The following is a 55,671-nucleotide window of genomic DNA, read 5'->3' as shown; positions in this document are numbered from 1 at the left end:
AGACGGGACACACGCTTGCCGGTATCGGGATCCTTGAGGTAGCGCAGACGGTTCCAGACCAAGCGCCCGACATACATCTCGTTGTTAAGGACGCCGGTGCCGCGTTCCCGATTGCCATGAATGGTGGACGGTCCCCATTCGCGCCCCTGCGGCCCCGGAACGCCGTCCCGGTTCAGTTCCATGGCGATCGTGCGCGAGGACTTGCCCCGCGTGTAATCGGCGAAGATCCGCCTGACTGTGCGGGCTTCTTCCTCGTTGATGGTCCGGTCGCCGCGAATGCGCTCACCCCTGGCGTCAAACTGGCGCACCACGTCATAGCCATAGGAATTGCCACCGCCGGACTTGCCGTCCTCGACGCGTCCGCGCAGCCCTCGCCGGACCTTCTCGGCCAGATCCTTGAGGAACAGGGCGTTCATGGTGCCCTTGAGGCCGATATGCAGGTGTGTGACATCGCCCTCGGAGAGGGTGATGATCCGCACGCCGGAGAAAGTCATCCGCTTGAACAGGCCGGCGATATCTTCCTGGTCGCGCGACAGCCGGTCCATGGCTTCGGCCAGCACGATCGTGAAGCGGCCGCGCGTGGCGTCCTGGATCAGTTCCTGTATGCCGGGGCGGAGCAGGGAGGCACCCGAGATCGCCCGGTCGGTGTAGCTGTCGACGATCGTCCAGCCCTGTTTCTCCGCGTGAAGCCGGCAGAGGCGCAACTGATCCTCGATCGAAGCATCACGCTGGTTTTCGGACGAATAGCGGGCATAGAGCGCGACTTTCACAATCCCATCTCCCTAATCCTGGAGATCGCGTCGCCTCGCGGCCTCCACTTCAGCGTTGACGAAATCCCGTGCGGCCTGACGGGCCAGAAGCCGGACCAGACTGACCAGCCGTGGATCGGCCCCACTGCGCAATGGTGTCACGTTGGCGTCCGGGGCGTCGAGAACGAGCCGCACCCTGTCCGCTATCGTATCGCGTTGGCGTGCCATCTTCCCGTCCTTTCTGCATGGACCTGTGCCTGGCTCTGAAGGCACTGTGGATGTCGGACGGGACGTGCGTGAACAGAAAAATACGCGGAAACAAAGAGATGTTCCGTGCAGAGAGGGCTTCGGGATAGTCGCGAACACGCGCGGCTATCGCCGTCGGCACTGTCACAAATTGGTGAGGACGCGACTGTAATAGTCGTAATGTATCGCAGCTTGTATCGACTCGCGGGTTGGTTGGCACGGACCTGCGTTCCGTAAAGCCGTCTCTACGCGGTTCCGTGAATGCGATCCGGCGTCTGGTGGGGCCGGAAGAGAGGAAGAGGAAAGTGGGGTTTTCGTGACGGATTCAGGGGTGGGAGAGAGGCTTCCGCCCGTCCGTCACGGAGTGTCCCGCCATGGCGAGCGCCATCCAGAAAATCGCCCTCAATGCGTCCCGTGATATCCCTTTCAACAAGCTGGTGCTGTCGCAGTCCAACGTGCGGCGTGTGAAGGCCGGCCTGTCGATCGAGGAACTGGCCCACGATGTCGAACGTCGGGGACTGCTCCAGAGCCTGAACGTGCGGCCCGTTCTTGACGGCGAAGGGGCAGAAACCGGGTCATACGAAGTGCCGGCCGGGGGCCGCCGGTTCCGCGCTCTCGAACTGCTGGTGAAGCAGAAGAAACTGGCGAAGACGGCCCCGGTGCCCTGTGTCGTGCGCGAGGCCGGCTCGACCATTCTCGCCGAGGATGATTCCCTGGCTGAGAACGTCCAGCGCGTGGCCCTGCATCCGCTGGACCAGTTTCGCGCCTTTCGCGACATGCTGGAGAAGGGCATGTCCGAGGAAGAAATCGCTGCCGCGTTCTTCGTCGTGCCGGCCGTGGTGAAGCAGCGCCTGCGCCTCATGACCGTTTCGGACAAGCTGCTCGATATCTACGAGCAGGATGGCATGAAGCTGGAACAGTTGATGGCGTTTTCCATCAGCGATGACCATGCCCGTCAGGAACAGGTCTGGGAGATTATTGCCCAGAGCCACAATCGCGAGCCCTATCTGATCCGCCGCATGCTGACGGAAAAGACCGTGCGCGCATCGGACCGCCGCGTGCGCTTCATAGGGCTGGAGGCCTATGTCTCCGCTGGCGGCCACGTCATGCGCGACCTGTTCGAAGCCGACGATGGCGGATGGCTGGACGATCCCACCTTTCTCGATCGGCTGGTCATGGACAAACTGGCTGGGGCGGCCGAGGAGATCCGCGCTGAAGGCTGGAAATGGGTCGAGACGGCGCTGTCCTTCCCTTGGGGACACACGCGAGCGTTTGTGGAGATCGACGGCACGCCGGTTGTGCTCTCGGAAGAAGAAGCGGCCCGTCTGACCGCTCTGCACAGCGAGCAGGAGGCCATCGAGGCGGAATACGTGCAGGCCGATGAATTCCCCGAGGCAATCGACGCGCGTCTTGGCGAGATCGAGCAGGCCATTGAGGCGCTGGAGGAACGCCCGGTGTCCTTCGATCCGGCGGACATGGCCCGCGCTGGAGCCTTCGTCAGCCTGGATACTGACGGCACGCTGCTGGTCGAACGGGGCTTCGTCCGGCCGGAAGATGTGCTGGCGGAACCGGAGGAGGGCGCCGCCAGCGCCGAGGGCAGCGGTGAAACGCTCGCCTGTGAGGACGACGAGGGGGCCGCAATCAAGGCATCCCCGTCTGAAGGCGAAAACGCCCCCGACACCGAGCCCGAGGAAGAAGATGGGCTGAAGCCGTTGCCCGACCGCCTGCTGACAGAGCTGACGGCCTGGCGGACGCTGGCCCTGCGCGACGCGTTCGCGGCCAATCCGCACATTGCCCTGACCGAACTGCTGTATACGCTGGTGCGCGATCTCTACTGGCAGGTCTCGGGCGCGGACTGCCTGGAAGCCTATGTCCGGGACATCCCGCTGCGGGTCCACTCGCCGGATATGCCGGGCAGCATTCCGGCGCACGCCTTGCGCCAACGCAATGAGGGCTGGAAGCACGACCTGCCGGAGGATGAGAATGCGCTCTGGCAGTGGCTGGATAGGTTGGATGATACCAGTCGCATCGCGCTGCTGGCGCATTGCCTGTCCTTCGGGGTCAATGCGCTGTATGAATCCTCCCATGGTCCGTCTCTGGCGCGTAGCATCAGGGAGCGGCTGGCCCGCGCCGACCGGCTTGCCATCGCGCTCCGGCTCGATCTGGCCGAAGCGGGCTGGCAGCCGACGGTGGAGAACTATCTCGGTCGCGTCACCAAGACGCGCATCCTCGAAGCCGTGCGTGAGGCGCGGGGCGACGAGGTCGCCGACCGCATCGCACATTTGAAAAAGGCCGACATGGCGCAGGCGGCCGAAAGGCTGCTTGAGGGCAGCGGCTGGCTACCCGAGGCTCTGCGGACGGCGCATGCGCCGGAGCAAACTGAAAGGGAGGAAGGGGCGGCGCGCATGACCGACAGTCCTGATGCGGTCGCAGCCGAGTGAGATCTGTTGATGAGTATCATGGGCGGCTTCCGGTCTCCGGGAGCCGCCTTTTATATTGGACGAGGCTGTATCCGGGCGCAGCCGCTGCAACGCGCACCCGCGTTGGCGGCCGGTTGGAGTCAGTGACGGGTCGCCGGGAGCAGGTGTCGATCCGTCTCGAGTTTGAGGGCCGCTGGCCATAAGGGCGTTTTGGTATAGAAATCCCGTCTGCTGAAGCCGGAGCCTGTTCGGTGCTCGTTGAGCAGTCCTGCCCAGCACAGCGGTCGCAGGACATGGATGTAAAGACTGGCGGTCAGCTTGAAATCACGGTGATGGATTTCCTCTTCCTCGCCTCCGTAGAGAACCGCGCATAGCCGTTCTTCGGTGACGGCAACCTGGGCCTCGATATTGATGACGTTGAGAAAGATATCCCAGTTGCCGAACAGTGGTTCATCGCTTCGGGTGTAAGGACTGTGGTCGACGACAAAGAGGAGGTGGGTCGTCAACAGCATCCAGAGCCGGGCAGGCTCCGATTTGAGCTTTTTCGCCAGGTCAGTCAGCCGCAGGGTGCCCTTGAAATGCCGTGCGAGCTTGGCGCTGAGCAGAACCTCATGCAGGATCACCAGTGGTGGGAAATCGTGTTCATTGAGGACTTTATTGAGGGCATAGAGGTCTTCGACCCTATAGTGGGGCCAGTCAAATGCCTCGGCGGCCCACGCGATAAAATAGCGCTTGAGCGCCTTGGTGGGCGTGAGGCCGATCGGACCGTTTTCCTCAATATAGCCGATCGTCAGCAGCGCGGCCTTCAGGATGAGGGCATGCGACAGGGAGAGGTCGGTGTCGGGCGAACGAAATGGATTCATCACATAAACAATGAACCAGGTCGGTGCGAGTTGCCAGTCTGGCTTTGCCACGCAGGGATGATCTCCGTCCCGCGTCCTTCATTGTAATGTCGGTTATCGCCTCATCTCTGCCATTTCCAGGTTGCTGCCGTTCTCCTGAAATCCGCCGCTCCTGAGTTCCCAACCATCGGCGTGGTCGGGGCTGGAAACGGAGCGGCGACATTTTGTGCATCAACCCAGTGAAACAGACGTTCGGCGGTCTCAGGCATGTTGGCTTGACCACGGCGTACGTCTAGCGTGTCGAGCGTCTGACACGACCGAAGCAAGAGCCGTTTGGGGCGCATTGTCGTCACTATGCGACTCGCATCGACGAACGAGGAAGTGAGCTTAATGCCAAGGGGGCTGCATGGCGGAAGAAGAATCTACCACGAAACTTGAAGCCGCTGAGAAGGATTTTGACTCCTTCTTCTTATCTCATCTGCAGTCTGTGAAATCTGCTAAGGGAGAATTCTACCTTAACCAGAGATTTGTGGGAAAGGGTGGAAATGGTACAGCTTTTCTTGTCACCTGCACTTCTGGCGCGCATCAGGGGACGCAATTCGCTCTGAAAGTTTTTCACAAGATCAGCGACCGGAAGCGTCGCGATCGGTTCTTAGATGAGATCAAGCACTATCAAACCCTAAAGCATCCAGCGCTGCTCAGCATCTACGATACGGGAACCTATAAGTCCGGCGACCGCGAGTATCCTTTTGCTGTGGTAGACTATGTGCCCGAGAATTTCGAGAACGTTGTGGGCATTGGGACGCCGCGCCTTACGCGGCTAGAGGCGCTCCGCTACGTGTACAACGTAGCGTCGGGAGTGGCCTATCTTCATAGTCAAGAACATCCGATCGTCCACCGTGACATCAAGCCGGCGAACATTCTGGTGCATGGGCAATCGGCACGACTTGGAGACCTTGGTTTGGCAAAAGTGCTGATGGCTGATGGCGGGAAAGAAGAGGCTGACGAGGTTGCGGCATATGCTGCCATGCCCTTTTTTCACCGAACCCCAGAGCTTGTCGCGATAGCCAGAGGTGAACAGGTAGACTTAAGTCCGGCTTCGGATATTTATCAGCTCGGGCTGGTACTCTATCGCTCACTAACCGGATTTAACCCACAGAAACGACCGCAAGCAGTCACCGACGATATACATCTGGATGTTCGGCAGCTGGCAGGGGCATCGGGGGCTCGCTTGGACGCCCTCGTAGAAGGAATGCTGAAAAGCAACGCATCTGATAGGCCATCTGCAAAGCAGGTGTTGCAACAGCTTAATATTATTCACTCTGAGGTATGCAACGCTGATTTGAACGCGACAGGCATGATGAGGTAACGCGTCATCGCGCAATGAGGCCTTCTTGGAAAAGCGCGAAGACATCTAGTCAATCTCGGGACATGGGCGACGCAATGGTCTGCGTGGCGAACAAGAAAATCAGGAAAATAATGTCGAGATCACGCCTCAGCTAATCCCAGCCTCACAAGATACTAAAGGGACCCACATGGCAGCGTTAGAGTTTACTGAAATCCCATTGGCACAGAGTGGCCCCGACAGGGACCGCTTCGAGCTTTTTGCGCGCGAGTTTCTCATTGCTGAAGGCTTCAGGATCGTTGAGCAGCCCGACAGAGGCGCCGATGGTGGCCGAGACATCATTGTCGAAGAGGATCGGCTAGGGCCAGGTGGCGCGAACGTGGTGCGCTGGCTGGTGAGTTGCAAGCACAAGGCGCACTCGGGCACTTCCGTTACCCCCGCCGACGAGCCGAATGTCCGCGACCGCCTCGGTACTCATCGCTGCCATGGCTTTGTGGCGTTCTACTCGACACTTCCGAGCAGCGGCCTTGGCCAGACGCTGAGCGCCCTTCGGCCGCCGCTCGAATATCTGCAGCTTGACAGCGACGCGATCGAGCGGAAACTGCTGGACAGCCCGCGCGGACGAGTGCTCGCCGCGCGCTACATGCCACGTTCTTTTAACCGATGGATTCAGGCTTCGCACGCGGCGGCGCTCCCCTCATCCCCGTCGACGGACCCTCAATACAGCGCCAATAGGTTCTTCCTGCGACCGCCCCATGACGACCTCAAGTCAGCGCGAGCCGAGGCAGCGGAGCGAGGCGCAATGGTGTTCATAGTAGTCTACGATCCGGACCACCCTACGCGTAGCAAGCTCGACTTCTCGCTGGGCTACTTCATGGAATACCAAACCACCAAGCGGCTGGTAGACCAGCACTTTGTGGCCGTGGTGGGGCCGAGCAATGACCCGGCGCTTGGTGCACTCGTGCCCGAGGACAATCCGCTAGAGCTGTGTCTCTGGGTGGTATTAGCGCCAGACGGCGAGATTCTGCGCCGCGAGGGCGTTTATGCGAACCCAGACGAGGGCATGAAGCGTGTCCGCGCCGTAGTGGCGCAGGTGGAGGCCTCTCGATGATTGGCCTTACGCCGAAACTCGTCAACCAGATGAAGGACAGCTTTCCAGCGTAGTGGTCGGAAACCTGCCAGTCCGTTTCCCCCCCCCAAACTGCCCGTTGGATTAACGGAAACGGAGCAAGCGGGCGGCAGTCGCCTTCAATCAGCATCGCGTCGTTACGTAAAGCGGTTATCAAGATCATTGAATAAGCACGCCGCAAACTTAAGCTTCATTTGAAGAGGACGCTAATTAGGAACCCAATATCGAACAATACCACTCCCGCCACAAGTGGGACATCGCATGCGCTCGTTTGAATATGGATTGACGCCGACGCCGTTGCCTGTGCCGTCGCAAGTGCCGCATTCACCTTCTTCCCAATACCCTACCTCATCGGCGAAGTCCGCATCTTCTTCAAGGTTGTCGTCATCTTCACCCGTCTGCTCCTCGCCTTCGTCGTCATAGTCATGCTCACCCTTCTCGCCGCCATAGCCGCAGGCTTCCATAAATTCCCACGCAGTGTACCAGTTTGATATAGCTTCGATTCGAAGGGCTGGGGCGTCGAGGCCGGACCCGTGAGCAATTCCGCGATACATTTCATCAAGATAACTAACATAAGCTTCTCGAAAGAGGCCAGTCGGGCGAAACCCAACATTATGCGTGTAGACGACCTCGCCAACTGAGGTCACGATTGCAGACCACAGAGGGGTGCACACTTCAGTCTCAATTGGGGTCTTAATACCTTCACGCAACGCACGTTGGCCAACGTCAACCAGACGCTCATGGAACCCCGATTGCGGGGCTTCCATAAAAGTCGAACGCTCGGTTTCTTTTAGCTGTGCGATCAATGTCGCTGCACGAGTTGGCGCAGCGGAGAAAAAAGGATTCACGGCGCAGACGAACAGTGTGTTCGCGTAGTAGGCTTCATATTCTGCCCAGCGTTTCCGCATAAAACAGAAGCCATTCAGTCCTTCGGCTTCCATGAGTTGCGAAGCATAGCTGCTAACGGCCGAAAGGTATCCAATTGTGGAATCTGATGGGTTCTCACCCGGAGATGCACTCTCGATCCAATTAGGAACATTGTGAAATGAAATAGCAGCACAACTCATGGCTTGATGCGAAAGAAGCCTATTGGCAGCCTGCTGGAAGGTCTCGTCGCTAGGCACAAACAATTCCAGAGATAATGTCTCAATGTCATCACCATCAAACTTTGGCTGGTAAACGATAATATTGCGCTCGTTAATCAGCAGATCGTATAAGTAGGCTTGGGTGGTTATCTTTGCGGCCAGCGGAGCAACCAATACGTTGATGATGTCCTTGCGGCCTGACAGTTCAAATGCCCCAGCTACATAGTTGCTATAAGCCAGAAGTTCGGAAAAGGCATTCCGTTCTGCTGGTCCTTTCACCTTCAATTCTAGGATGAATAGGCCAGATTCGTGCGTGCCGATAAGGTCTAATTCCATAGGTTTAGTATGGTCGGTTGGGAGTTTGACTTTACTCCCAGCGAATGTACCGTACCGAATTAACTTGTGCATTTGCTCAATGCGGCCCAACGCTTTGGCCTTTAGCACCTTCCAAAACTCAAATGAAACGTCAGAATCATCGAACGGCGTATTTCTTTGTGGTTCTTGAAGAAGGGTTGGGTCAGGCTCAACTATGACTGCTTCAAGGCCGATCCTGTAGAGATATTCGTGGACATCATCTTCTTTGAATATCATGAGGTTACTTTCTTCACGATGAAACTTTATGAAGTCTAGATTTCCTAGCCACTATACGGAAATTTAATGGCGATGTATAGTTGAAGGATGTATCGCTGTCAGCGAACCGCTGTTCGCCATCCACGATGGGAGATAGCAGCAAAGTTCCCTTAACCGCCGGTCTGCCACATGAATTTGAAGCAGATCGGCGAAAATCGCCGTCATGCCAGCCATGCTCGACACCTTCCCGCGAAACAACGGGATGGGCCGGTCGGCTGCCCAAAATGGGCCTATCGGTGTCGGTAACTCGTTGAGAACTTCTGGACCGCCTCAAGGAGTGGCGCGCTGTCGCAACCAGATACGAAAAAACAGCAACGTCGTTCCTCGCGGTCATCCACATCGCTGCCGCAGCAGATTGGATCAAGCCCTAACAGGCCCTGGTCATGCCGAACCATCGCTCAACCGACTGTTTGGGCGTAGTCCTCGAAGCTGGAAAAAGCCCTTAGCCCTTTAGCCGCGTTTGCCTTTGCTATGCGCGTTCGGCTGATCCTCCGTTGAAGATAGGTGCAGAGGGCGTCGAAATCCTCGATCGCCAGCATTCTCCAAGGCCCGCTGAAGTTCGCTTCAATATTCTTCGTAATAGCGCCATAGCTGAATTTTGTGTCGCGCGATTTATCGGCGCTTGCGAATTTATTATAGCGACTGATCAGGTACTGAATATACCGACTTGCTTTCAAATCGGCCCCTATGGTGCCTGCTGCCGGCTGTATTTTCACCGTTTTACGGGCGCTCTTCACATTGACGGTTGCAGCTATGATGGCGCCGGGACTGTCAATGACAACATTGCCGCTATTGTTGGTCACCTCGATACGCCGAAGGTCGCTGAGGAGTATCTTCGCGTAGAAGGCATCGGTAGCCTCTTCGGGCCGCCCCATTTCCTCCTCTCGAAGCCGCTTGATCTCCTCAAGCGCCTCTGCTGAATACACGTCGGGTTCGGCGTCCACCATCTTATGGTGCCGGCGGCACAGCAGAACCAGATTGGCGAAGCTCTGCCGTTCGTCCTCGCTCTGCGTGACGTCGAAGCGGGGGCCGCCCTCATTTCGCGCGCGGATATGGCATATTTCGCCGGTAATCGTTCCCACGGCTTCTACAATGGGCAAGGCGCACCCTGGAAAGGCGCAGAGGTTCCCCGACATCGCGAAGAGCCTTTTGACCGTCGTCTCCGATGGTCTCATTTCGCAAGCCCCGCGCCGGGAAACGGCTCGGCCGAGCTCATCGCCAGCTTGCCGGCAAGGTGCTGCATGAACGAACGTGTATTCTCGAAGATCTGGGCCGCACGCTCTTCATCGTACCGCTCAAGCGGGTGCATTGCGTGATTGCGCCAGGCGTTCTTGATGAAACGTAGATGGACGCCCGCTTCGGCCGCCCATTGCTCCTCATCCCGACCGTCGACTCTTCGCCGGACTTCGCGAAGCTTGCCCTCTATCGCTCCGAGGACGCTGTTCCAGTTCTCGCCCGACGGCACATCCAGATGCTTGGCCAACGCGGCCAGCCCCGACTCGAGCACGCGCATCAGGTGCATGACCGTGGCCGTCCAGCGCCCCAGCCCCCGGCACTTGCCAGCCTCGGCGATGTCGTAGGCGACATCCGGGAAAGCATCCTCGACCAGTTCACCGAAAAGAGGGTCGGTGGAGAAATATCGCGCGCTGGAGGCCGGAAAGGCAAACAGCAATCGGGCCTCCATCTCATCCTGAAAGGCCGAGGTCAGGATCGCCATCTCATCAGCGACCAGACTCAATCGATCGGGCGTCAGGGCGATGCAAAACGGTGCGACCTTGTCAAGGTTCTGCAACAGTCGGCCGGCGCTCGCCCGTCCGGCGGGCATGTCCAAGCCGTCCGCAATGGCAGCGAGCCGACGGCCGCACTCGCGCATCTCCACGAAACGCTGGATCTCCATTTGGCCCATGCCTCCATTCTCGATGAGTTGCCGCCGCATCATGACCAAATGCTTGTGCGATCCCGCCAAATAGGTGAGCGAGGTTAGAAGGTGGTGGACATCAATCCGGATCACGCGCGCCCCCTTCGGGGTTGGGGGCTTCAAAGGCGATCGCCGGACGGTACTGGATCATGAGTTTGATGTCGTTCTCGCCGCCGCAGACCTCGCACTTCCAGCCCCTGCCGTTCTCGATCTCGCTTCGCCACGGGAAGATCGACGTCTTGCATTCCGGGTTGGCGCACTTGACCTCAACCTGGTCCGGCTCGAAACGCGCCTTGCCCTCTCCGGCATCGAGCACCTTGTAGGTCGCGCCACATTCGAAGCACTTCGCATCGACCACAGCTTTCCCTTGCGGCATGCGCTTACGGATTGGGTGGCCGCATCTCATGCAGCCGAGCGATGCGAAGGTTCCCATCGTCGCGTTCCACACTGGCGATGCCAGCACGTCAGTCAGGTAGGCGGCGATCTCCTCGCAGCGCGCCCGAAATTTTACGGGATCGACCTTTGCGCCATGCTTGCGCTGTTTGATCGTGGGTATGTGGAGATAGCTGCCCAAGGCGTCATAGTGACGCTTGATCGTCCCCATGTTCAGGACGCGTTCGGTGCCCAGCGACTTCATCACATCCGGCGTCACGCCCAGAAACGGCTCAATCCCGAAGGCCAGGCTGCTGTCCTTGTCGGCATTAGGATCGATTTCGAGGAGGATGGCCATCACCTTGCGTGGTTGCCAGGTCTCGTATTCGGTGGGCGGAAACTCGTCCCTGTAGGCCAAGGCGCGATCATAGGTCAGCGACTCCATCGCCATGCGAAGTTCGAGCGCCGCATATTTCAAGCGCTCATCGGCCGCGGAAGTCAGTTCGTCTCTGGCGCGCGCCAGCTCGCGTCGGGCATCGTTACGATAATCGGTCATACTTGCCTACCCAGCCCTAAATGGGTGTGGCGGCGAACAGCACTCTGGATTTGTGTCACGCCACTCGTGCCGCTGATTGCTCGGCGTCGGCCTGCGGGCTGCCTTCGTTTCCGAGTGCAGCCAGGACATGGGCATGCACTTCACCGAGATTGATTAGCGTCACGATTTCGGGTGCTTCCTCAAGCGCCTTCTTCAGGAGTTCCATCTGGTCGGGTTCGTAGATGATGTGGTCGCCGTACGGCGGCCAGATCGCCATCAAGCGAGAAACAGGCTTCCTGTCGTGGGCGAAGGCGGACCAGCGGTCCGGTCGAGATACGACGGAATTCGCGGCGTCAAAGGTGAAGCCCGCGTCGATCAGCAGCTTCGCCATCCGGAACAGGCAAAGGTCGGGAACACTGAAACGCTTCCACTTCGCACGCGGGTTGGGATCGTCGTGGGTGTCAGTGCCCGGCTTGTGAAAGCCGGGTAACATTCCTGCACGGCCGCCCAATCCCCTCTTCAGATAAGAGCGCAATCCTTCGTATCCGACACCGACAATCTCGGCCGCCCGCGCTGTTGTTACGGTACGATGGGACATAGTGGCTCCAGAATCGGTCTTGTTCGCACCGAATATAGAGATACCAAAAACCGGTGTCAAAGGGACCGAATTAGCGCCGAAAGGAAACTGGACCGAGAGGGTCGCGGTCGAACTAACGGAGCATCCCGATTAGCGAGCACGACGACCATAAACCGCACCACGCCTCTTCGCCCATCGACCATGTCCTGAGCGAACTCCAACTCTATGGCTATGACCGCCAATTCGCCAACGTTGCTGGAAGGCTGTGCCGCTGAAGGAGGTAGCCGTTATGGAGATTATAACTTCCGAAGAAGAACTACCTGCCGCAATAAGCCGACGTACCGCTTTCCCCCCATGGCAGTCGTGATTTCCGGTAGGTGACGGGAATGCTGTGTTCCGGGATGAGGGGCTGGGTGTTTCTGGGGTTGGATGGGATCCCGCGTGGGAAGCGGTGATTAGAGGGAGAGGGTGGCTTCGCCTTTGGTGCCGAATAACCGGCTTCGAAGGAGAGTTTTCCATGACCACAACCACCATCCTGCCCCCTGCGTCCCGTGGCGCCGCGTCCGGCGGCTTTAAGATCGATCCTTCGCGTGGCAGCCGGAGCGCCCGCGTATCGTCCGAATGGTTCTCGCGTCCCGATGACGAGCGCTACCTGTCCCTGTCCGATTTGCACGCTGCCACACTGGCGCGGGCGAACCGGGCCACGGCCCGCACGGTGGAGAGCCGCGCCATTCGTGTGGCAGCATCCCGCGACAATGCCGAGCGCCTGACCCTGACCGTGCCGGGGCAGAATGAGCCGATTGCGCCCACGCACTGGTCGTTCGGCCAGATGTGCAGCCTGGTTGGTGCGCCTTCATCCTACCTGCGCAATCTTCCGGCTCCACTGGCGGCGATCAACCTGCAGCACGGGCTGCTGTCGCACCGCGCCGAACTGGTCAAAACGTTGGAGACTGAGGACGGGCGGATGGAACTGCGCGCCATCACCGGCCCCGATTACGGCCGCATCTGGGACCACGAACTGGTGGATGCGGTGCGGAAGATCGCCGGAGACGGCACGGGTGATACCAACTGGAAGGTGCCGGGTGTGATCGACTGGGCTACCATGACCCATAATCCCTATGTGGACATCACGAAGGAGACCACGACGCTCTACGCATCGGATCGCGATGTATTCCTGTTTTTGGTCGATGATACGCATCCGATCGAGGCGGGCCGCCTGCCCAATGGCGACCCCGATCTCTATTTCCGGGGCTTCTACGCCTGGAACTCGGAAGTCGGCAGCAAGAGTCTCGGCATCGCCTCCTTCTATCTGCGCGGAGTATGCCAGAACCGCATGTTGTGGGGCGTGGAAAATTTCGAACAGATCACGATCCGGCACAGCAAGTTTGCCGCCTCCCGTTTCGTGCATCAGGCCACGCCCGCGCTGCGGAATTTCGCCACGGCCAGTCCGGCCTCGTTCGTCTCCGGCATCCAGGCGTCACGTCGGGCGCTGGTCGCGAAAACAGACGAAGATCGCGAAAGCTTCCTGCGTCGTCGTGGGTTCTCGAAGCCGGAAACCGCGAAGATCATCGAAACCGTGCTGCACGAGGAAGGGCGCAAGCCCGAGAGCGTGTTCGATTTCGTGCAGGGGATTACGGCGCTGGCGCGGACGAAAGCCAATCAGGACACGCGGCTGGATCTGGAAGAGAAGGCCCGCAGGCTGATGGAGCGTGCGTCCTGAAAGCCGCTTTTCCATTTTTCCGTAAAGACGTTTTTACGAGCCCGGCCCCTGCGCCGGGCTTTTTCGTTTCGGGAGTTCTTCCGATGGCTGATTTCTTCACCCATTTTTCCTGCGTGCTCGATGTGGGCACGGTGGAAAACGCGGCCAAGGCGCTCGACCTCTACAATGAATTCATGGACGAACTGGCGGCGGAAGATCCACCGTCTGACGGTTTCATTCTGTCGATCGTGCCCGACTATGGCGGCACGAAGCTCTGGATGCACGATGAGACAACCGGCGATCCGCATCAGGTAGTGGAATTCGTGCTACGCTGTGCGCGAACATTCCGGTTGCGGGGCCGATGGGGATTCCAGTGGGCCAATACGGCGTCCCGTCCCCGGATCGGCGCGTTCAGCGGCGGCGCGCATCTGCTTGACCTTGGCAGGCGCAAGACGATTTCATGGATGACCACCGATCGCTGGCTGGCGATCGCCATGGACGGAGGCAATCCAGACACAGGAGGGCAAGGCGATGGCCTCGCATGATGCAGGCGATCTCGCCCGTCGTCTGGCGGAGAACGCGGAGGCGGTGTGCCGGCGCTATCTTTCCACCGGTCGCCGTCACGGCAATTACTGGCTGGTCGGTGACGTACGCAACACGCCCGGCCGGTCGCTGTTCGTGCGGTTGCGCGACACCACGAACGGCAGGGCGGGAAAATGGACCGACGCGCAATCGGGTGAGCATGGCGACCTGCTCGACGTGATCCGCGAAAGCCTCGGTCTGGTGGATTTCCGTGACGTGGCGGACGAGGCGCGCGCCTTCCTTAGCCTGCCGCATCCCGATCCGGCACCTTCTTCAAGGGATCGTCCCGCGCAGGAACGCGGCCCCGCCAGTTCTTCCGAAGCGGCTCGACGGCTCTGGGCCATGTCCGCGCCGATCGCGGGGACATCCGTAGAAGCGTATCTCCGTAGACGCGACATTACGCTTTTGCATGGAACCGGAGCCCTGCGCTTCCATCCACGCTGCTTTTACCGCCCGGACGAGGACAGTCCGACCGAGACCTGGCCCGCGATGATCGCCGCCGTCACCGACCTCGAGGGCACGCTGACCGGTGTGCATCGCACCTGGCTGGCGGCGGAAGGGCGCGGCAAGGCGCCGGTCGATCATCCGCGCCGCGCCCTGGGGGGCCTGCTCGGCCATGCCGTGCGCTTCGGGGTGGCATCCGATGTGCTCGCCGCCGGGGAAGGCATCGAGACGGTGCTGTCGCTGCGGCAGGTTCTACCCGATCTGCCGCTGGCCGCCTGCCTGTCTTCGGCGCATCTCGCTTCCCTGATCTTTCCGCCGCTGCTGCGCCGTCTCTACGTCCTGCGCGATGACGATCCGGCCGGGGATCAGGCGCTGGCGACGCTGCACGCCCGCGCGGATGACGCCGGGATCAAGCTGATCGGTCTGTCGCCACGGCTGGGCGATTTCAACGACGATCTTCGCGCCCTCGGACGCGGGGCGCTGCGGGCGATCCTGCATCCGCAACTCGCGCCATCGGACGTGGCACGGTTTCTGGAGACGGCCGGCACCTGAGCGGGCCGGAAAGAGGGGCGGGCGGTTTCCGTTTTCGTCTGGCGGCCCTGTTCTGCCTCCCGTCCGGCAGGTTCGCGCCCCGGCCTTTCTGGAGGGGAGCGGGCGTCAGCCGGGCCGGGCCTTCAATGGCGGGACCGGCTATTTTCCGCCGCGCGGGCTTCGCCGCGCGCTTTGCATCGCGAAGCAAAATAGCCGGCCCCCTGCCATCCTTCGCTGTGCTGCGGCCGCGCGCGAGCGCGCGGTTCCGGCCCGTCCCTGGTCTGCCGCTATCCGCCCCCGGAAAGGCCGCGAAGGGCGCGGCCGGAGACCTGGGAGGACCGCATCATGACCCGCACGACCGACGATTTCGAACCGCCGCATGCCGCTTCATCCACCGCCCACGTGCTGGCCGAACTCCAGATGTATGGCTACCGTCCCTTCGAAGCCGAGCCCGATCCGCGGCCATTGCCCGAAGCGCATCGCATCGGGGGCGCGGTGGCCGATATCTTCGACGCCATCGCCGCGACGCTGACCGACATGCGGCTGGAACCCGACCTCGAGGCGCTGCTTTGGTCCGCTGTCAACATCTTCCACCGCATGGTTGGCCAGGTCGAACGTGAGCTGGACCGCAACGAGCAGGTGCAGAAGCGCAGTCAGCAGGAACAGGATGGCAGCGAGATCCGCTCGGTGGAACTGGAGCGGCTGATCGCCGAAGGGCTGACCCTGATCGAGCGCCGCAACGCCTACGAGATCTTCCGTGACGAGGCGCAGGAGCAGTTCGAGCGCCTGACCCTGAGCGCGTGGCGCCCAAAGGTCGGTTCATTGGTGTCACGCCGCACCATGACAGCCTCCATGATCGACAGCCGCGACTTCCTCAATGCCCGCCGTAAGGCCGAGGGCGAACTGCTGGTCCCGCCCGGCCCCAAGGTGGTCGTGACCGGCGGTCTCGATTTCGACGACCATATTCTGATCTGGGATCGGCTCGACAGGGTCCGGGCCAAGCATCCCGACATGGTGCTGCTGCACGGCGGCTCGCCCAAGGGGGCGGAATTCATCGCCTCACGCTGGGCCGATCACCGCGAGATCGTGCAGATCGCCTTCAAGCCGGACTGGACCAAGCATGCCAAGGCAGCCCCCTTCCGCCGCAACGATGCGATGCTCGACACCCTGCCGATCGGCGTCATCGTCTTTCCCGGAACCGGCATCCAGGAGAACCTGGCCGACAAGGCGAAGCGCCTCGGTATCCCGGTCCTACGGTTTGGAGGCGGATGACCGGTCCCGCTTCCATCCCGACATAGGGTGCAGCGACTTGCATTTTCGATAGCAGACATCAAAAGTGGTGATCACGGCGCGCATGCCGGAAAAGCAGCCCGCGCTTGTCTGGTGCGGATATGAGAGAACGACATGACCGAGAAGGCGCCTACGATCGTCAACATGCACACGGCGCCGGAAATCGCGGCAGACGTGCCCGCCGCCTGGACGCATTTCCGGCGCGCGCTGACACCTGCGATGAGGAGTGCGGGGCCGGGGCGTTTCGGGATGGGTCGTCTCGGCATGGGCGCCGCACGGGTACCTCCAGGCTACAGCGCGTGTCCAGCGCACACGCACCTTCAGGCCGACGAGATCTTCGTCGTGCTCGAAGGGCAAGGTCTATTTCGCTATGGCGATCGCGTACATGAGATCGGCCCCGGAGACTGCATTTCCTGTCCGGCCGACACGGGAATCGCCCACCAGATCGCCAACCCCGCGACCCCGGACGGCACGGGCGACCTGGTCTATCTGGCGATCGGCGCCGAGCCGCCCGCGGACGTCTGCACCTATCCCGACAGCGGCGCGCTCGTGATCGATGGCCTCGATCGCCACGGTTTCCTGCGCGAAGCCGATTATTATGAAGGGCAGCCACAACCTACGCCGCTTCTGACATGCGGCCGCGACGCACCCGTCTGATTGGGGCGCGCGGGTTTGGCCCTCGGGTGGAGTCCGGTTCGGGCCGCGTCAGGAACGCATGGACGCCTCAGGCAGGGTCGCTGCAAAGTTGCTTGAGATGGCAAGGCAGCAACGCAACGGACCTGGCGTGAAAAAAATTTAGACTAAGGAACCGGCCGCCTCACGGCAGCTTCCGTCCTCAGCTCCGACGACACTAGATGACCTCCACGATTCCCAACGCGGACATCATAGTACAGGGCTTATGTCCCCAGAAATTTGACGATCATCTCGGAGATTAGCGGCCCGGTAGTCGATAAACACCCGTGTTCGTAGAAACAGGCCTCGCCATTCGACAGGACATTCGCTAAAGCGCGAGATCTTCGAGCGTTTCCTTGGCCTTCGACACAGCGCCGGATGATAGAGCAGGGATGTTCATACCCTCGACACGAACAGCTTGCACATCCGTAATGCCAATGAACCCGAGGACCTGACGCAGGTATGGTTCGACATAGTCCCAGGGACGCCACGGACCGTCTGTAAAGACGCCCCCAGAAGAGATGATCAGGATCGCCCTCGTCCCTTTTGCCAGGCCGAGCACGCCGTTCTCGGCGTACTGGAATGTTCGACCTGGCCGAACGACCAGATCAATCCACGCTTTCAGGGCCGAGGGAATACCGAAGTTCCACATCGGCGTCGCAATCACTAGAAGGTCGGACGCCAGAAGTTCATCGGTCAGGTGATCGGAAAGATGGGCGGCCTCTTTCGGTCGCTTCGCCTCAGGAGGATCTGCGGTCGAGATGGCTCGCAGCGTCCTCTCGTCCAGGTGCGGCAAATGCTCGCGTGTCAGGTCGCGACGCACAAGTTTTGCCGAAGGATAAAGTGCCCCAAGCCGTGTGCCGAGTGCCTCAGCCACTGCCCGGCTTGCCGAGTCCTGCCCGCGCGGACTGATCTCGATCATGAGAATCTGTTTCATGGCTTCATGCTCCCTGTTTTGCTGTCAGGGCGTTCCAGGCCGCGAGCGAGTCCATGTAATCCCGCCAGTGCGCGATCTTGCGGTTTTCGATTTTGACGATCGAACAGAATCGATTGTCGTAGCGCACGCCAGTGGCAAGAATCATGCCGTGGACTTCGTACTCGATGACCATCACTTCGCCGTCCGTCCGGTGACACACCAGATTGTCGGCAGAATGCAACGCAATGGCGCCGACATATCCTTCGAACGCCGCCATAAGGGCACGTTGCCCTGTGATGATACGCGGCCAGCCTGGTACTTCGTAGAGCACCTCGTAAATGGTATCGTCGGTGAGGACATCGAAGAAATGTTCGCCCTCGACGAGATCGCCTAGCGCTTTGCGAACGAGATCGAAATAGGGCGCGGCAGGTTGGTAGGCCGCGTATTCTGGATTTGGCATCTGGATCTCTCCATGGCTCGCGATGTTGCTTACCGGGTGAGAGCTACATATAAATCGGAAGCCTGTTACGAAGAAGAGGGCACTCTTATATTAGTCACTTACGTGGAGGTAAGTAATGGGAAAGCCTCATAAGACAAAACAACTGGACCCTGCGGCGGTCTGCCGCAGTTCAGATCCGATGGCGGTTCGGGAATTGTTGACGAAAATCGGCGACAAATGGACAATATTCATTGTGTTGTCGCTCGATATTCTGGGCGGTCGCGCCCGGTTTTCAGAGCTGGAGCGGGCGGTTCCCGGCATCTCGCAACGGATGCTCTCCTCGACGCTGCGGACGCTCGAACGCGATGGAATGGTGATCCGGGAGGTTTTTCCCGAGGTACCGCCCCGCGTCGAATACGAGATGACGCCCTTGGGAAAAGGTCTGCTACGCCCGACACAGGGGCTGGTCGACTGGGCCAAGGAAAACTGGGAACAGGTGCGGAAAGCGCAATCGCAATACGACGAACGATAGGCCCGGTTCGGGTAGTACATGTCATCTTTTACCTCATTCTTGCCATTCAGATCCCAATTTTTGCTCCCGAAAGCTGCTGTTCATAAAATATTCAAGCCGCCGATCTGGCCTACCACAGAGGACATCAAGGTGACGTCTATGCCGTCTGGGTCTGAAAACGGCGCCGATAGGCGATGGGACTGATGCCCACGATCCGCCGGAAACGGCTGCGGAAGGTAATGGGCGATTCAAAACCGACTTGGCGGGCGACCTCTTCGATTGGTGCGGGCGTGATCTCGAGTAATTCCTGCGCTGCCCGGACGCGCGCGGCCAGCAGCCACTGAACCGGTGATGAACCGGTCTGATCACGGAAATGCCGCGCGAAACTGCGTTCGCTCATGCCGGCACGGTCCGCCAGCATGCGCACGTCCAGGGACCGATCGAGATTGGCGAGAATCCAGTCCAATGTCGCGGCAAGACCCGCCGTTGTGCGCGGTGGCGCCTGACGAATGAACTGGGCCTGTCCGCCATCGCGAATGAGGGGTGCGACGGCGAGACGCGCGGCATCGGCGGCCACGGCCTCGCCATGATCCAGCCGCACGAGATGCAGGCACATGTCCAGCCCAGCGGACGCACCGGCGGATGTCACCAGCCTGCCTTCGTCGACGAATAACGCATCAGGCTCTATGCATGCCGTTGGATATTGCCGGGCAAGCTCGGCGGCAGCGATCCAGTGTGTCGTGGCGCGTCTGCCGTCGAGAAGCCCGGCGGCCCCGAGCAGGAACGCGCCCGAGCAGATCGACACGATTCGTGCCCCGGCTTTCCAGGCAGCGCGCAGGCTTGCGAGAACCGCAGGCGACATGTCTCTTTCCACGTCGTCGATACCGGGGACCACGACTGTGTCGGCGGATCGGATGTCCGCCAGCGTTCCGGGTGCCCTCAACGTGAAATTCCTGGTCTGTATGGCGCCGCGCCGCCCGCAGACGCATACCGCGTAGGCTGGCGCGCCGTCGGGCGCACGGACGCGACCGAAGACTTCACAGGGGATGCTGAGATCAAACGGCACGACCCCGTCGAACGCCAGTATCGCGACCTTGTGCATCCTGTCCCCTGCGTCTTCGACGTTTGGCCGAATATGATCGATGGTTGTCTTTTCTGCCACTCACACGTCCTGGCTGCCAGGGCTAAACTCACGGGTGCAAGCAGGAGACATTCATGGCCGATACCAACCCCGCACCCGATCCGCTCGAAATCGGCATCATCCTCTATCCGGGCTTCACCCTGCTGGATCTTGCCGGACCGCAATCGGCGCTCGGGCTTCATGGTCGGACGCAGTTCTTCGCGCGGACTCTCGATCCCGTCGTCTCCGACACTGGTGCGGCAGTCGTCCCGACAGCGACATTCACGCATTTTGAGGGGCGGCTCGACGTCCTGCTCGTGCCTGGTGGCTTCGGAACCAATGACGCCATGCGCGACGAGGCATTGCGTGCCTTCCTGGTGCGCGTAGCGCCTTCGGCCGGCTATCTCTGCTCGGTGTGTTCGGGTTCACTGATCCTCGGAACGGCGGGTCTGCTCGCAAACCGCCGGGCAACGACGCACTGGACACTCTTCGAGGCGCTTGAAGCCGTTGGCGCCGTGCCGATCCATGAACGCGTGGTGAATGACGGGAACATCTGGACAGGTGGAGGCGTCACGGCGGGCATCGATTTTGGCCTGAAGCTGCTCGCCGAACTCAGGAGCGAGGATGTCGCGAAGCTGACCCAACTGATGATGGAATATGACCCCGAACCACCCTTCGCGACGGGCAATCCGCAGGCCGCCGGACCGGCCCTCGTTTCAGCCGCATATGCGGCGATGGGCGAAGGGACAATCCGTGAGACCGTATCGATCGCAGCCGCGCGCGCTGCCGAGATGCGCGCATGACGCTTCCTGTTGACGAGAGCGAGGAATGTCGCCAGCTCGGTCGGATGCGGGCGGCCTCGCTCCTGGAGGGCATGACCCTGGTGCTGCTTGTCGGCATCGCGGTGCCGCTGAAGCACCTTGCCGATTTCCCCGTCGCGGTGCGGATCATGGGGCCGGTTCATGGTCTCGCCTTCACCCTCTATGTCTGGATGCTGGTCCAGACGCTGGCCAGTGGACGTTGGACCAGGGCGGAGGCGGTCCGGATGCTTGCCGTCGCCTTCATTCCATTCGGGGCATTTGCCAATGAGCGGCTGCTTGCGCGTCGGCAGCGCGCCCTGGCGTCTTCTGTCTGAAAGGTCGGTGATGGCCTATCTCTGGCTGAAAGCGATTCACGTCTCCGCAGCGGTCATATGGATAAGCGGGCTCCTGATCTCCGCTCTGACGCTGGCGACCACGGCGCTGGGCGGCAATCGTCCCGTGACGAAAGAAAGAACCGCGATAGTGGCGGCCATGCGGCGCTGGGATCGCAGCGTTACCGCGCCCGCCATGATCCTGGTCTGGGCCGTGGGGCTCGCCCTCGCCACGATGGGCGACTGGTTTCCACAGCGATGGCTCCTGATAAAGCTCGGGGTCGTTCTCGCTCTTTCCATGCTCCACGGGCTGCTGTCGGGCAGCCTCCGAAAGGCTGCAATTGGCCAAGGCAAACGCGGCGCAAACCTGGGATATGCTCCGTGGCTTGTCGTGCTCGCTATGAGCACGATCGTCATCTTGGTGGTCCTGAAGCCATTCTGACTCCATACGGGGCATGACTGATGACGACATCATGGCCAAAGCGGCCATTCAGGGAGCCTGTTGTCCGAATTTTATATATTTTCCACCGAATCCAGACTTTCGGCTCTCCCTGCTATGCCGCCTGTCTGAGATGCGTGGCACGGACTGGAAAATATGCCCGCAACGTCGTCATTAGTTGGCCGCTCGGCATGCCGCCTAAACGCCCGGCAGTAGCCCAAGCGGTAGCCGGGCCAGAAATGACCGGAACACGACGGCGAACAGCAGGACGGATGCCATGGTTGTCCACGGCTCTGCCACAGCCCGGTATACTTCGCGCCCGTTATCCGAAGGCCGTGGTGTCGTCGCACGGTAATCAGCTTCCAGGCTACCTTGGTAAAGCAGCCGGTCCTGGAAGAACGTGCGGTCCATTGGACGTCGGTCGCGTCGCTCCCAAATTCATTACCGGAGTGAAGGCTTCCGCATGACCGTTAAGCGGGCGGGGCCTTTCGCAAAAATGCCCTGCATGAGTGCGTTGTGAAACGCCCGAGCACCTTTGTCTGGAGACAAACCCTTATAAAATTAGGACCCCATGGGAATATAGCCTGGCAGGGCTTCAATCTGCGCCATCCATGCGCGGATCGCACCATATGGTTCCAGGTCGATCCCTCCTTCCGGGGCGAGCGCAATATAAGGATAGGCCGCACAGTCGGCGATGCTGGGCCCGCGCAGGGCCAGCCAGTCGCGATCCGTGAGGTGCGTATTGATCGTCGCCAGGACGTGCGCCGAGAGCCGCACAGCCTGATCGTAATTCAATTGATACCCGAATTTGCGCACCAGCCGCGCATCGGCCGGACCATGCTGGATCTCATTGGCGCTGACCGAAAGCCATTGCGTGATCTGGGCCCGCGACAGCGGGTCGGGCGGACACCATTCCGGTTCTGCGTATCTTTCCGCCAGATAGACCAGGATCGCCTGGGAATCCCAGAGGACGACTGCGCCGTCCTGTAGTACCGGCACCTGCTGCCACGGATTCAACGCCGTGAACGCGGATTGTTTGTGCTCGCCTCCGGCCAGGTCCACCTCCAGGATCTTCAGCGGAATGCCGGCAAGCGATGCGAACAGGCGGACTTTGTAGCAGTTTCCGGATGGCCCGCAATTATACAGCACACACTGTGCCATGACGTGCTCCCCTGTTGCTCTGGATCGTGTTCCAGCCTCTGTCAGAGGAGAATAGGACGTACCGACCAGTTGCAAAAGTGCTTCCGGAATCGGCTCTTTTGTCACGCTGTCAAATGTGCGTCGTAAAGCGCCCTCTAGCCAAGCCTTCAAGGCCTGTTCCCGGAATGCAGCCGCCTGGGCGGACTGTGGCGTGTATCCGGTCAAGGACAAGGACGTGGTCCGCTACAGTCCCACTGCCGACCTCGGACCACGTGCAGCGTGCCATCATCAGGCATGAAAGCGCCCTTTCTATACGCCGTTATAAAAGACATCTTTCCTCGTGGGCTGCCGGACCTCGCCTGGGTGTTGCACAAGGAAGATGCACCTCAAAGCGCCGCCTTCACGATAGCACGCGGTGCTTTCAATCGCTATGCGATTGGCGACTATAGAAGTCGCATTTTGTCCGAACGGCATTGCGGATGACACGTTCATCTGCGCCGACCCTGAACGCTCTACCAACGCGACTGGCCTGGGCAGGTTTCTGCCCCGCGTGGCGAAGAGGGGCCGTCTCTTCAGACTTCCCATCCTACCATGCGTGGCCGAACCGCGTCGTGGACGGGCGGTGCCCCCAATTTTGCCGAACGCAAGAGCGCGCTGCTTTCCTTGCCCCGTTCAACAAAATCGGCTCCCCCACCCACCGGCAAGCCGGTCGCCCAAGGGCGATCCACGACCCGGCCCGTCCCCGCATGACCCGTCTGTCCTGTCTTCAAAACGAAAGGAGCAGGACAATGACCACGCTGTACGACACCATCCAGCAACTGCGCGCCGAACTCACCAGCTTCCATCTCACCCGCCGGGAGCGGGCGGCGATCGAGGCCGAACTCGCGGCGGCGATTGCCCGGCAGGCGGAACGCGACCGGGCTGCCGACGAGGAGGCTCCCGCATGACGCGGGAGCTTTCTGACCTTTGGGCGTGCGGCCCCGCCTGTGGGCTTGTGTTCTCTCCGTTGCCGTAACTTCCTGATGGAATCTTGCGCTCAAAGCGTCTATATTAGTCGTGCGCTGGGGAGGTAGTGGAAAGCGCGATCATCCAATCCTGTACAACGGAGATCGCAGATGGTTATCTTCGCGCCCTTCATCCTCCTGTCCGCTCTCGGTCTTTTCTGCTGGCTGATCTTCGTGGTCGCCGTTTACGCGCTGCCCTTCTATGTCGGGCTCAACGCCTTCTTCGGCGGCCTGCATACCGGCGCGGGTTATCCCGGCGCGATCCTGATCGGCATCGTCGCCGGCGCGGCGACGCAGGCTGCCGGGCAAATGGCGTTTGCGATGGTGCCCATCGTCTGGTTCAGGATGGCACTCGGCTTGCTCTACACCATTCCCGCCGTTATCGCCGGCTACTGCGCCATGCTCGACGTATCGCAGCTCTGCGTCCCGTCCTCTTTCTGGCGGCACATCTTCGCCGTGATCGGCGCGGCCCTTGTCGGTGGCACGGCCTGGGTGCGGATCGGCGCGGAACTCCCGCCGGCGACGCCGGCTCATGCCGAGGATGGCACGCTCCCCGGTCGCGCGCTGATCGATCCGACCGGACAGGCATAGGCCGCGCTTCCCTGTTCCGGCCGTCATGGAGGCGATCGGGGCATCAAGGCCCCGGATCATCCGGCGTGATCCTGACCGGGAACGCGGCCGCTCGGCTGGGAGAGTTTCTGCCACCGCCCCAGTTCCATCCTTCCGGCGCTAAGACAGCAGCAACCGGCGCATTACCCTGGTGTCGCCTTCGTCAAAAGACGGGATCGCGCAGCGTCCTGCCGGAATCGCATGGAGCCTGGCCTGTCTCTTCGCGCGACCTGACGGGGGAACACGCCGGTCAGCCACATTTCTCCCGGAGATGCTGTGAGGCAACGACCACCCCGTCCTCTCCTGGCCTGATCTGCCCGAGGTCGGCTTCGCCTCGATCGCCCTGGGGCAACGCCGTCGTCAGGACTTTCTTCCCCTGGCGCCAGGGCGCCATTCCTCGCGAGGCAAGAAAGTCCTGCCGCCGCCGTCCTGCGCGGTGCTCCGGCCCGCAAGCGGGTGCCCGGTCGCTCGCCCTCGGGCGGACGATCGCCATCGAGGTCGCGGTGGTCGCCGCCCGATAACAGCAGGAGAAGTCACATGGCCAACATCGGTTCCTTCAAGAAGGTCGGCAACGAGATCCAGGGCGAGATCGTCACCCTGTCCCTCCAGACGAAGAACGTCCGCTTCGTCGCCGAAGCCAACCGGAGCAACGACAATGCGCCCAGCCACCGGGTCTTCGTCGGCCGGATCGAAATCGGGGCAGCGTGGAAGAAGACCTCCAACGAGGGCCGCGACTATCTCTCGGTCAAGCTGGACGATCCGAGCTTCAACGCGCCGATCTACGCCAACCTGTTCCGGGACGAGGATGGCGAGGATTACAGCCTGATCTGGTCCCGGCCCAACGGGCGGCGCAACGGGGAGTGAGCCGCCTCGGCCCCGCCCGGCTCTCCGGGCGGGGTTTTCTCTCCCTCAAGGGACGTCGGTGGGTTCCAGCAAGGAACGGCACCGATCTCGGCGAGGACCAGCCGACCGATTCGGAACGCGGCACGCCTTGAAAAAATACGCTTGAACTGCCTTTAAGCGACTAATATAGTCGTATTTCTGGTGTGCGCCCGTTTCTTGTCGGATGTGATCGTGGATGATCACTGGCCGACAGGTAAGGGCGGCGCGGGCACTCCTGAACTGGACGCAGGAACGGCTCGCCGAAGAGGCCCTTGTAGCATTGACCGCGCTGAAGCGTCTCGAATCCGAGCGCGGGCTCGGTGTCCATGAGGGCACGATCGACCAGGTCCGCCGCGCACTGGAGGCGGCGGGCATCCTGTTCATCGAGTCCGGACAAGGGCGCGGCGTCATGTTTCTTAACGAGACTTCCGGCACCGAAACGCGGCAGGGTAGGGTGCGTCGCGTTCGTTCCTCGACCTGATCGGCTCTCCCATGCAGAAGCCCCCACTCGACCCGCCCGTCGCCGACAGCGCTCCGGAAGCGTCCTGTCTCACCGGCTATGACGAACAGCATCTGATCACCTATCTCCGCCTGCTGGACGCCGAGGCTGGCGGTGCCGACTGGCGCGAGGTCGCCCGGATCGTGCTCCACCGCGACCCGGCGGCCGATCCCGATGGTGTCCACCGCTGCTGGCACAGCCATCTGGCGCGGGCGCACTGGATGACCGAGCATGGCTACCAGCATCTCCTGCGGGGCGGCGCACCTCACTGACATCCGGGATCGTTGCGCAGCGCGCAAGACCTGTTGCATCGCCGGGGCGTAGCGGGCGCCGGGATGGGCTGGCATACTCTCGCGAGCAAGTGCTTGCCCTGCTCCCACCCGTTACGCAATGGAGACGACGCCATGAGCCGCGCCACCTGGCGGTCGGCGGGCGCGTATGAGGGCCTGCGGTCGCTCGACGCCCCTGCCTTTGCCTTGCAGTTTGTCAGCCGTAATCGTGACTTCATGCGCGAGCGGGCGACGCTTCAGCGCGCTCTGCGCCGGGGCGTCCTGATGCAGCCGGATGCCGAGGCGTTCGCCCGGCGCTGGGGGTTGCGATTTCGAAAGTGTGCGCACTGCCTTGAACCCGCGCTCTGCCTTATGGACCGCTGCGGTGCTGCCGGGCGTGATCGCGCTGGCGGATCTTCCGGCCGGTCTGGCTGACCCGGATCACCCACCGCTCGCCTCCGTGTTCATCGGAGTGTCAGCAGATCAGACGGGTGACGTGCTGATCCAGCGTTCAGGTGCTCTTCTCCGCCTGCATGTTGTGGCGGCCGGCATGGATATGCCGTCTGTCGTCTTGCCGTTCGACGCGCTGTTCGAAGTGCGCGTCCAGGCTGCTTTACGGCTCTGGCGTGCGATGACAGGCAGGCGCCCTGGCCCCAATCCGGCTACCCTGTCGTCCGAACGGACCAGACGGCTGATCCTTGCGCTCCGTGCTCTGGACGGTCGGGCAGAGGGGGCTTCTTACCGTGATTTGGCCTGCATTCTGCCCGGTGGGATCGATCTGTCAGATCGATCCTGGATCTCGCATGACGCGCGTGATCGCATCAAGCGGTTGGTGCAACTCGGGCAGGGAATGGTAAGGGGCGGCTATCGGCGCCTGTTGTTGCATCCTTATAGAGGACGGGTGTAGCGATCGTCGCCCAAACATCTGCACCCGTGGGCAGCGGCCTATCCGCTATCGGGACAAATCTGCCCGATAGCGGTCGGTTACCTTGAGGCCGCTGGTTCACGGTTACTCTTTTTGTCGAGGGCAGCGAGCCGTCGCAGCTTTAGTTCAGATCTGCGCGGCAAGTTCCTCCAACTGGGTCAGGCAGGTGCCCCATCCCTGGAAGAACCCCATTTCTTCGTGCTTCGCCCGATCCTGCGCGTTCTTGTGGCGTACGAGGGCGCGATAACGCGTGCCGCCGGGCACTGGCTCCATCGTGATCTCCGCCGTCATGAAGGCTTCGGCATTCGGTCGGAACTGCGGGCCCAGACCGTCAGTCCAGACCAGACGCCGCTCCGGCTCAACCACAAGGATACACCCCGGCTTTTCAGGAAAAACCACGCCCTCCGGCGACCGCATCACCACATTGAACGCGCCGCCCGGCACAAGGTCGATTTCGGCCTTGGCCACGCCATATGGCCGTGGCGCGAACCATTGCTTCAGTAGGTCCGGTTCCGTCCAGGCACGCCACAGTTGGGCCGGGCTGGCCTTGACCGTGCGTTCGAGAACGAGGTCGAGTTGGTCATTCATGTCCATGGGCATTGTCCTGTTCAGCCAGTGTTTCGACGAAAGAATCCAGCCGATCCAGGCGGGATTCCCAAATGCGACGCTCCCGTTCGAGCCAGCCTTGCGCAATCGTGAGCGCATCGGGACGCAGTTGGCACATGCGCACGCGCCCCATTTTGCGGGAGACGACGATCTCGCTCTCTTCCAGCACGCGGACATGTTTCATGAAGCTGGGCAGCGCCATGCTATGGCGTTGCGCCAGATCGCCGACGCTGGCCGGGCCATGAGCAAGCTGCGCAATGACCGCGCGACGGGTGCTATCCGACAGGGAATGAAAGATGCGATCAAGATGAGCCATATGGCTAACTAATCCTATCCTGAGCCTCTCGTCAAGAAAGTAATCCAATTAGCTAAGTTTTAGGTTCAGAACCGGACTGGCGCTGATCGAAGCGACTGACAATCGCTGGCGACGGCGATGCCATCACCAGGGCGATCTCGTTGCCCAGCGACATCGCCCTATGTCCGTCTTCCCCAATCCACAACCGTGATCCACGTCGGCCGCATTTGTCCCGCGGCCCCAGACAGCGATCACGGAGCCACCTCATGTCCGCCAATTACAGCGATCTGCCGCCGCGCTATCTGCGCACGCCCGATGCCTCGCGCTTCGTCGGACTGTCCATTCGCACGCTGGAAAAACACCGGATTTACGGCACCGGCCCGCGTTACTCGAAGCTCGGCGGCCGCGTGGTCTATCGGGTCGATGAGTTGCAGGCCTGGGTCGAGAGCGGGGCACGCGCCCATACCTCCGACACGACCGCCGGCACGGTGTCCGCCGCCGCGCGGCAAAGCCCGCTGATCCCGCCGACGCCACGCGGGAGTCGCCGCTGATGCCTCCGCCCGGCAGAGCACGCTCCGAGCGCGAGCAATTGGAACTCTTCCACGCTATCGCGGGAGATTTTGTTCCTCGTGATGCACAGGATCTGATGGCGTTCCCGTTCTTCAGCCTCGCCAAATCCCCTCGCATGGTCCCGATCGATTACCGGACCCAGGACGTCACCATCCGGGTCGAGGCGTCAGCCGAACATGGCATGGCCACGATCTGGGATGCTGACGTGCTGATCTGGGCCGCCAGCCATCTCGTTGCCGCACGCGACGCCGGTCGGCGCACGTCGCGGCTGATGGTTGCCAGCCCGAGAGAGATCCTGACCTTCATCGGCCGGGGAGACAGCGCGCGGGACTATGAGCGGCTGGAAGCGGCGTTCGACCGGCTGCAATCCACCACGATCAAGACCTCGCTCCGGCAGACCGGGAAGGGGCAACTGCACCGCTTCTCCTGGATCAACGAATGGAAGCGGCACACCGCGCGGGAAGGGCGCACCCGCGTGATCGAGCTAATCCTGCCCGACTGGTTCTACCAGGCGGTTCTCGATGACGCGCTCGTGCTGACCATCGACCCGGCCTATTTTGGCTTCACAGGCGGCCTGGAGCGCTGGCTCTATCGCATTGTGCGCAAGCATGGCGGTCGCCAGCGTGCGGGCTGGGCCTTCGGCCTGCGCCATCTCTACGAAAAATCCGCCAGTCTTTCCCCATATCGCCGCTTTGCCTTCGAACTGCGTGAGATGGCGAAGCGTCAGCCTTTTCCGGGCTATCGGCTGTCGGTGCGCCTCGACCGCAATGGCAATGACACGCTGGCCTTCGCGCCTGTCAAATTATCCACAGGCTCCTGTGGACAAACTGTGAATTCATCCGTGCTATCAGTTGTGGATTTATCCGTGCCATCACTGCCACGGCATCCGTGCTATCGTTTGCGGAAAACGCCGAATCACGGCATTGAATCAAACGGTTATGACGCCCTTAACTTAGAATCTAACTTAAAAGAGTCTAACTTTAAGGATGTTGGCACCCCCGCCGATCCGTGGAAAACCCCCGGAGAGGGGCGGTGATCGTGGCCTTCCTCAACCAGAAGGGCGGCGTCGGCAAGACGACGCTGGCGCTGCATCTCGCGGGTCAATGGGCTCGGGAAGGCCGGCGCGTGACGGTCATCGATGCCGACCCGCAGGGCTCGGCGCTGGATTGGTCGGCGCAGCGGGCGCGGGAGGGACTGCCACGGCTGTTCGGCGTGATCGGGCTGGCGCGCGATACGCTGCACCACGAGGCGCCGGCACTGGCTCAGGGGGTGGGTCACGTCGTCATCGATGGTCCTCCTCGGGTGGCGGCGCTGCTGCGCTCCGCCCTGCTGGCCGCCGATCTGGTGCTGATCCCGGCGCAACCCTCGCCGTTCGACGGCTGGGCCTCGGCCGAGATGCTGAGACTGCTGGAGGAGGCGCGGTTCTTCCGTCCCGGCCTGCTGGCCCGCTTCGTGCTCAACCGTTGCGCCGCGCGCACGGTCATTGCCCGCGAGACCCGGCTGGCGCTGGCCGGGCATGAACCGGCGGCATTGTCGGCCCGGATCGGCCAGCGGGTCGCTTTCGCCGATGCTGCACGTTCCGGCCGCCTGGTCAGTGACCTACGACCGCAGGGGATCGCAGCCCGTGAAATCGCCGCTCTGACGACCGAGATCGGGGGGCTGGTATCATGACCCTCCTGACCGGCGACAGCGCGCTCCTGATGCCCTGGCACGGCCCCTACGACATGATCCTGGTCGATCCCCCCTATGGCGATACGTCGCTCGCCTGGGACCGGCGCATGGTGGACTGGCCCGGCAAGGCACTCGCCGCCCTGAAACCGAGCGGCTCGCTCTGGGTCTTCGGCTCCTTGCGGAGCTTTCTCGCATCCAGCGCGGCATTTCGGAATGCGGGCTGGAAGTATGCTCAGGAACTGGTCTGGGAGAAGCAGAACGGTTCCAGCTTCCATGCCGATCGCTTCCGGCGCGTGCATGAACTGATCGTCCAGTTCTATCGCGACGATACGCCCTGGCGTGCCGTCTACAACGCGGTTCCGACCACGTCCGACGCGCGGGCGCGCACGGTGCGGCGGAAACATCGGCCGCCGCATATGGGCCAGATCGACGCCGGTCATTACGTCAGCGAGGATGGCGGCCCGCGCCTGATGCGCTCCATAATTCCGGTCCGCAATACGCATGGCCGCGCCATCCATCCGACCGAGAAACCGGTGGCCCTGCTGGAGATCCTGATCCGCACGAGCTGCCCGCCGGGTGGCCTGGTGGGCGACTGGTTCGCTGGCTCTGGTGCCGTAGGCGTCGCCTGCCGGTTGACCGGCCGGCGTTATGTCGGCTGCGAGATCGATCCCGTCATGGCGCAGAAAGCGCGCGACCGTATCGCGTCCGTGCTGCCGCTCGGCGAAGGAATTTCGCCATGTCAGGGCGTCGCACGTTGCCCGGCTTCGCGTCGCGTCCCGCCGACCCGGAACGCTGGGTCAAGGCGCCGGACAAGCATGCGACCACCAACCGTTTTACAGCCCGGCTGACCATCGACGTCACGCCGGCGCTGCGCGCGCGGCTCAAGGTCGCGGCGTTCCAGCGCGGCATCACGGTTGCCGACATGCTGCGCGCCCTGCTGGCCCGCGAGTTCCCCGATACTTCTGGAGATGTGCCATGAACGACACCCTCGCTCATGTCGAACTGACCTGGATCGAGAAGCGCATCGAACACTGGATCCGCTTCGGTCGTGTCGCCCATGAGCAGATTCTCGATCGTCGTCGGCGGATACTGAGTTTTCCGCCGGACGCCGTGTTCGCCTTCCTGCGCTGGGCGGCGAACGATTACGGCACGGTGGTATCCTGCATCGACATCGTGCGCGTCACCGCTCCCGGCGAGTCCTATCAGACGGTGCCGTTCGTGCGGCCTGGTGGCGAAAGCCTGCTGCGCCAGAGCGGTTGGCCGAAGGTCCGCCTGGTGCTCGAAGCTGTCGATCGTATCGAAGCTATCGGCATCGACCCCGTCGACGTCGCGCCCGACCATTGGCGGCATCTGCACAATCGGATGCTCGCCGGGCAGGCGCCACGCCCCTACACACGCGATCGCCATCATGCCTGGCTGCGCCGGAGGGCGGTGTCATGAGCCGGCTTGGTTGGTTCCTCACCACCTATGTCGCGGTGATGGCGATCGTGCTTGGCGCCGTGTTCCGTCCTACGCCGTGGTTGATCTGGAATGCCACCGCCAGCACGCCGGTCGGGCTGTATCGCCTGCAATCGGTGCGCGGATTGCATGTCGGCGACCTGATCGCGATCCGGCCGCCAGCCGACATGGCCGCGCTGCTGGCGCGCGGTGGCTATCTGCCGCTCGGTGTGCCGCTGCTCAAGCCGGTCGCGGCACTGCCGGGACAACTGGTCTGCCGGGTCGGCGCCATCGTGTCGGTTGACGGCAAGCCGCTCGGCGATGCGTTGGCTCGCGATCATCGCGGCCGTCCGCTGCCGGTCTGGCAGGGCTGCCGGCACGTCCTGCCCGGCCAGATCTTCGTCATGAATCCGGCAGTCCCGACCAGTCTCGACGGCCGCTATTTCGGCGTCCTGCCGGTCGATGCGGTGCTCGGCCATGCCCAGCCGCTGTGGCTCGCGCCGTCACCGATTCCTCCCAACCTCAACCAGAAACGAGGCTGACATGGCCCTGATCGGTACTTTCACGCGCACGTCTGACGGCTTCGCCGGGCGCCTGCGCACGCTCGCCCTCGACGTCGAATTGACGATCGTGCCGGCGACATCGTCGGATGCCGAGCATGCGCCCGACTATCGCGTCCATCTTGGTGACGCCGATGCCGGACCGGAGATTGGTGCTGGCTGGAAACGCACTGGCGAGAAGGCGGGCACTTACCTTTCGCTCGTTCTCGACGACCCCATGCTGGCGCAGCCGATCCGCGCCAATCTGTTCCAGTCTGATCGTCAGGGGCGTGCCTTCCATCTGGTCTGGAACCGGCCGGTGAAGCGCGATGATCGGCGGTAGGAAGGTTCGCGATCTTGTCGCGAACGCGCTGGTTGCAGTGCTGGTTTCCGTGTCACCCGTTCGCGTGGCGCAGGCTGATCCATACGCCGATATGATCACGGAGGCGGCCACGCGCGCGCAGATTCCGGCGTCATGGATTGCTGCCGTCCTGCATGCGGAGAGCCGAGGCGATGCGCATGCCGTGTCATCGGCGGGTGCAATGGGGCTCATGCAGGTGATGCCCGGAACATGGGCCAGCCTGCGCACGTCGCTCGGCCTCGGCAATGATCCGTTCGACCCGCACGACAACATTCTGGCCGGTGCGACCTATCTGCGCTGGATGCGGGACCGCTACGGCGAAACCGGTTTTCTTGCCGCCTATAATGTCGGTCCCGCGCGCTATGACGAGCATCTCGCGACGGGCCGACCGCTGCCTGCCGAGACGCGGAACTACGTCGCATCCGTCAGTGCGCGGCTGGCTCTTCCGCTTGCGAATAACATCGCGATCGGCGCTCTGGCTGCACCATCATGGCAGGACTCTTCCCTCTTTCCGGCGTCGTTCCTGCGCACGGGCGATGCGTCCCGGCCTGTCGAAAGCGCGCACGATCCGGCACGTTCATCTGGCTCCCGCCCGACTGACTGGACGGCGCTCGCACCGCAGTCAGCCGGGCTGTTTATCGCGTCAGGGCATGGGGAGGCGCGCCGATGATTCCCGTTCCGGTCCATCGGGCGCTGGCGGCCTATGGGTGCCTTGGGGATGGGGTGCCGGGGGGAGACAGGCAACGGAGGGAAGGACGGCAAGGTAAAAGCAGCGCCCATTCGGGGCTGCATGTGGTTGGTTTGATTGGGGAATTTGTCCTCTCATCTCGCACCACCTGCGGCTGTCCGGGCATTTTCTATCATGTTTTCAATGATCCGGGCGCCGTCAGGGGCGAAACGGAGCGGAGAGCGAGCTATGCCGACGCGCGATGACGGTCTGAATGTCCGGCCTGGACGCATCCAGCATGGCAATCAGGGCGCGCGACCGAAATCCTTCGTTGGTGAGGTCATGCGTGCCGCGAAGAAGGCCGGTCATACCGGCACCCGGTTCCGCGCGAAGGGCAGGGGAGGCGGCGGCGGTTCCCGTTTCGGGCGCGGCCGAAGTGCGGCATTGTCTATGCGGCTGCGCAGCAATGCCCGCCGGGTCGTGGTCAAGGCGCGCGTTGTTCGCCAGCAGGGGGCGCGGTTTCGTTCGGCGCCGCTCGCCCGGCATATCGCCTATCTCAGACGTGAAGGCGTCACCCGCGACGGTGCCAAAGCCCATCTGTTCGATGCCGGCTCCGACGAAGCGGACAGCAAGGCCTTCACGGAGCGCTGTGCTGACGACCGGCACCATTTCCGTTTCATCGTCTCCCCTGAAGACGCGGCACGGATGGAGGATCTGCGGGGTTTCGCGCGGGACCTGATGCAGGACATGGAGCGCGACCTCGGCACCAAGCTGGACTGGGTCGGGGTGGATCACTGGAACACCGACAATCCGCACATCCATATCCTGATGCGCGGGGTCGCCGATGACGGCAAGGATCTGGTGATCAGCCGCGCCTATATCAGTCAGGGCCTGCGCGACCGCGCCGCCGAACGGGTGACGCTGGAGCTTGGCCCGCGCAGCGAGCAGGAAATCCGCACCGCCCTGGAGACGGAGATCGGCGCCGACCGCTGGACCAGCCTCGATCGCGCGTTGCAGGACATCAGCGACGAGGGCGGCGGCATCGTCGATCTGCGGCCGGGCGCAGGAGGCGAAGACCCGGAACTGCGCCGCCTGCTGGTGGGCCGGGCGACCAAGCTGGAAGGGCTTGGCCTCGCCGACCGCGTCGGGGTGGCACGCTGGCCCCTCAAACCGGGGCTGGAGACCACGCTGCGCGATTTCTCCATCCGGGGCGACATCATCAAGACCATGCATCGCGCCATGTCCGGCGGCGGGGTGGAACCCGATGTCGCGGGTTTCGCGATCCATGGCGAGACGCTGGCCGATCCTGTCATTGGCCGGCTGGTCGAGCGCGGGCTGGATGACGAGTTGAAGGGCTCGGGCTACGTGGTCATCGCGGGCACCGACGGGCGGACGCATCATGTCCGCTTCCCCGATCTAGACCTGACCGGTGACGCGAAGACGGGCGCGATCGTCGAGACCCGGACCTGGGAGGATGCCAAAGGCACGCAGCGCCTGTCGCTGGCGACGCGCTCGGATTTCACGCTGGCCGAGCAGGTGACGGCGCCCGGCGCGACCTGGCTCGATCGGCAGATGCTCGCCCAAGACCCGGCGCTGGCCAATGCGGGCTTCGGCACAGAGGTCCGCGAGGCGATGGCGCAACGGATTGATCATCTCGCCTCCGAGGCGCTGGCCCGGTGGGAGGGCGAGCGCGTGGTGTTCGCGCCTGATCTGATCGGCACCCTACGCCAGCGCGATCTCGATCAGGCGGCGGCCAGATTGGCGGCGCAGACGGGACTGGAGCACCGGCCCGCCAAGGAAGGCGAGATTGTCTCAGGGGTCTATCGCCAGAGGGTAGCCCTGTCCTCGGGTCAGTTTGCCATGGTCGATGACGGTCTGGATTTCCAGCTCGTGCCCTGGCGCCCGGCGCTGGAGCAGAAGCTCGGACGGCAGGTTTCCGGCACCATGTCGCCGGGTGGATCGGTGGACTGGAATTTCGGGCGCAAGCGCGGGCTTGGGATTTGATGTGGTGGCCCGCCTGCAGGTTTTCGGCTGACAAAGTGGACGCTTCAAAAGTATGATAAAGTATGCTCGCCTGGGAGGAGCCGCCTCATGTCCACGATCGAACGTATGACCATCACCGTGCCGTCCGAAATGGCCGCGATCCTGCGCCAGTCCGTCGACGGCGGCGAATATGCCTCGACCAGCGAGGTGGTGCGCGAGGCGTTGCGCGAATGGATGCGCCGGCGCGATACCGACCGTCGTGATCTCGATGCCCTGCGCGAGGCGATCCGGCTCGGGGATGAGAGCGGGTCGAGCATCCCGGCCGAGACCGTTTTCGCCGAATTGCGCGACGCGATTGCCCGGCGTCGCGCGCAAGGATGAAACGGCTGGGCTTCGCTCCGGCTGCGCGTGCTGACCTCCTAGAAATCGCGCTCTACATCGCCGAGGACAATCCCGAACGGGCCATGAGCTTCGTTGCCGAACTGGAAGCGAAGGCCGCCGTTGCGGCTGAACATCCGGGGAGCTTTTCGGCGCGCGATGAGATCAGTCCCGGATTGAGGGTCGTTGTTCACGGTCGCTACCTGCTGTTCTTCCGCGAACTGGCTGATGAGGTACGCATCGTCCGCGTGCTTCATGGCGCACGGGATCTGCCGCAGATATTCGACTCGTAAAGTCAGGGTTTCCCGTGGGATCGCGCGCAGCGGCTGTCAATGACAATGAACTTCGACGTCATCACGACGGTCAGAACGTGGATGCGATCATCAGGTGGAGGCATCTTTGGCCACACTGAGTTCTTCCCACATGCGACGACAAGGCGATCGGAGTTTCCCAGCATGACAAGACGGAATAAGGCGCCATCGACCTGTTATCCAGCCACTCGTCAAGACGAGCGCATGCTTGTCGAGTTGCTGGAACAGGGCGAGCGAAGTGGCGTCAGCACGCGCACGATTCTCGATATTCTTGCCGCCGTAAAGGTCGGCGGGCAACCGTCCGTTTATTATCCGCTCCCGTCCGGCGACCCGAGGCGCTTTAATTAGGCCTTGAGTATCGGGAAACCGAGCCGTTTGGTCGGTTCCTGTCATGAACCAGACCAAGATCCTCTGGGGTTCGGTGTTTGCCGTCAGCACCGTGATCCTCGCCTTCACCTGGGCCGCGACGCAGTGGACTGCCTGGCGGCTCGGCTTCCAGCCGCAGCTCGGCGCCCCGTGGTTCACGCTGGTCGGCTGGCCGGTTTATTCCCCGCCCGAGTTTTTCTGGTGGTGGTTTGCCTACGACGCCTATGCTCCAGACATCTTCACCACCGGCGGTTACATCGCGGCATCGGGCGGGATCGCCGCCGTCATCATCGCGATCACCCTATCCGTCTGGCGTGCCCGTGAGAAGAAACGCGCCACCACTTACGGCTCGGCGCATTGGGCCGACCCACGGGAGATCCGCCGCGCAGGCTTGCTTGCGCCCGATGGCGTGGTGCTGGGCCGTTCGGCTAATACCTATCTCCGCCATGACGGGCCGGAGCATGTGCTGTGCTTCGCGCCGACCCGCTCGGGCAAGGGCGTCGGGCTGGTGGTGCCGACGTTGCTGACCTGGCCGGGCTCAGCCATCGTCCATGACATCAAGGGCGAGAACTGGACGCTGACCGCCGGCTGGCGCTCGCGCTTCGGCCGGGTACTGCTGTTCGACCCAACCAACCTCGCCAGCGCCGCCTACAATCCGCTGCTGGAAGTCCGGCGCGGCGAGCGGGAAGTCCGCGATGTGCAGAACATCGCCGACGTGCTGGTCGATCCCGAGGGCGCCCTGGAGAAGCGGAACCACTGGGAAAAGACCAGCCACGCCCTGCTGGTCGGTACCATCCTGCATGTCCTCTACGCCGAGGAGGACAAGACCCTGGCCGGGGTGGCCAATTTCCTCTCCGACCCGAAACGCGCGATCGAGACCACACTGCGCGCCATGATGACCACGCCTCATCTCGGGACGAAGGGCGTGCATCCCGCGGTCGCCAGTTCGGCGCGGGAACTGCTCAACAAGAGCGACAATGAGCGCTCGGGCGTGCTGTCCACGGCCATGTCGTTTCTCGGCCTCTATCGCGATCCGGTGGTGGCGCATGTCACGCGGCGCTGTGACTGGCGGATCCGCGATCTTGTCGCCGGCACCCATCCGGCAACGCTCTATCTGGTGGTGCCACCCTCGGATATCAGCCGCACCAAGCCGCTGGTCCGCCTGGTGCTGAATCAGATCGGCCGCCGGCTGACCGAGGAACTGGAGGCCAGGCGCCGCCATCGCCTGCTATTGATGCTCGATGAATTCCCGGCGCTGGGGCGGCTGGACTTCTTCGAGAGTGCGCTGGCCTTCATGGCGGGCTACGGCATCAAGAGTTTCCTCATCGGCCAGAGCCTGAACCAGATCGAGAAAGCCTATGGCCAGAACAACTCGATCCTCGACAACTGCCACGTCCGGGTCAGCTTCGCGACCAATGACGAGCGGACCGCCAAACGGGTGTCCGAGGCGCTCGGGACCGCGACCGAAATCCGTGACGCCAAGAACTATGCCGGGCATCGGCTATCGCCGTGGCTCGGGCATCTGATGGTGACACGCCACGAAACCGCGCGGCCGCTGCTGACGCCGGGCGAGATCATGCAGCTTCCTCCCGACGAGGAACTGGTGCTGGTTTCGGGTTGTCCGCCGATCCGGGCGCGCAAGGCGCGCTATTTCGAGGATGCCGAACTGGCCGCGCGCATCCTGCCGCCACCCCGCTTCGAGCCGCCATCTGCTCCGCCGGGAACACCGCCCATCGGACCGCATCCGCCGGGGGACTGGGCCGACGTGGTGCAGCCGGCCGCGTCGCCCAGCGCGGATGATGACCCGGCCAATGCGGGCATCCGCCGTGAGCCGGAATTGCCGGAACAGGAAGAGGTAGTACAGGCGCCGAGGAAGCCGGTGCATGAATTCGATCCACCCGAGGATGAGTCCGAGGACGATGCCACACGAGCACAGACCCTGCGACGCGGTGAACGGGCTCTCGCGCGGCAGGTGTCGCTCGATCCCGGTGATCGGATGGGGCTATGACTGCCATGCGGATCAAGCACACGATCCGGCTACCCGCCGATCTCAGTGCCAGGCTCGCCGATTACGCCGCCCGAAAAAAGTGTCGCAGGCACTGATCGTGGAGACGGCTTTGGCGTCGTTCCTGTCACCGGATGGTCCCGAGAGACTGGAAGCCGCGTTGGCGCGGCGGCTGGATCGGATGACGCGACAGTTGGAGCGCATGGAGCGAAGAGTCACGATCTCCAATGAATCGTTGGCCGTTTTCGTCCGGTTCTGGCTCACCAGCACGCCGCCGTTGCCGGACGCAGCGCTGGCCGCGGCGCAGAGCAAGGGCCGGGAACGGTATGACGGGTTCATTGAGGCGGTGGGACGCAGGCTCGCCAGAGGGAAAACTCTGGACGACGAGGTGAGGCAGGACGTGGGGGGAGTCGCCGAAGGGCAAGATCCCTGACCCGGCAGTCCAGCGTTTTTTTCGACACACCTATAAAATCGGGGAGTGCCATTGAGTATCCATCGGGTCAGCTCACATAAGATTCTGATTGAGGGGTTGGGGCCCACTCCGTCACGGCGTCTCAATTGCTCGTTTCCAAAGCGCGATTAACCGACTTTCAATCAGCCGTCTTGGGCATGAGTTCATCTTTGCGCCGGACGGAGAACTTTCGTCTCGATCAATGCGTGCAGATGGTCACGCAAGCGAGACGGGATATGGCCACCAACGATGAGGACGCCCGCTTCCATGTTCTTTTCGAGCGCATGGCCGGTCAGATTCGCACTCGTTAGGAAGGCCGTGGTATCGTCGGCAACGGCAACCTTCGCGTGAACCCGGCCGTTGGTGAAAGGGTGTGGGCGATCCGTCCAAGCATACAATTTGGCTGATGGAACGGCGCTTCTCATCGTCGCTACCGGATCGACGAGCAGGCTACCGCCTTGGGTCACGGAAGCCTCGACGAGAATCCTCACCTCGACTCCTCGAAGGGCCGCCGCGTTGATCGCGGCTATGACCGAGGGAATATCATAGGCAACGAAGCTCACGATGAAGAGTTCTTTCGTGGCCTGCCGGATGACATCCAGAAGCACCTGTTCGGTACGGCGCGGCGCAACGAATGGTGTCATCGGTCCGGTCCAGACCAACTCGACGGCGCAGTCTCGTTGCGTGCGTGCCCGAGCATGGGCTGCGCCCATCAGCATCCCGGCGACGAGTTCCCCTGATGACTTCGTCGTCTGCCAACCCCCGATAAGGGAGGCTAAAGCTGCCCGAGCCGCCGGCGTGCCGACGACTTGCTGAAGGTCTTGCTCTCGCCCCGGCGGCAGACCATCGCGGAGCCGTGATGCTATCGCTTCGATTTTCGAGGGTGGAAGCAAAGCCACGAGTTCTGTGACGACCTCCAGGAGCGACTCCATCAACTCCTCCGGAAGAACGCCGCGTTTGGATTTTCGAGCGTCGGAACCACCAACGCACGGTCCAAGTGTCGATTTCCCCGTTCACACGAGGTTTCCGACACGAAGGAGCAAGCGTGGCAAGCCGCTCCATGCAGCGATTGATCCTTACTGGGGTCGTGTTCGGAGCATAGGGGGTCGGAGGCGCAGACATGCGCTCGATCCAGCGCCTGGCGAAGCAGCCTTCCGAGATTTTCGGGCTTGCCCAATTCGACCAGTCCCCCGAGCGTTCCATCGGAATCGGCCGCTGCCGTGTAGATCAGGAAGCCGGCCTGGTCCTTCGCTCCATCCGCCTCCGCGTATATCCGTTCACGGATGCTGGCGGCATTGTAGCCACATTCGAGGGCCAACTCCCTGACCAGCATGTGCGCCAAGGTATGGAGCATGACGTAGCGCGCTCCGGGATAGCCCTCTCGTGGATCGAGATTCCGCTTTTGGCGCCATCCGTGATGGCCCACACGCAAGCGCGCATCGACCTCTTTGACCGCATCCTCGTCGGCCCAGGCTTCCAGAGCTTCGGTGTCGAAGCGAATGAAGATACCTTCGCCGTGGACCTGCGTCGCCGGCACCCAATTGGGAGCTGAACGCCCCAACGGAGCGCGAGGCGCCGCATCGTCACCCGATCCTTCGTCCGGGGACTCGACGCGGGTGAAACCAAGCAAGGCATTCACCTCGCGCAGCCGCTCCAGCAGCAGGACGCGCGTGATCAAGGCTTCGAAGCCTTTCGGAACCCTGACTTTTTTGCTCATGAAGTGTGGGTAGTCGGTCGGCGGATCGTCCGCCGTCAGAACCTGCCACTCCGGCTCCTTGAGGTCGCTCGGGCCGATGTCCGCGCGGCCGTTCCGGTGTAATTCGATGGCGGCCCAAATCTGCTCGCTGGTGAACTGCTCAATGCCGGGGAGCTGAGCCGTTTTCTTCAGCGTTTTGACTACGAAACCAACCTCGTCGGCCGAGGAAGCGTCCTCGAAGAAGGTCCAGCCGTCGTCGACGATCTGCACCAAAGGACTGCCCGTTTGAGGTATGGCGAGGACCGACAACGTGACCGGGAACCAGCCATTGGTCGCGCCGAGCAGGATCGCCCGAGGATCTTCGGCGCAGTCATCATCGAAACGATCTATGTGGGGATGCCGTCCGCGACATGCGGGCAGGTTGTCTCTACCGGCCTGGCCGAAGGCTTGGGCCATGTTCTTCGATGCGCCGCAAGCATCGCATTTGACCCAGAGATTCTCGGTTTGCAGCGACGCACCGCTCTCGAAGAACCTCAGTGTTCCACGACAATCGGATGGGCCGCCGTGGACGAACCAATGCCACGGGAAATCGTCCAGGTGCCCTGCGCGGCAGGCTGTCAGGAAACGAGCCGGCACGGCATCGGCGTCCCGGGCTTTCTGATCGTTGTTCGAGCCTCGGCACCCTTCATGGACAAAGCGCGTCAATTCCGGCCGGTAACGGTTTTCTTTCAGCTTGAACAAGCCGGCGTCGAACGGCGATAGAAGGCCGCATTTCACGCAGCGCAACCATCGGGGAAATGGTTTCACCGGAACGCCGATCAGCGCCGCGGGCGAGAACGGATCGACGACATCGCGGTCGCCGAGCGGTGGCATACGCAGAAATTCCACTTGAGGGCCGAGAACGCTTCGGACGTTCGCCAGCAGCCGGGCCTCCGGGATGGGCTGGCATCGGTCCCCTTCCCAGCGGTCGATCCCCATGGTGACGACCGAGAGATTGGGGAGGTCGATCAGAGCGCCAGGGCCGTAAGTCCACAAAAGCTGGCTCGGACGGATTTCACCTACGGGCGTTTTGCTCATGCGTCACTCCGATCGGCCGGATCGACGCGGGTTCGCCAGGTCGGATCATTCGTCGAGCGCGAGTCTTCCATCACCAATCTCACACCGGGTTCGACCTCTCGCATCGACATCGGAACGGTCCAGTCAGTCCAAGGCTTCACACCCGGAGTTTCCAAAAGAGGATATGCCGTCGGGCCGGCCCCATATCTCTGATAGACGAGCGTGCGGCCTCCGACGCCAGCTTCCTTCGCCCAATCGTCGGCACGATGCTTCAACTCTTGTTCAGTCAGTGCCTTCTTCGCCGCGTCTTCCGTGACCTCCCAAGCTCGTTTGGACAGGACGCCGATCGTCGTAGTCATCTCCGGTCGGCTCGGACTATTCATTGCGCCCGCGCCTGTATTCGGGGCGAAAGGATCGTACCTGTTCCGCATGATCGATAACATCGTGCCCGTTAGACCGCGATCCAATGCCCGAGGAGAGAATGGCGTCACAGATTGGGCTTCGACGTGCTGATAGAAGGTTGCGTGATAGTGCTCGAACGTCTCGTAATGGGAGAGGTCGCGCGGACGTGCCCACGTGAGTACGGTGGCGACTAGACCCGGCGGCGAGCGCCCGACGCGGCTGGTGGCCTGGATATACTCCGCCGTTCCTTTCGGCTGGCCATTGACAACCATCACGCCGAGACGGTTCACGTCCACGCCGACTGATAGCATGTTGGTGGCCAGGACGATATCGATCGGACGCGGATCGCCGGCAGCCCGGTTCTCGGTCCATTCACCCGTCTTGCGATTGAGCGTCCCATTGAAAGGTATTTCGAGCTGATCGAGATAGCGCGGGATGTCGTGGCTGGAGACGCGGGAGGTGAGTTCCCGAATGTCATCTACGCGACGTTGAGACAGACCCGGACGATCGACCAAGCTCATGTTCACACGGAAAGATCGTGTCTGCACGTCGTCCTCGGCGAGACGCTTCATCCCCCCCAACTCGCGCAGCGAATTGAAATAGCCGACGAGCGTCATGTAGGGATCGGCGACGGGACCGAAGCGGTCGAAGAGAGCTTGTGCGGCGGTGAGGAAGGCCGTGTAGGTTCGGATCAGAACGGCAGGCCGGGAACTGCCGGGTGCGCAGATACCCATGTATCGGCGACCGGGCTTCTCCCCGATAGAGCGCTGCACCGAGAAGAAATTGTCCTCCACGTCGAGACCGGTGGGTGGAAAGACCGATATCCGCCGCACGAATACATTGCGCACCTGATCTTCGGCTCGTCGAACGGTAGCAGTCGAGGCCACCACCTTCGGCCGGACCTTCTTATCGCCGAGAAACCAGGAACTCAGCTCATCGACAGCACTCTCATAGAGGCCAACCATCGTGCCGAGTGGGCCGCTGATGAGGTGAAATTCGTCCTGAATGATGAGATCAGGAGGTCGGATGGCAGCCCGCACCGGCTTCACTCTCGCAGCGGGATGAGAGCCCTGTGCGCGATGTCCGGTACGGCAATCGTGCCCCGGCCAGAGCAGGCCGTGACGCTCGCACTCTTCATCGACCCGGCCGAAAAGGGTTCGCACTTCCGGTCGCCAGGCCATCATGGCGAATTTGTCGACGGTGGCGATCATCATGGTCGGAGGGCGATGGTATATTTCCTCGTCGACCACTTTCACGGGTAGGCCTTGATGCGGGCGACCGCTGGAGCTTGCTCGTGAAAATTCGCAGGAGCCGAATTTGTCGCTACAGTAAATGAGAGTTCGGTCCGCTATCCGGTCGACCTCAATGTCACGGCCCGCAGAGATTTCGGAACCGCACCAGGGGCAGTTCGTCAATTGCGCCGGAGAGGCGATACCGGACTTGTTCCGATCGCCGTTCCGTAGAGCTTCGATTGCTTGATGGGCCTCTTCTATTCGACCGGGCGTCACCCGATTGCCGACCCATAGCCCCAACGAGAAGGGCTCCTTGCCCCAGAGCTTCTTGTCAGCGACACGGATCACTTCCATTGCACATAAGAGGGTCGCAGCGCGTTGGAATTGTTGCAGGGTCAGCAAGCGCAGCGTGTAGCGCATGATGACGGCTAGGCCACGAGAGGCATCAAGACCTCCGAGATCGTCCTTCAAGCGGCGCATCGCCATAGCGAAAGCGGCCACGCCCAAGTAGGCTTCGGTCTTGCCACCGCCCGTCGGAAACCAGAGGAGATCAGCAAAAGCTTCCGCTGGCTTTGTCCGATCGGAGTGCGTTGGATCGGCGAGGGACGGCACCGACAGTAAGAGGAAGGCCAACTGAAACGGGCGCCATGATCGATTCTTTGATATGTCGAGTTGCGCGATCTCGACCGGCTCACCACGCCTGCGTTTGAGCGCATAGAGGCTCCGCACACGCTGGAGCGCCATCGATTTATTGGCGAAGCGGAACGCCGATAATGCCGCATCGTCGGAAAAGAGAGTATCCATTCCCTCACGCAAACGGCGCAGGGTCTCTTCGCAGCGGATGATCACGTCCTTCCCCGGTTCGTCGAAGCCAGTAATCTCAGTTGTCAGCCGCATCCTCCGTTCAGCGATCCAGACGGCATAGTCATCGACCAGGCACGACAGGGCCTCACGCAATTGCTGCGGCTCCATCTCCGCGAGGTGGCCCATGTCGAGCCACCCCTCGTCGACCATCCGGCGCATGGCCGGGCGGTCGTCGGGGTCGAGGCCCGGCGTTTCCGTGACGGCGACCTCATAGCGGGGGATGATTTCCGTACGGAGGTGCGAAGCCTTCGCGGAATCTCCTGGCGTCGTATCGGCATGGACGGAGACGCCATGGCCCACGGCGAATTCCAGCCGGTTACGATAGATCAATGCGAGGCGATCGCGCTCCGGATCATCGACGACGATTTCGTTGGAAGGGCGTCGCCTGAAGATCGACGGATCTGCGGCGCCTTCCGCCGCAGCTACCGAGATTTCCGGCTGGAAAAGCCAGGCGCGGTCCTTGTTGTCGTCAGGCTCCAATTGGCCGTTCACGAGGAACAGTGTGACGAGGCGCTCCCCCTGGGCGTTCGTTCTGATCGTTCCTTGGAGCCGCACCTCAGGCTGGTCGCGATCCGGTGTCGCCGGCCGTATCACCCCGTCCTTCAGCGGCAGGGGCACCACACCGCCGCACGGGATGCGCCGCCACACCCTGACCTTGGTTTCCTCTTCCCGGCCGGTTGCCCGGTTCCGGCGGGTCTTGACGAAATCGTGCTCATTACTCGGAACACGCTCATAGCGTCCCCATCGGACATTTGCAGCCAGCGCCTCTACGCCCGGCGCGACGCAGAAGGTGAGCCCCATACTCGACGGCACGAGCGACTGATTGTTCGTGGTGTCGATTTCGTCGAGGGCATCATCCTCCAGCTCGACGCGGCCGGAGACGTTGGCGAACTCGGCACCGGGTTCGTGGATAGGCGCCACACGCTCGTCCTCGATGTCGCGGATTTCGTCCGCGCCGGCCGCCGGCTCGACGGTGACAGCATCGGTGTCGCTCGGCCGCCGCGGTGCCAGCTTGCCAACCAGATAGCGGTCCCGGACGCTCATGTCCTTGATGAGTTCGTGAGGTCCACCAGCCGGGCCGAGAAGATCGTCGCGGACGGCTATTTCGAGAAGATCTCGCACATAGGCGACGTCTTGGATGAGCGGAACATCGCCGATCGATATGCCATCAAGAGCTAAAATACTCGTCAGGTCTTCCGGTCGGAGGCGTGCGATCGGGCCAGTTGGCAGTGTCAAGCCGAGGCCAGACACTGTGCCCGACGTGCGGAAAGTGTGGACACGGTCGAAATAGATCGTCGTGTTATAGAGGTCGCCGCGGATGCGCAAAACGCGGCCGACCTGCGTCAGCGTACCATCGGCATCGACTGCGACAATCCAGTGCCCCTTGTCGACTGCCGAATAAGTCGAACGCTTGCCGTCCAACTGAATTATGCCCGAGCCGAGCCATATCGGTTCCTGGGCAAGCCAACTTTTCAGGTCTGGATCAACGATCAAGGTCGTGCACCTCTCTGATCTGTGGTGTGTTTCGTCATCGACAAGTCTCAGTATGTTACGAGATCATAGGTGGTCGCCAGTATATATCTCATCCGCTCTAGAATCTTCAAAAAGTGTACCAATATCTAAAGACTCTTGACGCCTTCTTCTTCTTGATTGTAAGTGTTTTTTACCAACACCCGAAACCAGCGCGCTCGCTTTGTAAAGTTGACGATTTAGCTCTATGAGTTTGGAGAGCACAAGATTGCACGTCTGCTCATTTAAACCATGACGACTGGAACTTGCATTCCCATCATTAGCATCGTCTCGAAAATCATGAGTGATGTCGAGATCATTCCAGTCGTAGGCACTCACAACCCCGGTATCAATGCGTTCGAGAAGACCTCGCATTGTGACGACATCAGCATCATGGATAACCGCTGAATGAACAGCGTTCATCGCGTCCGTCATTCCGGCCGAGTTTCGACGGCTCCATGAAACGAGAGTGTCCTGAAAATCTCTGGCTGCGGCGATGGCATCTTCAGTCACATGCCTTTTTGGGAATGGGAACGTCGCAAGCGCTTCACTTACGGAGAGCCTTAGCGTGTTGTTGTCCCCTCCAAGACTGCGAACAGAATAATTTCGCAGCCAAATTTGGAACATGGAGCTCAAGCATATCGGGTGGGCACTTTCGTGAGCCTCTTCCACGAGCACGACTTGGTTCGTGTATATCCACTCCGTTGGCGCCTGCACGCAGATCGGATATTTTGCGGCCTTCGCAAACGCTATGAACTGTGGGCGGGCACGAAGCTGACGCATTTGTGCAGCGCGATGGTTCCAGAACTGCCACCACCGATCGACGAGGTCCTTGTAACTCTTGAGGTCTTTCGGGGTCCGGGTGGGCAATACGATTTCGATCAGAAACTGATAAGCGATCGGCCACTCACTCTCGATCGTTTCCAGCGGCAAGTCGGCGATGTCGAGAGCCCAACGCTCAACGCGAGTGAGTGAAGTGCTCGTGATGTCGTTGCCGGTAATGTAGGGGCGCAGCAGAGAGCCGGTTTCAGAGCGAAGGCGCTCGAACCATGGATGTTCTTCGGTGAGGACGAGCGCCAGCCCTTTGCCGTTATGGACCCCCTCAAAGGCGAACAGGGATTCGGGAAGCGCCTTCGGCTCCCATCCCCCACCGATTTCGGGCTGGAGGCGGGGGCCGATTTTGTCACACGCAATGCTGTCGCAGTTCCGAAGCCCGGCCCATCCACCCTTCCGAAAACACACCATGGCGATAACGGTGGAGGCCGCCCCCGGCCAACGCATGCCTTTGCGGGAGAAGTAGAAGTCCCCTTCGGCGGCTATCCGTTCCAACCCAACGGAAACTGCGCTGCCCTCGGCAATATTGTTCGCCGCCAACAATCCATAGGTTCCGCCGTGTTTCAGAAGCGTGGCCGCCCGACGATGGAAAACGACCGAGAGGTCGATCTTTCCGGGCGCCACCTCCAGGATCATCTGCACGACGCGCTGGTAGGCAGCCCCGTAAGTTCCCTTCCACAATCTATTGCCAAGGAACGGCGGATTCCCGACGAACGCGTCGAAACCACCATCAGCGCGGAGGAAAACCTCGGGAAATTCGAGCGGCCAGTGAAAAGGACGTCCACGCTGTTCGGCGACAAAGTCACTCATGAGGTCGGACTGGGCCTGCGCCGCAAGAGTCCGGCAAGCGTCGGCCCCACCATCTGAAGCTCGGTCGGCCGCAATGGAGAGGGCCGCTAGACGCTTTTCCAAGTCCCCGCCGTTTCCGGTCGCGATCACGAGGCCGATGAAGGCGTCCGCGATCAGCTCCGACGTCGCAAGCGTTGCACTCGATTGAGCGTCGAGCGCGGCCATCGCCTCGACATCGCCGATGTCGCGGATGGGGATAGAGCGAAGCTGACTACGGAGCGCGAGCGCCTTGTCGACGGCCGACCGGATCGTCCGGCCGAAAAGGCGAAGTTGCGCCTTTCCCTTCGGCTTCATATCCAGCTCAATGAGCTGGCTGAGATCATGGATACCGAGCAGGCTGTCGCCGCTGCGCAGATTGTGATTGAGAAAGCCGAAAGGCCGCCCCTTGGCGAGAGTAGTGAGCCAGAGTGACAGCTTGGCAAGTTCGACGGCAAGCGGATTCTTGTCGACGCCGTAGAGGCAGCGTTCGGCGATCAGGCGACGCGCGAGGATGGCGCGTTCTTCGGTATCGCGTGATAGCGGCTCGAACCCGGTCGTGTCATCGGCCGCGCGGATGCGACCTTCATCGTCGATCTGGCTGCCCGCAGCTTCCATGTCGGACCAGGCTTCGACCAGGCGGTCGGCGAGCCAGCGGCAAGCCTGCACGAGGAACGCGCCCGATCCCATCGCCGGATCGCAGACCTTGAGGTCGAGGAGTTCTTCGGCGCTCTTGAGTTTCCAATTCTCGCGTGTCGCGCCTTCGGCGGGGCCGCGATAGACGAGCGGGGTCAGCGTCTCCTCGACGATCTTCTCGGTCAGGCTCTTGGGTGTGTAGTGCGTCCCGCTCTCGCGCCGGTCGGCGCCGAGGACGACGACGAAGGCGCCAGCGTGATGGACCAGGGGGTATCCCCACGGGTCCGTGCGCAGGAGTTCGGCATAGGGCAGAATTTGGTCAAGCAGCGCCACGTCACCACGACAGACCGTGAGCAACCGCGCCGCCAAGCGCTCGTCCGGCTCGCGGCCGATGGCGTTGCGAATTGCCGGCTCGGAGCGTTCGCTGCGCTCCTTCAGGAGATCGACGATCGTGGCGGCGCCGTCGAGGCGCGCGGACTCCATTTCGCCGAGCGTTACGCGGGCATTTTTGGCCTTGGCCGATCCTTCGAGTTCGAGTGTCACATCATCGACGCGCTGCACCGTGCGCTCAAGGAGACCCTCATAGACGTGACCGATCTGTTCCACGTCGAGCGCGCGATAGGAAAGCGTGCGACCCTCGAAGGTCTGGATCGCCTCCAGCAGGAGCAGGACCGTCCGGTCGTCGATCGGCAGGGGCTCGGCGGGATCGCTCCGCCAGTTCGTGCCCTTCTTGCGACCTTCGAGGAAGGGATAACGATCCGGGTCGAAGAGCGAACCGCCCATCGCTGGAAGCCGCAGCAGCGGATGGTCGATGCCGCCATAGACGCCGCGGAACAGGGCGAGCAGCCGCGACCATGCCGAGCGGCGGCGTTCGAGTATCTCCTCGGTGTCGGCGCGCAACTGCATCCGCAGGCTGGAGAGCGCATAGAAGGCGTCGTAGCGGGGATCGCCGAGAAGGAGCAGTCCGCGCTCTTCCGCAGCCAGCAGGAAGACGAGCCGCATCATGACCGTGAGGCCGGCTTCGTAGAGTTCCTTCGGATCGACGTCGTGCAGCAGATCCCGGTTGCGATCCTGGTCGGCGCGGTCGAGGGATTGGACCAGCACTTCCACCGCGCGTCGGACCTGTTCACCGAGCGCATCGGTCACGTCGTCCTGGTGCTTCAGCGACCGATCGAACAGCGCCGGGAGCCTTTCGTCTTCGGGGCCGAAGAAGCGACGAACCCCGAGCAGGCTGACGAAGGCGCGGAGCGTTTCGGGCTCCTGGCCCCAGAGGCGGGCATACCAACTGGCGAAGCTCGCGACCGCGCCGACCGGCGCATGAACGAGCATCCAGCGCTCGCCATTGGTCACGAGACCGACCGGGCACCCGACGGCGCGAAGCAGCGCCACCATGCGGTCGCCCGGTGTCGTGGCCAGCCCGTTGTAGTTCCGGGTGGCGTCGAGATCGGTGTCGGGATCATAGAGCTGGACGAGCAGGAGCGGGGCATCGCCCTGGGTCGGATTGACGGTCGCCAAGTCGGGCGTGATCGTGACGCCATGCTCGGGCAGCAACACCTTCAGCCGCTCCGGCAATGTCGCGGCCCGGCGCAAAACCTGATCGTCCACCTCCAGAGCGCTTTGGAGAACCTCGTCGATCCATGCCGAGTGGATGGCCGGCAGGTCGGCATCGTCCGCATCGACGGCATCACGCCATTCGTCGTAGGCGGCGCGCAGCCTCTGCGGGCGGCCGGAGGTCAGGGCTTCCAATCCCTGGGGCAACACCTCGCGCAGTACGGGCACCGCGAGAAACGGTCCCGACACCTCGATGAGGTTGAGCCAGTCGTGGTTGGTGCTCATCAAGGCTGCCCCTTTGTCAAAGACTCAGGCACGAGCAGGATGACCGCGACGGGGAAGGTGTGATCCCGGACATTGGAATATCTGTTCTCGATGGCGCGCACCTCTTGCTCCCGTTCCAGCGGAATACGGGCGAGGCGCGCTTCGAGAGCCGCGTGATCGCGCCGGAGCTGGGTGCGCTCGTCTTCGGAGAAGAGCGAGAGCTGTTGCGGCTCGCGGTCGGCGACGAGTTCGGCCCGCAGGGCCTTGTCGAGATCGTCGAGCACCTGACGGATGTCGTCGCTCTCCCGTTCCTTACGAGTGTCGATCGAATTGGCCAAGGAGCGCAGGCGATCCTTGGAGCGCGCATCGACCGCCCCCAACACGGAGTCGCGCTGTTTGTCGAAGCGGGTGCGCAGCGCCGCGAAGGTCGTATCGGGTAAGACGGCGGGAGCGGAATCCTGGAGCCATCGCCGCACCTCCGTCACGCGGTCTTCACGGCGGAAGCCGGCGTCACGCAGATAACCGCCGGCCTCGGTGAGTTCCTCGTGCAGGCGATGATGACTGCCGCCGGTGATGACCAATCGAGAAACCACGATGACGGCGGGGCCTTCGAGCTGGCCATCGGGCAAGGAGCGGGCGGAGACGCGGTGGATCTTCTTCACGTCATCCCGCGCCCAGATTTCGGCGCGGAGCAGGCGCAGGCTCATCTGGACGAGGGGGTGATTGAGATGCACCAGAACGACGTCATCGCGCCCCTTCGCCACGTCATGGTCGAACGTGATGGGGCGGACCTTCTTCGTATAGGGATGCTCCAGACCTTCCAGGCACCGCGTCCATGAACCGGACAGCGCCGGCATGGTGAAAATGGTTCCGTCTGGAGCGCCGGGCAGAGACGTGGCCCCGAGGTCTGGCTTGTCGGAAAGGCGCAGTGCCGCTCTCACCGCCCGCTCGACGTGATCGGGCGTGAGATTTTGCTCGCGCTTGGTCTCGGCGAGGCGTTCATGCAGCTTTGCGACCCGATCCCGGAGGTCGCGCTCGGCCCTGACGAAGCGCCGCGATTTTTCCATGCGAGCTTCGGCAAATCGGGTGTCCAGGTCGCGCCGCCGTCCCTCGATCAGGTCCGGGAGTTGTGGGGCGATGACCGGATTGACGCTCCCCATGTCGGCCCGCATGGCGTCGAGTTTCCGAAGCGCCCGCAAGATGTCTTGGCCGTGATCACCCTCGTCATCGACCGGATGCCAGATGACCACCTCGCTGGAGCGCTGGCCGTGGCGGTCGATGCGCCCGTTCCGCTGTTCCATCACGTTGGGATTGTATGGAATTTCCAGATGGATCATCAGGTGGCAGTGGTTCTGAAGGTCGATGCCTTCGGATGCCGCGTCGGTCGCCAACAGGATTCTGACCGGCGATTCCGAGGGGTTAGCCTGGAAAGCCGCCTTCACGGCCTCGCGTTCGTCATGATCCATGCCGCCATAGATTAGCGCCAGCCGGTCGCCGCCGAAGCCGTGCGACACGAGTATCTCTTGCATCCACTGCTGTGTCGTCCGGTATTCGGTGAACAGGATGACCCGCTCATTCGTCCACTCGCCGCCTTCCTGGAGATGCTCGGCCAGCCATTCCAATATCGCGCGCGCCTTGGAATCCGCCTTGCGTGATGCCTGTTGCGCCCATGAGCGCAGGCGTTCCAGCATCCGCCGCTCTTGCTCATTGGGCGGCCGGATGTGTTTGCCGGCTTCGCCGAGCGCGTCGTCTTCCGCTGCCTCGCGCAATGTGTCGTCGGCATAGTCTTCTTCAGCCTTCGATATGGCGCGGCGAAGGATGCGATCGTCCAGCTTGCGCCGGGTTTGGTCGGCCGACGAACGGCCTTCGATCGTCGCTATGTGTTTTTCCAGTGTCGCCGCAAACGCGGCGGACGACGACGCGAGGCGCTTGCGCAGCAATTGGTGGACGAAGCGATCGACGGCTCGTGCGCCGCCCTCGTCATTCTCGCGCGACGATATGTAGTCGCCGAGAAGATGCCGAATTTGCCTCTCGTCATCCTCATACTTGATGGGAAGACCTTCGAGAAGCCGCACCGGGTAGAGTTGCTTACCGTTCGCATCCACCAAGTCGCTCTTCAGCCGCCGCACCATGACCCGAGCGCGCTGGGACTCGCTCGGCAGGACATTTCGGGCAAAGCGTTGGTCGTCGAGCAATTCGAGCAGAGCGGTGAACGACTCAGTGTAACCGTCATGGGGTGTTGCAGTAAGAAACAGCTTATGTTGGAAATGCGGCGCGAGCAGCCGCACCAAGCGGGTTCGGAGGCTCTCGACCGCATAGTGTCCGACTGTGGGCGCAATGTTGTGCGCTTCGTCGATGACCAGAAAATCGAATTTTCGCGGATGTGTGACGGCGGGCGGTAGCGCGTCCCGGAACAGGCGCAGTCCTTCGCCTTGTTTCGCCCAATCCATTGACGTGATGAGGAGAGGAAACGAGGTCCAAGGATTGGCGTGTAGGCCACGTTCACGGCGCAGGCGCTTGACGAACTCGGTATCGACGATGCGAAAGTCAAGCCCGAACTTCTCCTGCATCTCCATGCGCCACTTCTCCTGAAGGGACGCTGGGCACAACACCAACACGGTGCGGGCACGATGGCGCAGGAGCATTTCCTGGATAACGAGACCGGCTTCGATCGTCTTGCCGAGGCCGACGTCATCCGCGATCAGCAGGCTGGTGCGAGCCATGTCGATGGCTCGCACCAATGGATCGAGCTGGAAGTCCTCAATGCTGACGCCGCTGCGGAAAGGAGCCTGGAGATAGGCCCTGTCGGCGTTGGTGGCCGCGCCCCATCGGACGGCATCAAGGAACGCCTGTAGGGAGGCCGGATCATCCAAGCCGGTAATGCGCGGCAGGCCGGCTCGCTCGATGACGTGAGCGCCGGGTTCCAACTCCCAAAGGACTTCGATTTCCTCCCCGAGAGCGTCTTCGTCGATCGACGTCAATCGGATGAGGTGACGTTTGGGAAGGCCAGGCGCCGTCGATCCGCTATCGACCTCCGATACGATCCATTGCCGTCGGCGTGCTTCGACCAACTGGCCGGGCTCAGGAATCGTGTGATGAGCGATCTGAGCAGCTGCGCTGCTAGCATTTCCGACGATCATTGCAGCCCGCTCCCGCCTCGAACGGCGTTTTCGATACGATCGGCCGCTTCGCGAGGGCGCTCGTGCGCCCATACGCGAATGACATGCCAACCCAAAGCGCTGAGGCGCTGATCGGTATCCGCGTCTCGGGCGCGATTTGTTTCGATTTTGTCACGCCAAAACTGCGCGTTGCTCTTCGGCCAAGAGGCGTGCTCCGGGCAACCATGCCAGAAGCACCCGTCGACGAAGACGGCGAGTTTAGCGCGAGGAAAGACGATGTCGGCAACGCGCCGTGGCTTGGTCAGCAGCGCCACTTGCAGACGATAGCGTAACCCTCTCGCATGCAGTTCTTTGCGCAAAGAGAGTTCGACGTCAGTGCCCTTCTGCCGCACCCGAGCCATACGGAGGCTCGCCTCATGCGACGAGGGGCTTACGCGCGACATCCGCAGTGCCTCCCTTCTTAGCCTGATCCGTCTGCACTCCGACGCCGAGATGCGTCACAATGCTTTGGCCGATTGCCTCGCCGAGAGCGACGGGGACCGCATTGCCGATCATCCGGCCCAACGCCTTGAAATGGGTCGGACCATCATCTGCCACAAAGCCATATTTCTCCGGAAAGCCTTGCAGGATCGCCCCCTCGCGTAGAGAGATCGCTCGGTCCTGTTCGGGATGACCGAAGCGACCGTTGCCGAAACCATAGAATTGCGTGGTGATCGTCGGAGACGGATCCTCCCATCTCATGCGCCCGTAAACGCCCGGGTAGGTGCGGCCCGTTTCCCGCCGATGGCATTCAGCAACCAGACGATCGGGCCAATCACGCCATGTCCCGCCAGGGCGGGAAGCGCGAATGCGCTCCAGGTTCAAATCCGACAGTCTGGACGAGACATGGAAGGGGTCGTTGTCATGGACGCTTCCGGCCCCGATGGCGGGCAGCTTCCCGATCGCGTCCTTGACGGTCTGCGGCTTCTTATGGGTTGGCGAGATCAACTCAATGGGGCCGATCAGGCTCGCCAGGATGACCATACGTCGTCTGGTCTGGGGCAACCCGTAATGGGTGCAGTCCACGACGCTCTTCCAAACCTTGTAGCCGTGCCGTTCAAGGGCGGCGACGAAGTCGTCAAAGACGGCGTGCTTTTCGACCAGGGGCACGTTCTCCATGGTCACGATGTCCGGGCGAACGGATTTGACGAGGCGTGCGAATTGATACAGCAACGGCCAGCGCGGGCTGGTGAGGGTGTCGTAGCGCTGGGAGTAGGTCGAGAACGGTTGGCATGGAGCGCATCCCGCCAGAATCCGTATCTTCGCATCGCCATACAGCTTGTTCAGATCCGACGGCTTGACGCTCTTGATGTCCTTCGTGAGGAAGCGCGCGCCATTGTTGGTCTCGAATGGATAGCGGCACGCCGTATCGACATCAATGCCCGCGACGACCGGGACGCCGGCTCGAATGAGGCCATGCGTCAAGCCACCCGCGCCGCAAAACAGGTCGATACACGCTACCTCGCTCATCTCTTCCTCTCCGAGGTGCGTTTCTCCGATCCTTGCGCATCCCCTACAGACTGATCATTGTCCTCGTCGGACGCTTTTCCGGCTCTCACCCACGAATCGACTTCGTCGGATTTGAACTTCCAAAGCCTTCCGACCTTGTGGGCCGGCATTTCTCTCTTCGCTATCCACCCGTAGATCGTATCTTTACTCACTCCCAGATAGCCGGCCATTTCCTCGACGGACATCCAACGACCAGACATGCACCGTCCCTTCTCTGGCTGACGCGGGTAGGTGAGAATTGTACCCATCAGATGAAGCCACGTAAAGCCGATTTGGTCGGATTTAGACTGATTGGATCTGCAACCCGCCGCTTTCTTGCGGAAAGAAAGTTTTTCCGTTGGCGACCAGGCGGTCATAGAAGCGCTTGATGTCTGGCTGCGCTTCGGGCCAGGGTGCCCGCGACGAAGTGCTTTCATGCAACATATCCAGCCTCTATCGGCTTATATGTAACAGCCTCCATTTTATAAGCCCGTGCGCGCCAGTTCTGCGCTCCACATTGCGAGCGCATTCGTTAGAATTTCTTTTCCGCTAACTAACGTACCGTCTTTTTTTCTGATCCATATGGCTGAAATATCATCGATTGGAATGACGAGATCATCGCATGTCTCATTAAGAACGGATGGAATTTTTCCACTTTGATCTGCATGTGTTATATTGGCGTTTGATCGACCCAATTCGTAATGCTTGTACGCATCATGTATATCCCATACCAACTGAAAATCTGGATTCTGCGCTGCAAGATGATGGCGGTACTTTTTCAGGCCTTGTGATCTGTTATTTTCTGGAAAATCAGGAATTATTGATTTTGCGTCTTCTATTATCTCGTCACTATTATTCGCCTCCTTGAAGGCGATATAATACCAAAAATAATGGAGACGTTCCGCCATGATGTCGACATTGCTAATCGCAGCGTAAAAAATCCATTCCGTTTCCGGGTTTTTAAAGAAATGTTCACAGAACGGGATCAGAAATTCATTATAGAATACTCTTGGATGAATAATTCTTCCAGGATTGTACTTTTCAAAGTGACGTTCCCTCCGAAGTATATCTGATCGATTTTCTCGTTGTGCGAAAAAACAATAAAAGAAATCAGTTTTTTATACCGTTCTCTTCAGCACAGGACTGGCCTTGAAACGCACGGCCTTGCCGGCCTTGACCTTCACCGGCTCGCCGGTGCGGGGATTGAGCGCCTTGCGGGCCTTAGTCTTGTGGACGGTGAAGGTCCCAAAGGACGGCAGCGTGAACCCGCCCTCCTGCTTCAGTTCGGCGACAATGGCCCCGACCAAGTCATCGGCGGCCTTGGTAGCGGCAACGCCGGTGCAGGCGAGGGAATCCTGAAGAACAGCGGCAATGAAGGCTTTGCTCATGCGGGCGCAGGTCCGTGTCGTGATCGATTCCGGAAAAGGTAGCAGCGGCCTCGCGCCCCGTCACCGTGAATAGCCCCTAGATTTCTGGACGCCCAGGCTCCTAAAAATGAGGACAGGAGGCATTGATGGGGAAGCCCAATTTCAGTGATGAGTTCAAGCGTGATGCGGTGGCGCAGA

Annotated in this window: 57 protein-coding genes and 1 pseudogene (1 of these 58 only partly in view); 33 read left to right on the top strand and 25 right to left on the bottom strand. The window is 61.6% G+C overall.

The window, feature by feature from the left end; genetic code table 11:
• A protein-coding gene (locus HLH21_RS11745) for a recombinase family protein (protein WP_182943946.1) crosses the window boundary here: on the bottom strand, positions 1–770 show its 5' end (the start). The gene continues 1,015 nt to the left of window position 1, outside the view; 770 of the gene's 1,785 nt are visible here — the first part of the coding sequence; the start codon lies at positions 768–770; the stop codon falls past the left edge of the window.
• Positions 771–782: 12 nt separating this feature from the next.
• Complete coding sequence (locus HLH21_RS11740; protein ID WP_182943945.1) at positions 783–977, bottom strand: hypothetical protein; 195 nt, start codon at positions 975–977, stop codon at positions 783–785.
• Positions 978–1,369: 392 nt separating this feature from the next.
• Between HLH21_RS11740 and HLH21_RS11735 the strand changes: the two genes are divergently transcribed.
• On the top strand, positions 1,370–3,436 hold the full coding sequence (locus HLH21_RS11735) for a ParB/RepB/Spo0J family partition protein (protein WP_182943944.1): 2,067 nt from the start codon (positions 1,370–1,372) through the stop codon (positions 3,434–3,436).
• 119 nt (positions 3,437–3,555) lie between these two features.
• Here HLH21_RS11735 and HLH21_RS11730 read toward each other — a convergent pair whose 3' ends face one another.
• A complete protein-coding gene (locus HLH21_RS11730; protein WP_182943978.1) occupies positions 3,556–4,278 on the bottom strand; it encodes a hypothetical protein in 723 nt (240 codons plus the stop codon).
• A gap of 385 nt (positions 4,279–4,663) precedes the next feature.
• On the opposite strand from HLH21_RS11730, the gene HLH21_RS11725 reads away from it, so the two are divergent.
• Positions 4,664–5,626, top strand: a complete 963-nt coding sequence (locus tag HLH21_RS11725) for a serine/threonine-protein kinase (protein ID WP_182943943.1) — start codon at positions 4,664–4,666, stop codon at positions 5,624–5,626.
• Positions 5,627–5,792: 166 nt separating this feature from the next.
• Positions 5,793–6,713 carry a restriction endonuclease gene (locus HLH21_RS11720; RefSeq protein ID WP_182943942.1) on the top strand — a complete coding sequence of 307 codons (921 nt, stop codon included), beginning with the start codon at positions 5,793–5,795 and terminating at the stop codon, positions 6,711–6,713.
• Between the two features lie 224 nt (positions 6,714–6,937).
• On the opposite strand, the gene HLH21_RS11715 is transcribed toward HLH21_RS11720, so the two are convergent.
• The 5 genes from HLH21_RS11715 to HLH21_RS11690 form a co-directional block, all read right to left on the bottom strand.
• Positions 6,938–8,407 carry a zinc finger-like domain-containing protein gene (locus HLH21_RS11715; RefSeq protein ID WP_182943941.1) on the bottom strand — a complete coding sequence of 490 codons (1,470 nt, stop codon included), beginning with the start codon at positions 8,405–8,407 and terminating at the stop codon, positions 6,938–6,940.
• Between the two features lie 437 nt (positions 8,408–8,844).
• Complete coding sequence (locus HLH21_RS11705) at positions 8,845–9,546, bottom strand: HNH endonuclease signature motif containing protein (protein WP_220789789.1); 702 nt, start codon at positions 9,544–9,546, stop codon at positions 8,845–8,847.
• A gap of 71 nt (positions 9,547–9,617) precedes the next feature.
• Positions 9,618–10,457, bottom strand: a complete 840-nt coding sequence (locus HLH21_RS11700) for a hypothetical protein (protein WP_182943939.1) — start codon at positions 10,455–10,457, stop codon at positions 9,618–9,620.
• Positions 10,444–11,292, bottom strand: coding sequence for a hypothetical protein (locus tag HLH21_RS17035; RefSeq protein WP_182943938.1), 849 nt, complete (start codon positions 11,290–11,292; stop codon positions 10,444–10,446). The genes HLH21_RS11700 and HLH21_RS17035 overlap by 14 nt, the downstream gene beginning before the upstream one ends.
• A 55-nt stretch (positions 11,293–11,347) precedes the next feature.
• Positions 11,348–11,869, bottom strand: coding sequence for a hypothetical protein (locus tag HLH21_RS11690; RefSeq protein ID WP_182943937.1), 522 nt, complete (start codon positions 11,867–11,869; stop codon positions 11,348–11,350).
• Between the two features lie 496 nt (positions 11,870–12,365).
• Here HLH21_RS11690 and HLH21_RS11685 point away from each other — a divergent pair, with 496 nt between their 5' ends.
• The 5 genes from HLH21_RS11685 to HLH21_RS11665 all read left to right on the top strand — a co-directional run bounded on the left by HLH21_RS11685 (position 12,366) and on the right by HLH21_RS11665 (position 17,051).
• Positions 12,366–13,568, top strand: a complete 1,203-nt coding sequence (locus HLH21_RS11685; RefSeq protein WP_182943977.1) for a DUF932 domain-containing protein — start codon at positions 12,366–12,368, stop codon at positions 13,566–13,568.
• Positions 13,569–13,651: 83 nt separating this feature from the next.
• Positions 13,652–14,092 (top strand): hypothetical protein, encoded by a 441-nt coding sequence (locus HLH21_RS11680; RefSeq protein ID WP_182943936.1) that lies wholly within the window; start codon positions 13,652–13,654, stop codon positions 14,090–14,092.
• Positions 14,079–15,125 (top strand): DUF7146 domain-containing protein, encoded by a 1,047-nt coding sequence (locus tag HLH21_RS11675; RefSeq protein WP_182943935.1) that lies wholly within the window; start codon positions 14,079–14,081, stop codon positions 15,123–15,125. The genes HLH21_RS11680 and HLH21_RS11675 overlap by 14 nt, the downstream gene beginning before the upstream one ends.
• Before the next feature lie 324 nt (positions 15,126–15,449).
• Positions 15,450–16,376: a DUF2493 domain-containing protein gene (locus HLH21_RS11670; RefSeq protein WP_182943934.1), complete on the top strand. Its 927-nt coding sequence runs from the start codon at positions 15,450–15,452 to the stop codon at positions 16,374–16,376.
• Between the two features lie 132 nt (positions 16,377–16,508).
• Positions 16,509–17,051 (top strand): cupin domain-containing protein, encoded by a 543-nt coding sequence (locus HLH21_RS11665; protein WP_182943933.1) that lies wholly within the window; start codon positions 16,509–16,511, stop codon positions 17,049–17,051.
• A gap of 343 nt (positions 17,052–17,394) precedes the next feature.
• Here HLH21_RS11665 and HLH21_RS11660 read toward each other — a convergent pair whose 3' ends face one another.
• Together HLH21_RS11660 and HLH21_RS11655 are read right to left on the bottom strand one after the other, a co-directional pair.
• Positions 17,395–18,003 (bottom strand): FMN-dependent NADH-azoreductase, encoded by a 609-nt coding sequence (locus HLH21_RS11660; protein ID WP_182943932.1) that lies wholly within the window; start codon positions 18,001–18,003, stop codon positions 17,395–17,397.
• 4 nt (positions 18,004–18,007) lie between these two features.
• Entirely contained in the window at positions 18,008–18,442 is a 435-nt protein-coding gene (locus HLH21_RS11655) for a nuclear transport factor 2 family protein (RefSeq protein ID WP_182943931.1), read from the bottom strand.
• A 115-nt stretch (positions 18,443–18,557) separates the two neighbouring features.
• Here HLH21_RS11655 and HLH21_RS11650 point away from each other — a divergent pair, with 115 nt between their 5' ends.
• Positions 18,558–18,953: a winged helix-turn-helix transcriptional regulator gene (locus HLH21_RS11650; protein WP_182943930.1), complete on the top strand. Its 396-nt coding sequence runs from the start codon at positions 18,558–18,560 to the stop codon at positions 18,951–18,953.
• A gap of 136 nt (positions 18,954–19,089) precedes the next feature.
• Here the strand turns inward: HLH21_RS11650 and HLH21_RS11645 are convergent, their stop codons facing one another.
• Positions 19,090–20,094: a GlxA family transcriptional regulator gene (locus HLH21_RS11645; RefSeq protein ID WP_264811531.1), complete on the bottom strand. Its 1,005-nt coding sequence runs from the start codon at positions 20,092–20,094 to the stop codon at positions 19,090–19,092.
• A 53-nt stretch (positions 20,095–20,147) separates the two neighbouring features.
• On the opposite strand from HLH21_RS11645, the gene HLH21_RS11640 reads away from it, so the two are divergent.
• Genes HLH21_RS11640 through HLH21_RS11630 form a run of 3 tightly spaced genes read left to right on the top strand, consistent with a single transcriptional unit; the run spans position 20,148 to position 21,626 of the window.
• The gene (locus tag HLH21_RS11640; protein WP_182943929.1) at positions 20,148–20,855 is read left to right on the top strand and encodes a DJ-1/PfpI family protein; all 708 of its coding nucleotides are present in this window, start codon (positions 20,148–20,150) and stop codon (positions 20,853–20,855) included.
• Positions 20,852–21,187 (top strand): DUF3817 domain-containing protein, encoded by a 336-nt coding sequence (locus HLH21_RS11635; RefSeq protein WP_220789788.1) that lies wholly within the window; start codon positions 20,852–20,854, stop codon positions 21,185–21,187. The genes HLH21_RS11640 and HLH21_RS11635 overlap by 4 nt, the downstream gene beginning before the upstream one ends.
• Positions 21,188–21,197: 10 nt before the next feature.
• The gene (locus HLH21_RS11630) at positions 21,198–21,626 is read left to right on the top strand and encodes a CopD family protein (protein WP_182943928.1); all 429 of its coding nucleotides are present in this window, start codon (positions 21,198–21,200) and stop codon (positions 21,624–21,626) included.
• Between the two features lie 558 nt (positions 21,627–22,184).
• Here the strand turns inward: HLH21_RS11630 and HLH21_RS11625 are convergent.
• Positions 22,185–22,988, bottom strand: a complete 804-nt coding sequence (locus HLH21_RS11625) for a glutathione S-transferase family protein (RefSeq protein WP_306414184.1) — start codon at positions 22,986–22,988, stop codon at positions 22,185–22,187.
• Between the two features lie 563 nt (positions 22,989–23,551).
• Here HLH21_RS11625 and HLH21_RS11620 point away from each other — a divergent pair.
• The 7 genes from HLH21_RS11620 (at position 23,552) to HLH21_RS11595 (ending at position 26,933) form a co-directional block, all read left to right on the top strand.
• The gene (locus tag HLH21_RS11620; RefSeq protein ID WP_182943927.1) at positions 23,552–23,710 is read left to right on the top strand and encodes a hypothetical protein; all 159 of its coding nucleotides are present in this window, start codon (positions 23,552–23,554) and stop codon (positions 23,708–23,710) included.
• Positions 23,711–23,878: 168 nt separating this feature from the next.
• Positions 23,879–24,358 (top strand): hypothetical protein, encoded by a 480-nt coding sequence (locus HLH21_RS11615; RefSeq protein ID WP_182943926.1) that lies wholly within the window; start codon positions 23,879–23,881, stop codon positions 24,356–24,358.
• A gap of 555 nt (positions 24,359–24,913) precedes the next feature.
• A complete protein-coding gene (locus HLH21_RS11610; RefSeq protein WP_182943925.1) occupies positions 24,914–25,240 on the top strand; it encodes a DUF736 domain-containing protein in 327 nt (108 codons plus the stop codon).
• A gap of 214 nt (positions 25,241–25,454) precedes the next feature.
• The gene (locus HLH21_RS11605; protein ID WP_182943924.1) at positions 25,455–25,739 is read left to right on the top strand and encodes a helix-turn-helix domain-containing protein; all 285 of its coding nucleotides are present in this window, start codon (positions 25,455–25,457) and stop codon (positions 25,737–25,739) included.
• 11 nt (positions 25,740–25,750) lie between these two features.
• A complete protein-coding gene (locus tag HLH21_RS11600) occupies positions 25,751–26,029 on the top strand; it encodes a DNA -binding domain-containing protein (RefSeq protein WP_182943923.1) in 279 nt (92 codons plus the stop codon).
• A 132-nt stretch (positions 26,030–26,161) separates the two neighbouring features.
• Positions 26,162–26,461, top strand: coding sequence for a transcriptional regulator domain-containing protein (locus tag HLH21_RS16905; RefSeq protein ID WP_246379639.1), 300 nt, complete (start codon positions 26,162–26,164; stop codon positions 26,459–26,461).
• A complete protein-coding gene (locus tag HLH21_RS11595) occupies positions 26,424–26,933 on the top strand; it encodes a DUF2285 domain-containing protein (protein WP_264811529.1) in 510 nt (169 codons plus the stop codon). Before HLH21_RS16905 ends, HLH21_RS11595 begins: the two co-directional genes overlap by 38 nt.
• 144 nt (positions 26,934–27,077) lie before the next feature.
• On the opposite strand, the gene HLH21_RS11590 is transcribed toward HLH21_RS11595, so the two are convergent.
• Both HLH21_RS11590 and HLH21_RS11585 read right to left on the bottom strand, forming a co-directional pair.
• Entirely contained in the window at positions 27,078–27,545 is a 468-nt protein-coding gene (locus tag HLH21_RS11590; protein WP_246379637.1) for an SRPBCC family protein, read from the bottom strand.
• On the bottom strand, positions 27,532–27,873 hold the full coding sequence (locus HLH21_RS11585) for an ArsR/SmtB family transcription factor (protein ID WP_182943920.1): 342 nt from the start codon (positions 27,871–27,873) through the stop codon (positions 27,532–27,534). The genes HLH21_RS11590 and HLH21_RS11585 overlap by 14 nt, the downstream gene beginning before the upstream one ends.
• A gap of 245 nt (positions 27,874–28,118) precedes the next feature.
• On the opposite strand from HLH21_RS11585, the gene HLH21_RS11580 reads away from it, so the two are divergent.
• From HLH21_RS11580 to HLH21_RS11530, 12 genes are all read left to right on the top strand, one after another.
• Positions 28,119–28,403 (top strand): helix-turn-helix transcriptional regulator, encoded by a 285-nt coding sequence (locus HLH21_RS11580; protein WP_182943919.1) that lies wholly within the window; start codon positions 28,119–28,121, stop codon positions 28,401–28,403.
• Positions 28,403–29,458: a replication initiator protein A gene (locus HLH21_RS11575; RefSeq protein WP_182943918.1), complete on the top strand. Its 1,056-nt coding sequence runs from the start codon at positions 28,403–28,405 to the stop codon at positions 29,456–29,458. The genes HLH21_RS11580 and HLH21_RS11575 overlap by 1 nt, the downstream gene beginning before the upstream one ends.
• Positions 29,455–30,093 (top strand): ParA family partition ATPase, encoded by a 639-nt coding sequence (parA, locus tag HLH21_RS11570; RefSeq protein WP_182943917.1) that lies wholly within the window; start codon positions 29,455–29,457, stop codon positions 30,091–30,093. The genes HLH21_RS11575 and parA overlap by 4 nt, the downstream gene beginning before the upstream one ends.
• Positions 30,090–30,941, top strand: coding sequence for a DNA-methyltransferase (locus HLH21_RS11565; protein WP_246379636.1), 852 nt, complete (start codon positions 30,090–30,092; stop codon positions 30,939–30,941). The genes parA and HLH21_RS11565 overlap by 4 nt, the downstream gene beginning before the upstream one ends.
• Positions 30,830–31,072, top strand: a complete 243-nt coding sequence (locus HLH21_RS17030) for a ribbon-helix-helix protein (RefSeq protein WP_246379634.1) — start codon at positions 30,830–30,832, stop codon at positions 31,070–31,072. The genes HLH21_RS11565 and HLH21_RS17030 overlap by 112 nt, the downstream gene beginning before the upstream one ends.
• Entirely contained in the window at positions 31,069–31,533 is a 465-nt protein-coding gene (locus tag HLH21_RS11560) for a DUF2840 domain-containing protein (protein ID WP_182943916.1), read from the top strand. The genes HLH21_RS17030 and HLH21_RS11560 overlap by 4 nt, the downstream gene beginning before the upstream one ends.
• Positions 31,530–32,072 (top strand): S26 family signal peptidase, encoded by a 543-nt coding sequence (locus tag HLH21_RS11555; protein ID WP_182943915.1) that lies wholly within the window; start codon positions 31,530–31,532, stop codon positions 32,070–32,072. Before HLH21_RS11560 ends, HLH21_RS11555 begins: the two co-directional genes overlap by 4 nt.
• 1 nt (position 32,073) lies before the next feature.
• A complete protein-coding gene (locus tag HLH21_RS11550) occupies positions 32,074–32,412 on the top strand; it encodes a DUF736 domain-containing protein (RefSeq protein ID WP_182943914.1) in 339 nt (112 codons plus the stop codon).
• A complete protein-coding gene (locus HLH21_RS11545) occupies positions 32,399–33,100 on the top strand; it encodes a lytic transglycosylase domain-containing protein (RefSeq protein ID WP_182943913.1) in 702 nt (233 codons plus the stop codon). Before HLH21_RS11550 ends, HLH21_RS11545 begins: the two co-directional genes overlap by 14 nt.
• A 246-nt stretch (positions 33,101–33,346) precedes the next feature.
• On the top strand, positions 33,347–35,101 hold the full coding sequence (locus tag HLH21_RS11540; protein WP_182943912.1) for a relaxase/mobilization nuclease domain-containing protein: 1,755 nt from the start codon (positions 33,347–33,349) through the stop codon (positions 35,099–35,101).
• 87 nt (positions 35,102–35,188) lie between these two features.
• Entirely contained in the window at positions 35,189–35,461 is a 273-nt protein-coding gene (locus tag HLH21_RS11535; RefSeq protein ID WP_182943911.1) for a type II toxin-antitoxin system ParD family antitoxin, read from the top strand.
• Positions 35,458–35,751, top strand: coding sequence for a type II toxin-antitoxin system RelE/ParE family toxin (locus HLH21_RS11530; protein WP_182943910.1), 294 nt, complete (start codon positions 35,458–35,460; stop codon positions 35,749–35,751). Before HLH21_RS11535 ends, HLH21_RS11530 begins: the two co-directional genes overlap by 4 nt.
• 90 nt (positions 35,752–35,841) lie before the next feature.
• Here the strand turns inward: HLH21_RS11530 and HLH21_RS11525 are convergent, their stop codons facing one another.
• On the bottom strand, positions 35,842–36,162 hold the full coding sequence (locus HLH21_RS11525) for a hypothetical protein (protein WP_182943909.1): 321 nt from the start codon (positions 36,160–36,162) through the stop codon (positions 35,842–35,844).
• On the opposite strand from HLH21_RS11525, the gene HLH21_RS11520 reads away from it, so the two are divergent.
• Together HLH21_RS11520 and HLH21_RS11515 are read left to right on the top strand one after the other, a co-directional pair.
• Positions 36,161–38,143: a conjugal transfer protein TraG gene (locus HLH21_RS11520; RefSeq protein ID WP_182943908.1), complete on the top strand. Its 1,983-nt coding sequence runs from the start codon at positions 36,161–36,163 to the stop codon at positions 38,141–38,143. The two genes, HLH21_RS11525 and HLH21_RS11520, sit on opposite strands and share 2 nt — an antisense overlap.
• Before the next feature lie 5 nt (positions 38,144–38,148).
• Positions 38,149–38,573, top strand: a pseudogene (locus HLH21_RS11515) (CopG family transcriptional regulator).
• 182 nt (positions 38,574–38,755) lie between these two features.
• Here the strand turns inward: HLH21_RS11515 and drmC are convergent.
• The 10 genes from drmC to HLH21_RS11465 form a co-directional block, all read right to left on the bottom strand.
• Positions 38,756–39,523, bottom strand: coding sequence for a DISARM system phospholipase D-like protein DrmC (gene drmC, locus HLH21_RS11510; protein ID WP_182943907.1), 768 nt, complete (start codon positions 39,521–39,523; stop codon positions 38,756–38,758).
• Positions 39,523–41,364 carry a DUF1998 domain-containing protein gene (gene drmB / locus HLH21_RS11505; RefSeq protein ID WP_182943906.1) on the bottom strand — a complete coding sequence of 614 codons (1,842 nt, stop codon included), beginning with the start codon at positions 41,362–41,364 and terminating at the stop codon, positions 39,523–39,525. The genes drmC and drmB overlap by 1 nt, the downstream gene beginning before the upstream one ends.
• Complete coding sequence (gene drmA / locus HLH21_RS11500) at positions 41,361–45,335, bottom strand: DISARM system helicase DrmA (RefSeq protein WP_182943905.1); 3,975 nt, start codon at positions 45,333–45,335, stop codon at positions 41,361–41,363. The genes drmB and drmA overlap by 4 nt, the downstream gene beginning before the upstream one ends.
• Positions 45,336–45,398: 63 nt before the next feature.
• Complete coding sequence (locus tag HLH21_RS11495) at positions 45,399–49,481, bottom strand: Eco57I restriction-modification methylase domain-containing protein (RefSeq protein ID WP_182943904.1); 4,083 nt, start codon at positions 49,479–49,481, stop codon at positions 45,399–45,401.
• The gene (drmD, locus tag HLH21_RS11490; RefSeq protein WP_182943903.1) at positions 49,481–52,600 is read right to left on the bottom strand and encodes a DISARM system SNF2-like helicase DrmD; all 3,120 of its coding nucleotides are present in this window, start codon (positions 52,598–52,600) and stop codon (positions 49,481–49,483) included. Before drmD ends, HLH21_RS11495 begins: the two co-directional genes overlap by 1 nt.
• Positions 52,597–53,022: a very short patch repair endonuclease gene (locus HLH21_RS11485; protein ID WP_220789787.1), complete on the bottom strand. Its 426-nt coding sequence runs from the start codon at positions 53,020–53,022 to the stop codon at positions 52,597–52,599. Before HLH21_RS11485 ends, drmD begins: the two co-directional genes overlap by 4 nt.
• Positions 52,994–54,088: a DNA cytosine methyltransferase gene (locus HLH21_RS11480; RefSeq protein WP_182943901.1), complete on the bottom strand. Its 1,095-nt coding sequence runs from the start codon at positions 54,086–54,088 to the stop codon at positions 52,994–52,996. Before HLH21_RS11480 ends, HLH21_RS11485 begins: the two co-directional genes overlap by 29 nt.
• Positions 54,085–54,543, bottom strand: coding sequence for a helix-turn-helix domain-containing protein (locus HLH21_RS17300; RefSeq protein WP_246379632.1), 459 nt, complete (start codon positions 54,541–54,543; stop codon positions 54,085–54,087). The genes HLH21_RS11480 and HLH21_RS17300 overlap by 4 nt, the downstream gene beginning before the upstream one ends.
• 45 nt (positions 54,544–54,588) lie before the next feature.
• On the bottom strand, positions 54,589–55,014 hold the full coding sequence (locus HLH21_RS11470; protein ID WP_182943900.1) for a hypothetical protein: 426 nt from the start codon (positions 55,012–55,014) through the stop codon (positions 54,589–54,591).
• Positions 55,015–55,224: 210 nt separating this feature from the next.
• On the bottom strand, positions 55,225–55,494 hold the full coding sequence (locus tag HLH21_RS11465; protein WP_182943899.1) for an HU family DNA-binding protein: 270 nt from the start codon (positions 55,492–55,494) through the stop codon (positions 55,225–55,227).
• Between the last annotated feature and the right edge of the window lie 177 nt (positions 55,495–55,671).

The sequence above is a fragment of the Gluconacetobacter johannae genome (assembly GCF_014174305.1).
In the GTDB taxonomy this organism is placed as follows: Bacteria; Pseudomonadota; Alphaproteobacteria; order Acetobacterales; family Acetobacteraceae; genus Gluconacetobacter; species Gluconacetobacter johannae.
Note: the sequence above shows the minus strand (reverse complement) of the source record. Positions and strands in the feature narration are given on the sequence as shown.

What these genes read in the sequence shown, in the direction of transcription:
- HLH21_RS16905 (WP_246379639.1), top strand. Translation starts at nt 26,162, where the DNA reads ATGAGCCGCGCCACCTGGCGGTCGGCGGGCGCGTATGAGGGCCTGCGG.
- HLH21_RS11590 (WP_246379637.1), bottom strand. Translation starts at nt 27,545, where the DNA reads ATGGACATGAATGACCAACTCGACCTCGTTCTCGAACGCACGGTCAAG.
- HLH21_RS11540 (WP_182943912.1), top strand. Translation starts at nt 33,347, where the DNA reads ATGCCGACGCGCGATGACGGTCTGAATGTCCGGCCTGGACGCATCCAG.
- HLH21_RS11560 (WP_182943916.1), top strand. Translation starts at nt 31,069, where the DNA reads ATGAACGACACCCTCGCTCATGTCGAACTGACCTGGATCGAGAAGCGC.
- HLH21_RS11605 (WP_182943924.1), top strand. Translation starts at nt 25,455, where the DNA reads ATGATCACTGGCCGACAGGTAAGGGCGGCGCGGGCACTCCTGAACTGG.
- HLH21_RS11575 (WP_182943918.1), top strand. Translation starts at nt 28,403, where the DNA reads ATGCCTCCGCCCGGCAGAGCACGCTCCGAGCGCGAGCAATTGGAACTC.
- drmD (WP_182943903.1), bottom strand. Translation starts at nt 52,600, where the DNA reads ATGATCGTCGGAAATGCTAGCAGCGCAGCTGCTCAGATCGCTCATCAC.
- HLH21_RS11555 (WP_182943915.1), top strand. Translation starts at nt 31,530, where the DNA reads ATGAGCCGGCTTGGTTGGTTCCTCACCACCTATGTCGCGGTGATGGCG.
- HLH21_RS11600 (WP_182943923.1), top strand. Translation starts at nt 25,751, where the DNA reads ATGCAGAAGCCCCCACTCGACCCGCCCGTCGCCGACAGCGCTCCGGAA.
- HLH21_RS11485 (WP_220789787.1), bottom strand. Translation starts at nt 53,022, where the DNA reads ATGTCGCGCGTAAGCCCCTCGTCGCATGAGGCGAGCCTCCGTATGGCT.
- HLH21_RS11495 (WP_182943904.1), bottom strand. Translation starts at nt 49,481, where the DNA reads ATGAGCACCAACCACGACTGGCTCAACCTCATCGAGGTGTCGGGACCG.
- HLH21_RS11545 (WP_182943913.1), top strand. Translation starts at nt 32,399, where the DNA reads ATGATCGGCGGTAGGAAGGTTCGCGATCTTGTCGCGAACGCGCTGGTT.
- HLH21_RS17300 (WP_246379632.1), bottom strand. Translation starts at nt 54,543, where the DNA reads ATGAAAGCACTTCGTCGCGGGCACCCTGGCCCGAAGCGCAGCCAGACA.
- HLH21_RS11630 (WP_182943928.1), top strand. Translation starts at nt 21,198, where the DNA reads ATGGCCTATCTCTGGCTGAAAGCGATTCACGTCTCCGCAGCGGTCATA.
- HLH21_RS11470 (WP_182943900.1), bottom strand. Translation starts at nt 55,014, where the DNA reads ATGGCGGAACGTCTCCATTATTTTTGGTATTATATCGCCTTCAAGGAG.
- HLH21_RS11640 (WP_182943929.1), top strand. Translation starts at nt 20,148, where the DNA reads ATGGCCGATACCAACCCCGCACCCGATCCGCTCGAAATCGGCATCATC.
- HLH21_RS11720 (WP_182943942.1), top strand. Translation starts at nt 5,793, where the DNA reads ATGGCAGCGTTAGAGTTTACTGAAATCCCATTGGCACAGAGTGGCCCC.
- HLH21_RS17030 (WP_246379634.1), top strand. Translation starts at nt 30,830, where the DNA reads ATGTCAGGGCGTCGCACGTTGCCCGGCTTCGCGTCGCGTCCCGCCGAC.
- HLH21_RS11675 (WP_182943935.1), top strand. Translation starts at nt 14,079, where the DNA reads ATGGCCTCGCATGATGCAGGCGATCTCGCCCGTCGTCTGGCGGAGAAC.
- HLH21_RS11715 (WP_182943941.1), bottom strand. Translation starts at nt 8,407, where the DNA reads ATGATATTCAAAGAAGATGATGTCCACGAATATCTCTACAGGATCGGC.
- drmB (WP_182943906.1), bottom strand. Translation starts at nt 41,364, where the DNA reads ATGAGCAAAACGCCCGTAGGTGAAATCCGTCCGAGCCAGCTTTTGTGG.
- HLH21_RS11530 (WP_182943910.1), top strand. Translation starts at nt 35,458, where the DNA reads ATGAAACGGCTGGGCTTCGCTCCGGCTGCGCGTGCTGACCTCCTAGAA.
- HLH21_RS11635 (WP_220789788.1), top strand. Translation starts at nt 20,852, where the DNA reads ATGACGCTTCCTGTTGACGAGAGCGAGGAATGTCGCCAGCTCGGTCGG.
- HLH21_RS11535 (WP_182943911.1), top strand. Translation starts at nt 35,189, where the DNA reads ATGTCCACGATCGAACGTATGACCATCACCGTGCCGTCCGAAATGGCC.
- HLH21_RS11655 (WP_182943931.1), bottom strand. Translation starts at nt 18,442, where the DNA reads ATGCCAAATCCAGAATACGCGGCCTACCAACCTGCCGCGCCCTATTTC.
- HLH21_RS17035 (WP_182943938.1), bottom strand. Translation starts at nt 11,292, where the DNA reads ATGACCGATTATCGTAACGATGCCCGACGCGAGCTGGCGCGCGCCAGA.
- HLH21_RS11580 (WP_182943919.1), top strand. Translation starts at nt 28,119, where the DNA reads ATGTCCGCCAATTACAGCGATCTGCCGCCGCGCTATCTGCGCACGCCC.
- HLH21_RS11550 (WP_182943914.1), top strand. Translation starts at nt 32,074, where the DNA reads ATGGCCCTGATCGGTACTTTCACGCGCACGTCTGACGGCTTCGCCGGG.
- HLH21_RS11735 (WP_182943944.1), top strand. Translation starts at nt 1,370, where the DNA reads ATGGCGAGCGCCATCCAGAAAATCGCCCTCAATGCGTCCCGTGATATC.
- HLH21_RS11665 (WP_182943933.1), top strand. Translation starts at nt 16,509, where the DNA reads ATGACCGAGAAGGCGCCTACGATCGTCAACATGCACACGGCGCCGGAA.
- HLH21_RS11690 (WP_182943937.1), bottom strand. Translation starts at nt 11,869, where the DNA reads ATGTCCCATCGTACCGTAACAACAGCGCGGGCGGCCGAGATTGTCGGT.
- HLH21_RS11525 (WP_182943909.1), bottom strand. Translation starts at nt 36,162, where the DNA reads ATGACAGGAACCGACCAAACGGCTCGGTTTCCCGATACTCAAGGCCTA.
- HLH21_RS11650 (WP_182943930.1), top strand. Translation starts at nt 18,558, where the DNA reads ATGGGAAAGCCTCATAAGACAAAACAACTGGACCCTGCGGCGGTCTGC.
- HLH21_RS11620 (WP_182943927.1), top strand. Translation starts at nt 23,552, where the DNA reads ATGACCACGCTGTACGACACCATCCAGCAACTGCGCGCCGAACTCACC.
- HLH21_RS11730 (WP_182943978.1), bottom strand. Translation starts at nt 4,278, where the DNA reads ATGAATCCATTTCGTTCGCCCGACACCGACCTCTCCCTGTCGCATGCC.
- HLH21_RS11520 (WP_182943908.1), top strand. Translation starts at nt 36,161, where the DNA reads ATGAACCAGACCAAGATCCTCTGGGGTTCGGTGTTTGCCGTCAGCACC.
- HLH21_RS11585 (WP_182943920.1), bottom strand. Translation starts at nt 27,873, where the DNA reads ATGGCTCATCTTGATCGCATCTTTCATTCCCTGTCGGATAGCACCCGT.
- HLH21_RS11680 (WP_182943936.1), top strand. Translation starts at nt 13,652, where the DNA reads ATGGCTGATTTCTTCACCCATTTTTCCTGCGTGCTCGATGTGGGCACG.
- HLH21_RS11670 (WP_182943934.1), top strand. Translation starts at nt 15,450, where the DNA reads ATGACCCGCACGACCGACGATTTCGAACCGCCGCATGCCGCTTCATCC.
- HLH21_RS11480 (WP_182943901.1), bottom strand. Translation starts at nt 54,088, where the DNA reads ATGAGCGAGGTAGCGTGTATCGACCTGTTTTGCGGCGCGGGTGGCTTG.
- HLH21_RS11660 (WP_182943932.1), bottom strand. Translation starts at nt 18,003, where the DNA reads ATGAAACAGATTCTCATGATCGAGATCAGTCCGCGCGGGCAGGACTCG.
- drmC (WP_182943907.1), bottom strand. Translation starts at nt 39,523, where the DNA reads ATGGAGTCGCTCCTGGAGGTCGTCACAGAACTCGTGGCTTTGCTTCCA.
- HLH21_RS11610 (WP_182943925.1), top strand. Translation starts at nt 24,914, where the DNA reads ATGGCCAACATCGGTTCCTTCAAGAAGGTCGGCAACGAGATCCAGGGC.
- HLH21_RS11565 (WP_246379636.1), top strand. Translation starts at nt 30,090, where the DNA reads ATGACCCTCCTGACCGGCGACAGCGCGCTCCTGATGCCCTGGCACGGC.
- HLH21_RS11740 (WP_182943945.1), bottom strand. Translation starts at nt 977, where the DNA reads ATGGCACGCCAACGCGATACGATAGCGGACAGGGTGCGGCTCGTTCTC.
- HLH21_RS11685 (WP_182943977.1), top strand. Translation starts at nt 12,366, where the DNA reads ATGACCACAACCACCATCCTGCCCCCTGCGTCCCGTGGCGCCGCGTCC.
- HLH21_RS11465 (WP_182943899.1), bottom strand. Translation starts at nt 55,494, where the DNA reads ATGAGCAAAGCCTTCATTGCCGCTGTTCTTCAGGATTCCCTCGCCTGC.
- HLH21_RS11615 (WP_182943926.1), top strand. Translation starts at nt 23,879, where the DNA reads ATGGTTATCTTCGCGCCCTTCATCCTCCTGTCCGCTCTCGGTCTTTTC.
- HLH21_RS11725 (WP_182943943.1), top strand. Translation starts at nt 4,664, where the DNA reads ATGGCGGAAGAAGAATCTACCACGAAACTTGAAGCCGCTGAGAAGGAT.